General features: G+C 36.7%; 67 protein-coding genes and 1 pseudogene (1 of these 68 running past the window's edge). 14 read left to right on the top strand and 54 right to left on the bottom strand.

Going from position 1 to position 57,671, the window contains the following annotated elements:
• On the bottom strand, positions 1–61 hold the start of the coding sequence (locus KHA94_RS25790; RefSeq protein ID WP_249365250.1) for a hypothetical protein. 146 nt of this gene lie to the left of the window's left edge; 61 of the gene's 207 nt are visible here — the first part of the coding sequence; it begins with the start codon at positions 59–61; the stop codon falls past the left edge of the window.
• 259 nt (positions 62–320) lie between these two features.
• Here KHA94_RS25790 and KHA94_RS00615 point away from each other — a divergent pair, with 259 nt between their 5' ends.
• Positions 321–809, top strand: coding sequence for a hypothetical protein (locus KHA94_RS00615; RefSeq protein WP_213100241.1), 489 nt, complete (start codon positions 321–323; stop codon positions 807–809).
• Positions 810–984: 175 nt separating this feature from the next.
• Here KHA94_RS00615 and KHA94_RS00610 read toward each other — a convergent pair whose 3' ends face one another.
• Together KHA94_RS00610 and KHA94_RS00605 are read right to left on the bottom strand one after the other, a co-directional pair.
• Positions 985–2,400 carry a SpoVR family protein gene (locus tag KHA94_RS00610; protein ID WP_213100240.1) on the bottom strand — a complete coding sequence of 472 codons (1,416 nt, stop codon included), beginning with the start codon at positions 2,398–2,400 and terminating at the stop codon, positions 985–987.
• Between the two features lie 198 nt (positions 2,401–2,598).
• On the bottom strand, positions 2,599–2,919 hold the full coding sequence (locus KHA94_RS00605; RefSeq protein WP_213100239.1) for a DUF3889 domain-containing protein: 321 nt from the start codon (positions 2,917–2,919) through the stop codon (positions 2,599–2,601).
• Positions 2,920–3,136: 217 nt separating this feature from the next.
• On the opposite strand from KHA94_RS00605, the gene KHA94_RS00600 reads away from it, so the two are divergent.
• Positions 3,137–3,376 (top strand): YhdB family protein, encoded by a 240-nt coding sequence (locus KHA94_RS00600; RefSeq protein ID WP_213100238.1) that lies wholly within the window; start codon positions 3,137–3,139, stop codon positions 3,374–3,376.
• 217 nt (positions 3,377–3,593) lie between these two features.
• Here the strand turns inward: KHA94_RS00600 and KHA94_RS00595 are convergent, their stop codons facing one another.
• From KHA94_RS00595 to KHA94_RS00570, 6 genes are all read right to left on the bottom strand, one after another.
• Entirely contained in the window at positions 3,594–4,826 is a 1,233-nt protein-coding gene (locus KHA94_RS00595) for an MFS transporter (RefSeq protein WP_213100237.1), read from the bottom strand.
• An 11-nt stretch (positions 4,827–4,837) separates the two neighbouring features.
• A complete protein-coding gene (locus KHA94_RS00590; protein ID WP_213100236.1) occupies positions 4,838–5,368 on the bottom strand; it encodes an NADPH-dependent FMN reductase in 531 nt (176 codons plus the stop codon).
• 178 nt (positions 5,369–5,546) lie between these two features.
• Positions 5,547–6,188 carry a response regulator gene (locus KHA94_RS00585; RefSeq protein ID WP_213100235.1) on the bottom strand — a complete coding sequence of 214 codons (642 nt, stop codon included), beginning with the start codon at positions 6,186–6,188 and terminating at the stop codon, positions 5,547–5,549.
• A 15-nt stretch (positions 6,189–6,203) separates the two neighbouring features.
• Positions 6,204–7,325, bottom strand: a complete 1,122-nt coding sequence (locus KHA94_RS00580; RefSeq protein WP_213100234.1) for a GAF domain-containing sensor histidine kinase — start codon at positions 7,323–7,325, stop codon at positions 6,204–6,206.
• Between the two features lie 502 nt (positions 7,326–7,827).
• Positions 7,828–8,550 (bottom strand): SDR family oxidoreductase, encoded by a 723-nt coding sequence (locus KHA94_RS00575; RefSeq protein WP_213100233.1) that lies wholly within the window; start codon positions 8,548–8,550, stop codon positions 7,828–7,830.
• Between the two features lie 110 nt (positions 8,551–8,660).
• The gene (locus KHA94_RS00570; protein WP_213100232.1) at positions 8,661–10,406 is read right to left on the bottom strand and encodes a phospho-sugar mutase; all 1,746 of its coding nucleotides are present in this window, start codon (positions 10,404–10,406) and stop codon (positions 8,661–8,663) included.
• A gap of 417 nt (positions 10,407–10,823) precedes the next feature.
• Between KHA94_RS00570 and KHA94_RS00565 the strand changes: the two genes are divergently transcribed.
• A complete protein-coding gene (locus tag KHA94_RS00565; protein WP_213100231.1) occupies positions 10,824–11,261 on the top strand; it encodes a disulfide formation protein C in 438 nt (145 codons plus the stop codon).
• 1 nt (position 11,262) lies between these two features.
• Positions 11,263–11,736 (top strand): thioredoxin family protein, encoded by a 474-nt coding sequence (locus tag KHA94_RS00560; RefSeq protein WP_213100230.1) that lies wholly within the window; start codon positions 11,263–11,265, stop codon positions 11,734–11,736.
• Between the two features lie 55 nt (positions 11,737–11,791).
• Here KHA94_RS00560 and KHA94_RS00555 read toward each other — a convergent pair whose 3' ends face one another.
• On the bottom strand, positions 11,792–12,184 hold the full coding sequence (locus tag KHA94_RS00555; protein ID WP_338030671.1) for a YhcU family protein: 393 nt from the start codon (positions 12,182–12,184) through the stop codon (positions 11,792–11,794).
• Positions 12,185–12,372: 188 nt separating this feature from the next.
• On the opposite strand from KHA94_RS00555, the gene KHA94_RS00550 reads away from it, so the two are divergent.
• On the top strand, positions 12,373–13,311 hold the full coding sequence (locus tag KHA94_RS00550) for an RluA family pseudouridine synthase (protein WP_213100229.1): 939 nt from the start codon (positions 12,373–12,375) through the stop codon (positions 13,309–13,311).
• A 53-nt stretch (positions 13,312–13,364) separates the two neighbouring features.
• On the opposite strand, the gene KHA94_RS00545 is transcribed toward KHA94_RS00550, so the two are convergent.
• A complete protein-coding gene (locus KHA94_RS00545; protein WP_213100228.1) occupies positions 13,365–13,625 on the bottom strand; it encodes a GlsB/YeaQ/YmgE family stress response membrane protein in 261 nt (86 codons plus the stop codon).
• Positions 13,626–13,985: 360 nt separating this feature from the next.
• Positions 13,986–15,044, bottom strand: coding sequence for a cytochrome-c peroxidase (locus KHA94_RS00540; protein ID WP_213100227.1), 1,059 nt, complete (start codon positions 15,042–15,044; stop codon positions 13,986–13,988).
• Between the two features lie 285 nt (positions 15,045–15,329).
• Between KHA94_RS00540 and KHA94_RS00535 the strand changes: the two genes are divergently transcribed.
• The 3 genes from KHA94_RS00535 (at position 15,330) to KHA94_RS00525 (ending at position 18,651) form a co-directional block, all read left to right on the top strand.
• Positions 15,330–15,947 carry a DUF47 domain-containing protein gene (locus KHA94_RS00535; protein WP_213100226.1) on the top strand — a complete coding sequence of 206 codons (618 nt, stop codon included), beginning with the start codon at positions 15,330–15,332 and terminating at the stop codon, positions 15,945–15,947.
• A 14-nt stretch (positions 15,948–15,961) separates the two neighbouring features.
• Positions 15,962–16,960: an inorganic phosphate transporter gene (locus tag KHA94_RS00530; protein WP_213100225.1), complete on the top strand. Its 999-nt coding sequence runs from the start codon at positions 15,962–15,964 to the stop codon at positions 16,958–16,960.
• A gap of 389 nt (positions 16,961–17,349) precedes the next feature.
• A complete protein-coding gene (locus tag KHA94_RS00525) occupies positions 17,350–18,651 on the top strand; it encodes an NCS2 family permease (RefSeq protein ID WP_213100224.1) in 1,302 nt (433 codons plus the stop codon).
• A gap of 56 nt (positions 18,652–18,707) precedes the next feature.
• Here the strand turns inward: KHA94_RS00525 and KHA94_RS00520 are convergent, their stop codons facing one another.
• The gene (locus KHA94_RS00520) at positions 18,708–20,096 is read right to left on the bottom strand and encodes an L-cystine transporter (protein WP_213100223.1); all 1,389 of its coding nucleotides are present in this window, start codon (positions 20,094–20,096) and stop codon (positions 18,708–18,710) included.
• 432 nt (positions 20,097–20,528) lie between these two features.
• On the opposite strand from KHA94_RS00520, the gene KHA94_RS00515 reads away from it, so the two are divergent.
• Entirely contained in the window at positions 20,529–20,717 is a 189-nt protein-coding gene (locus tag KHA94_RS00515) for a hypothetical protein (RefSeq protein WP_249365249.1), read from the top strand.
• A 126-nt stretch (positions 20,718–20,843) separates the two neighbouring features.
• Here the strand turns inward: KHA94_RS00515 and proC are convergent, their stop codons facing one another.
• Complete coding sequence (proC, locus tag KHA94_RS00510) at positions 20,844–21,647, bottom strand: pyrroline-5-carboxylate reductase (protein WP_213100222.1); 804 nt, start codon at positions 21,645–21,647, stop codon at positions 20,844–20,846.
• Positions 21,648–22,007: 360 nt separating this feature from the next.
• Here proC and KHA94_RS00505 point away from each other — a divergent pair, with 360 nt between their 5' ends.
• Positions 22,008–22,901: a helix-turn-helix domain-containing protein gene (locus KHA94_RS00505; protein WP_213100221.1), complete on the top strand. Its 894-nt coding sequence runs from the start codon at positions 22,008–22,010 to the stop codon at positions 22,899–22,901.
• A 146-nt stretch (positions 22,902–23,047) separates the two neighbouring features.
• On the opposite strand, the gene KHA94_RS00500 is transcribed toward KHA94_RS00505, so the two are convergent.
• The 30 genes and pseudogenes from KHA94_RS00500 to KHA94_RS00355 all read right to left on the bottom strand — a co-directional run bounded on the left by KHA94_RS00500 (position 23,048) and on the right by KHA94_RS00355 (position 47,225).
• Positions 23,048–23,683, bottom strand: a complete 636-nt coding sequence (locus KHA94_RS00500; protein ID WP_213100220.1) for an NUDIX hydrolase — start codon at positions 23,681–23,683, stop codon at positions 23,048–23,050.
• Between the two features lie 105 nt (positions 23,684–23,788).
• Positions 23,789–24,745, bottom strand: coding sequence for an MBL fold metallo-hydrolase (locus tag KHA94_RS00495; RefSeq protein ID WP_213100219.1), 957 nt, complete (start codon positions 24,743–24,745; stop codon positions 23,789–23,791).
• 72 nt (positions 24,746–24,817) lie between these two features.
• On the bottom strand, positions 24,818–25,444 hold the full coding sequence (gene kynB / locus KHA94_RS00490; RefSeq protein ID WP_213100218.1) for an arylformamidase: 627 nt from the start codon (positions 25,442–25,444) through the stop codon (positions 24,818–24,820).
• A 17-nt stretch (positions 25,445–25,461) separates the two neighbouring features.
• Complete coding sequence (gene kynA / locus KHA94_RS00485; RefSeq protein WP_213100217.1) at positions 25,462–26,313, bottom strand: tryptophan 2,3-dioxygenase; 852 nt, start codon at positions 26,311–26,313, stop codon at positions 25,462–25,464.
• 182 nt (positions 26,314–26,495) lie between these two features.
• Entirely contained in the window at positions 26,496–27,395 is a 900-nt protein-coding gene (gene nikC / locus KHA94_RS00480; protein WP_213100216.1) for a nickel transporter permease, read from the bottom strand.
• Between the two features lie 12 nt (positions 27,396–27,407).
• Positions 27,408–28,415, bottom strand: a complete 1,008-nt coding sequence (locus tag KHA94_RS00475; RefSeq protein WP_213100215.1) for an ABC transporter permease — start codon at positions 28,413–28,415, stop codon at positions 27,408–27,410.
• 341 nt (positions 28,416–28,756) lie between these two features.
• Positions 28,757–30,370: an ABC transporter substrate-binding protein gene (locus KHA94_RS00470; protein WP_213100214.1), complete on the bottom strand. Its 1,614-nt coding sequence runs from the start codon at positions 30,368–30,370 to the stop codon at positions 28,757–28,759.
• Positions 30,371–30,417: 47 nt separating this feature from the next.
• The gene (locus KHA94_RS00465; protein ID WP_213100213.1) at positions 30,418–31,386 is read right to left on the bottom strand and encodes an ABC transporter ATP-binding protein; all 969 of its coding nucleotides are present in this window, start codon (positions 31,384–31,386) and stop codon (positions 30,418–30,420) included.
• The gene (locus KHA94_RS00460) at positions 31,367–32,380 is read right to left on the bottom strand and encodes an ABC transporter ATP-binding protein (RefSeq protein ID WP_213100212.1); all 1,014 of its coding nucleotides are present in this window, start codon (positions 32,378–32,380) and stop codon (positions 31,367–31,369) included. The genes KHA94_RS00465 and KHA94_RS00460 overlap by 20 nt, the downstream gene beginning before the upstream one ends.
• Before the next feature lie 686 nt (positions 32,381–33,066).
• Positions 33,067–33,576, bottom strand: a pseudogene (locus KHA94_RS00455) (DUF444 family protein); the annotation flags it as partial.
• Positions 33,577–33,586: 10 nt separating this feature from the next.
• The gene (locus KHA94_RS26430) at positions 33,587–35,179 is read right to left on the bottom strand and encodes a recombinase family protein (RefSeq protein ID WP_213100211.1); all 1,593 of its coding nucleotides are present in this window, start codon (positions 35,177–35,179) and stop codon (positions 33,587–33,589) included.
• A 95-nt stretch (positions 35,180–35,274) separates the two neighbouring features.
• Positions 35,275–35,427, bottom strand: a complete 153-nt coding sequence (locus KHA94_RS00445; RefSeq protein WP_213100210.1) for a hypothetical protein — start codon at positions 35,425–35,427, stop codon at positions 35,275–35,277.
• A gap of 45 nt (positions 35,428–35,472) precedes the next feature.
• A complete protein-coding gene (locus KHA94_RS00440) occupies positions 35,473–35,922 on the bottom strand; it encodes an ArpU family phage packaging/lysis transcriptional regulator (RefSeq protein WP_213100209.1) in 450 nt (149 codons plus the stop codon).
• A 59-nt stretch (positions 35,923–35,981) separates the two neighbouring features.
• Positions 35,982–36,443, bottom strand: a complete 462-nt coding sequence (locus KHA94_RS00435; RefSeq protein WP_213100208.1) for a hypothetical protein — start codon at positions 36,441–36,443, stop codon at positions 35,982–35,984.
• Positions 36,444–36,577: 134 nt separating this feature from the next.
• A complete protein-coding gene (locus KHA94_RS00430; RefSeq protein WP_213100207.1) occupies positions 36,578–36,760 on the bottom strand; it encodes a hypothetical protein in 183 nt (60 codons plus the stop codon).
• A complete protein-coding gene (locus KHA94_RS00425; RefSeq protein ID WP_213100206.1) occupies positions 36,757–37,338 on the bottom strand; it encodes a RuvC family protein in 582 nt (193 codons plus the stop codon). Before KHA94_RS00425 ends, KHA94_RS00430 begins: the two co-directional genes overlap by 4 nt.
• A 7-nt stretch (positions 37,339–37,345) precedes the next feature.
• Positions 37,346–37,660: a hypothetical protein gene (locus tag KHA94_RS00420; RefSeq protein WP_213100205.1), complete on the bottom strand. Its 315-nt coding sequence runs from the start codon at positions 37,658–37,660 to the stop codon at positions 37,346–37,348.
• A gap of 205 nt (positions 37,661–37,865) precedes the next feature.
• Entirely contained in the window at positions 37,866–38,867 is a 1,002-nt protein-coding gene (locus KHA94_RS00415) for a DNA cytosine methyltransferase (protein ID WP_213100204.1), read from the bottom strand.
• A gap of 40 nt (positions 38,868–38,907) precedes the next feature.
• Entirely contained in the window at positions 38,908–39,384 is a 477-nt protein-coding gene (locus KHA94_RS00410) for a hypothetical protein (RefSeq protein WP_213100203.1), read from the bottom strand.
• A 49-nt stretch (positions 39,385–39,433) separates the two neighbouring features.
• Positions 39,434–39,934, bottom strand: coding sequence for a pyrophosphohydrolase domain-containing protein (locus tag KHA94_RS00405; protein WP_249365248.1), 501 nt, complete (start codon positions 39,932–39,934; stop codon positions 39,434–39,436).
• A gap of 5 nt (positions 39,935–39,939) precedes the next feature.
• Complete coding sequence (locus KHA94_RS00400) at positions 39,940–41,241, bottom strand: replicative DNA helicase (protein WP_249365247.1); 1,302 nt, start codon at positions 41,239–41,241, stop codon at positions 39,940–39,942.
• Complete coding sequence (locus KHA94_RS00395) at positions 41,210–42,070, bottom strand: replication protein (RefSeq protein ID WP_213100202.1); 861 nt, start codon at positions 42,068–42,070, stop codon at positions 41,210–41,212. Before KHA94_RS00395 ends, KHA94_RS00400 begins: the two co-directional genes overlap by 32 nt.
• A gap of 14 nt (positions 42,071–42,084) precedes the next feature.
• Positions 42,085–42,504: a hypothetical protein gene (locus KHA94_RS00390; protein WP_213100201.1), complete on the bottom strand. Its 420-nt coding sequence runs from the start codon at positions 42,502–42,504 to the stop codon at positions 42,085–42,087.
• 3 nt (positions 42,505–42,507) lie between these two features.
• On the bottom strand, positions 42,508–43,257 hold the full coding sequence (locus KHA94_RS00385) for an MBL fold metallo-hydrolase (protein ID WP_213100200.1): 750 nt from the start codon (positions 43,255–43,257) through the stop codon (positions 42,508–42,510).
• A 5-nt stretch (positions 43,258–43,262) separates the two neighbouring features.
• Entirely contained in the window at positions 43,263–44,168 is a 906-nt protein-coding gene (locus tag KHA94_RS00380; RefSeq protein WP_213100199.1) for a RecT family recombinase, read from the bottom strand.
• A gap of 137 nt (positions 44,169–44,305) precedes the next feature.
• A complete protein-coding gene (locus KHA94_RS00375) occupies positions 44,306–44,509 on the bottom strand; it encodes a hypothetical protein (RefSeq protein ID WP_213100198.1) in 204 nt (67 codons plus the stop codon).
• Between the two features lie 15 nt (positions 44,510–44,524).
• Positions 44,525–44,683: a DUF6906 family protein gene (locus KHA94_RS00370; protein ID WP_213100197.1), complete on the bottom strand. Its 159-nt coding sequence runs from the start codon at positions 44,681–44,683 to the stop codon at positions 44,525–44,527.
• Positions 44,680–45,285 (bottom strand): hypothetical protein, encoded by a 606-nt coding sequence (locus tag KHA94_RS00365; protein WP_213100196.1) that lies wholly within the window; start codon positions 45,283–45,285, stop codon positions 44,680–44,682. Before KHA94_RS00365 ends, KHA94_RS00370 begins: the two co-directional genes overlap by 4 nt.
• The gene (locus tag KHA94_RS00360) at positions 45,285–46,796 is read right to left on the bottom strand and encodes an AAA family ATPase (RefSeq protein ID WP_213100195.1); all 1,512 of its coding nucleotides are present in this window, start codon (positions 46,794–46,796) and stop codon (positions 45,285–45,287) included. Before KHA94_RS00360 ends, KHA94_RS00365 begins: the two co-directional genes overlap by 1 nt.
• A gap of 168 nt (positions 46,797–46,964) precedes the next feature.
• A complete protein-coding gene (locus KHA94_RS00355) occupies positions 46,965–47,225 on the bottom strand; it encodes a hypothetical protein (RefSeq protein ID WP_213100194.1) in 261 nt (86 codons plus the stop codon).
• Between the two features lie 178 nt (positions 47,226–47,403).
• Between KHA94_RS00355 and KHA94_RS00350 the strand changes: the two genes are divergently transcribed.
• Positions 47,404–47,838, top strand: coding sequence for a helix-turn-helix domain-containing protein (locus KHA94_RS00350; RefSeq protein ID WP_213100193.1), 435 nt, complete (start codon positions 47,404–47,406; stop codon positions 47,836–47,838).
• A gap of 218 nt (positions 47,839–48,056) precedes the next feature.
• Positions 48,057–48,347, top strand: coding sequence for a helix-turn-helix domain-containing protein (locus KHA94_RS00345; protein ID WP_213101225.1), 291 nt, complete (start codon positions 48,057–48,059; stop codon positions 48,345–48,347).
• 251 nt (positions 48,348–48,598) lie between these two features.
• Here KHA94_RS00345 and KHA94_RS00340 read toward each other — a convergent pair whose 3' ends face one another.
• On the bottom strand, positions 48,599–49,240 hold the full coding sequence (locus KHA94_RS00340; protein ID WP_213100192.1) for a replication-relaxation family protein: 642 nt from the start codon (positions 49,238–49,240) through the stop codon (positions 48,599–48,601).
• Entirely contained in the window at positions 49,227–50,351 is a 1,125-nt protein-coding gene (locus KHA94_RS00335) for an FtsK/SpoIIIE domain-containing protein (RefSeq protein ID WP_213100191.1), read from the bottom strand. Before KHA94_RS00335 ends, KHA94_RS00340 begins: the two co-directional genes overlap by 14 nt.
• A gap of 387 nt (positions 50,352–50,738) precedes the next feature.
• Here KHA94_RS00335 and KHA94_RS00330 point away from each other — a divergent pair, with 387 nt between their 5' ends.
• Both KHA94_RS00330 and KHA94_RS00325 read left to right on the top strand, forming a co-directional pair.
• Positions 50,739–50,942: a helix-turn-helix transcriptional regulator gene (locus tag KHA94_RS00330; protein ID WP_213100190.1), complete on the top strand. Its 204-nt coding sequence runs from the start codon at positions 50,739–50,741 to the stop codon at positions 50,940–50,942.
• The gene (locus tag KHA94_RS00325) at positions 50,939–51,376 is read left to right on the top strand and encodes a hypothetical protein (protein WP_213100189.1); all 438 of its coding nucleotides are present in this window, start codon (positions 50,939–50,941) and stop codon (positions 51,374–51,376) included. Before KHA94_RS00330 ends, KHA94_RS00325 begins: the two co-directional genes overlap by 4 nt.
• Before the next feature lie 35 nt (positions 51,377–51,411).
• Here the strand turns inward: KHA94_RS00325 and KHA94_RS00320 are convergent, their stop codons facing one another.
• The 8 genes from KHA94_RS00320 to KHA94_RS00285 form a co-directional block, all read right to left on the bottom strand.
• Positions 51,412–52,119 carry an N-acetylmuramoyl-L-alanine amidase gene (locus tag KHA94_RS00320; protein ID WP_213100188.1) on the bottom strand — a complete coding sequence of 236 codons (708 nt, stop codon included), beginning with the start codon at positions 52,117–52,119 and terminating at the stop codon, positions 51,412–51,414.
• Positions 52,116–52,361: a hypothetical protein gene (locus KHA94_RS00315; RefSeq protein ID WP_213100187.1), complete on the bottom strand. Its 246-nt coding sequence runs from the start codon at positions 52,359–52,361 to the stop codon at positions 52,116–52,118. The genes KHA94_RS00320 and KHA94_RS00315 overlap by 4 nt, the downstream gene beginning before the upstream one ends.
• Positions 52,361–52,666: a hypothetical protein gene (locus KHA94_RS00310; protein WP_213100186.1), complete on the bottom strand. Its 306-nt coding sequence runs from the start codon at positions 52,664–52,666 to the stop codon at positions 52,361–52,363. Before KHA94_RS00310 ends, KHA94_RS00315 begins: the two co-directional genes overlap by 1 nt.
• 48 nt (positions 52,667–52,714) lie before the next feature.
• Positions 52,715–55,882, bottom strand: coding sequence for a siphovirus ReqiPepy6 Gp37-like family protein (locus tag KHA94_RS25785; RefSeq protein ID WP_249365246.1), 3,168 nt, complete (start codon positions 55,880–55,882; stop codon positions 52,715–52,717).
• A 1-nt stretch (position 55,883) separates the two neighbouring features.
• Positions 55,884–56,234, bottom strand: coding sequence for a hypothetical protein (locus KHA94_RS00300; protein WP_213100185.1), 351 nt, complete (start codon positions 56,232–56,234; stop codon positions 55,884–55,886).
• A gap of 3 nt (positions 56,235–56,237) precedes the next feature.
• A complete protein-coding gene (locus KHA94_RS00295; protein WP_213100184.1) occupies positions 56,238–56,402 on the bottom strand; it encodes an XkdX family protein in 165 nt (54 codons plus the stop codon).
• Between the two features lie 2 nt (positions 56,403–56,404).
• The gene (locus tag KHA94_RS00290) at positions 56,405–56,851 is read right to left on the bottom strand and encodes a hypothetical protein (protein ID WP_213100183.1); all 447 of its coding nucleotides are present in this window, start codon (positions 56,849–56,851) and stop codon (positions 56,405–56,407) included.
• Between the two features lie 16 nt (positions 56,852–56,867).
• On the bottom strand, positions 56,868–57,671 hold an 804-nt coding region (locus KHA94_RS00285), incomplete at its 5' end, for a hypothetical protein (RefSeq protein WP_213100182.1).

Below are 57,671 nucleotides of genomic sequence, written 5' to 3'. Positions count from 1 at the left end.
ATCTTTTTCCTTCTAAATCAACTAAAGGAAAAATACGAACTTCCTCTTTCGTAACCCTCAATAATTCAATTACTTTTTCGATATGAAATTGTTAATTTAATCTATCTGCATACACAAATAGAAAATGTGCAAGTGAAGAATATCAAATTCTTCATTTTTAAACGGTAATAAAGGTAAATTGACAGGAATATATCTTTCGCTGGATTCCCTCATATTTTAGTGGCTCACATTACTTACCTCAACCATAAACAGTTCAGAATTAAGGCTATTTCATATTTGAAGCGAATAAATAATGATAAGATAAATAAAAGAAATTAAGAATGGAGGAAACTATAGAGATTGGAATTGGAAATTATATTAAAAGAAAATTGATAACAACTTTTGTCACAATCATGCTATCTTCAATCATATTAGCTTCTTATGGAGTATTAAAAGGTACTTTAGAAGGAGTAACTAATTCAAGTAATGAATTTGTTACTTGGTTTATTCTTCTAATTTTTTATATCGGTATTATTGTCTTTATTTACGGAAATATAGTTTCTATTTGCACTGAGTTTTTGCAAAATAAATACTTTAAAAAATACAATTGGTTATATGTAATAATTCTAGGTATTTTCGGATTAATCCCTGGGTTATTTTTCCAAGTAAATACATTTGCCCTATACGGTATCATGGCTGCATTGTTATATGCAATTGTAGATAAATGGCTATATAAAAGAATTTCAGAAAGTAAAAGCATAATAATGTTTATTATCGTACCTGTTATATTCTTTTTTCTAATGTGGGCATATTTCAATTTAGATTCTTGAATAAATAATAAAGAATTATTAACAAATTTAAAATAACACTATTTCTTGATTGGTTTGGATGGGGAGGAACTGGTTTCTTTTGCAACAAGACACTAAAATAGACCAAGCGTAATTGCTTGGTCTACCTCATATAAATCATATCATAAAGGGCAAATTCATTTTCATACTCGTTTTGTTACAAATACTTCCTATGAATCCCTTTCCCATCGTAGGTAAACAGCATATTTTTAGCTTCTACAATCGTTTCAATATGGACACTTCTGCCCCATAGCTGATGGACATATGGGAGAACTTTTTCTAAATATTTGAGGTCAAGCTCAACGCCTTCGAACCAGTGCTTTAAGTATAGCTCACCATTTTTTAGATAATCCCCGTCATTGACTGTTAAATATGGAAAACCCCCGTTTACGCGCATATTGACAAGCTGATCACGGACATTCTCCCATTGCTTGTCAACAACCTTGTAATCCTTCCCCTGTTTCTGGAAAAAATACATATCTTCCTTCATGACAAGGTCCTTTGTTAAATAATTGCGTAAGAAAGATATATCTGACTCGATTTCACGCACTTCGAACATTTTTTCCCTGCCTGTTCCAGGTTCCACTCCACGCTTTTTCATCTTGTCTGTCGGATTATTATATCGTTCTTCTATATCCTCAAAGATCTTTAAGCCTATATAATATGGATTTATGCTTGTTCTTGACGGCTGGACAACACCAGCATTAAGCTTTGCAAATTCTAATGACTCTCCACTCGTTAAATCAATTTCTCGTAAGATCCGCTGATGCCAGTACGATGCCCAACCTTCATTCATGATTTTTGTTTCGAGCTGAGGCCAGAAATAAAGCATTTCTTCACGCATCATTGTTAAGATATCTCGCTGCCAATCTGATAATTCTCTACTGTAGCTTTCGATAAATAATAGTAAATCCTTCTCAGGGTGCGGGGGAAATTTCTTTTTCTTCTTTATTTGCTCATTCTTCTTATTACTTCGATCATCAAGTTTCCATAAATCATCATATGGAGAGGATATAACGGTATCCTCCTCTTCATCATCGTTATCATCCATATTCCAAGCAAGATTTGGCCGCATTAATGAGGGATCAATATGCTCCTCAATAGCTAGAACAGCATCAAGAAAGGTTTCCACTTCTTTTTTTCCATGCAAAATTTCATATTGTCTAATTCTCTCTGCTGTAGCCGCCATACTTTCCACCATGTCGCGTTTAGTGTTCTGAAAACGAACATTATTTTTGAAAAAATCACAATGTGCTAAGACATGTGCGACAATTAGTTTATTTTGGATAAGTGAATTGGAGTCGAGCAAAAAGGCGTAGCATGGATTAGAGTTGATAACGAGCTCATAAATCTTTGAAAGCCCAAGATCATAATGAAGCTTCATTTTGAAAAACTGTTTACCAAAACTCCAATGGGAAAATCGTGTCGGCATTCCATAGGCACCGAATGTATAAATAATGTCTGCTGGACAAATTTCATAGCGCATCGGATAAAAATCTAATCCAAAGCCTTTAGCGATTTCAGTAATTTCCTCAATGGCATAGTTCAGCTTCTTACTTCCCTCTTCGATCATTCCCTACTCCCCCTTTTTGTTCTTATCACAATCTATGTAAAAATGGTTAGATTGATGAATTGGAGTTGAAGAACAAAGAAAAAAGCAGGAGTATTTTCCCTCCCGCTTTTCCTCTTAATCATCGTATTCTACATTTAATTTCGGTAATTCATTATTTTTCCTAATTCAAACAAAAGAGGCAAGAGAATAAATATTCTCTTACCCCTTTTGTTCTTCTACAGTCATTTTTAAAAACTTTTTATTATGTAGACTATGCCATATTTTCACTATTACTGTGACAGGTTTAGTATCCTTTTTCACTTGAAAAGCAAAGGAATCCATAACATCTGTATCAGAAACCTTTTGCCTTCCTTTATACTGATATTCTACAACATCCACACCTGGGTAGTCCTCTTTTACGACTTCGATTGCGATCCGGCCGTATTTTTCGTAATCTGGCTGTTCTGCATTAGCTTTAGCCATAATTCCTGAGCTCATGAATAAGCCAACCATCATAATTATTAAGAAGATCCTTTTCATCAAATTCCTCCAATAAGAATAACTTTTCCTTTATTATCTGTATCCCTTCATTTTTTATGTAAGATAATTATCTATTTAGGCTAGCGATATTTTTTTAGTTTTTATACAGGTAAAAGATGAAAACCCTTTAAAATCAATATGTCCAACATTTACAGAGCCGATTTTCTTCGAAAAGTCATAAGCTATATTCAACTCCTTAAAGAGGAGGAAGGGACAAATGAATAAATTAGATTATGACCGAGCGCTATATTATACACATCGGTCCGAATGGGATAATTTGTTAATTTTGATGGTGCGAACCGAAGATCAATTTCTTTCGAAAAAAATCGAATACTTTCTGCATGCCTATAATTTCGAAAAAGATTACTCCATCATCGAAAAACATTTATATTCTTTACTCAGATACATCGAACATGCAAATGATGCTTCATTTAACGAATTGTCTGTTACGTTATAACCAGTTGCCTTAAAAAAGATTTTGCAGGAATTCCACCAATAATTAAAACACGGTTCCAAAAGAGGACCGTGTTTTTTAAATAATGTTATTTTAAATATCCCTGTTGATTTCCGCTGCAGTCACTCGCCTTCCGTTCCAATCAACAACAAATAGCATTATCAACATTGAGCTTTAACACTGCCTTAAATAAAATAAAGTAAATTATTTAAACCAGTCCTTACCCATCCATTGTATTCGAGACACTGAGCATTTTTTTCCGCTTCATCTTACGCTCAGTTATGAAGACAATCAGAAAAGAAGCTGTTATTAAAATAGTCAATAAATAAAAACTCATTGAAATATTATTCGAAGAGGCAAACTGGGTAAATGCTATTAATAGCACAACTCGAATACCTAGGCCAACTGCTCTAAATAAACTATCGACTCTTCCAATTATGTTATTTGGAACAACCTCCATTAAAAAGGAATTCCTTGCCACCCTTGTTCCCGCATTTCCGAATGCCAATAAAACTGTCAATATAAAAAAGGAAGGGATACTTTTAACAAACAATATCATCGCAATTCCAATCAAGTAAATCAACACAGTCACTACAATGGATCGTGTATTTCCTAATTTACCTGCTAAAAAGGGAATTATGATGCCAGCAACTGCAGCTCCGATTCCATAAACCATGCTTTGCATTCCATATATGGAGGCATCTTCCTTTAGTACATCTGCTACATAGACCGGGAAAACGTAATTAGTAACCATTACTCCAATAAATGGCATAAAAGAAGCTAATAAAAACCAAAACAAGATGCGATTATTTTTCATATAGTTGTATCCTTCTGTTAGCTTAATCCAATAGGGCCCATTAGCAGATTGTTTAAGCTTAGGGGAATATGGTACAGCATTAAACAATATGAAAGAACATAAAAAAGTAATGGCATCGAATAATAACAACCAATGCAATTGCACAAAAGAAACAAGCATCGCTGCAACTGCCCCCGCAATAACACTTGATAATTGACTTTGGATTTCCATCATTCCATTTAATGTTTTATAAACGGATTTGTCAAAAATCTCCTGGTTAAATGCAAAAATAGCTGGATAAAACAATGTGTAGTAAAGGCTTCCTGTTCCGTATAAAATAACATAATGCCAAATTCGATAGTCTAGTCCTAATAATCCTATCGCAAAAAAAGGAATGACAATCAAAAAACCAATGGCCTCACCAAATAATAATATTTTTTTCCTAGAAAATCGATCAACAAGATGACCAATCCATGGAGTGAAAATAAAATTGATAATTGTCATTAAAATGGTAATATAACCAAAAGTTTTTCCCCTATCAATTTCAGTAACTAGCAGCCAAGGAATGGCTATCATTGTTATCCCTGACCCAATTGATGAAAGAACGTTGGCAAAAAGTATAAAATAAAATCGGCGATCACGGTACAATCTATTCATAGTTGGAACCTCTACATGCCTTTCATATGAACATAGCCGTTCATATAAATATGAAGTTCATTCATCAATTGATCGACAAGTGCTGCGGATTCTTCATGAAGCCATTCGTTTTCGTAATCAAAGCAATGAGGATCAAGAACTAGCTGTCTCGGAATCACATTTGCATTCAACCCTCTTCCGACGAGCCTCATATTACCTAAAGCATTGATCCCTCCTTTTCCTCCACCAGCTACAGCAAGTAAGGCAACTGGCTTATGTGCGAATTGTTCACTGCCAAGATAATCAAGAGCATTTTTTAAAGCTCCACTCATGCCGCTATGGTACTCAGGGGAAGCTAGGATAATGCCATCAGAATCTGCAATCTTCTTGCGAAGACTTTTTACAGCAGGCAATTGTGCCTGATCTTCATCACCATTATATAGAGGAAGTTCCTGTTTACTTAGGTCGATTAACTCCGCACCATATTTTTTTGCAATAAAGCGGGAAGCAATACCTGTTCGACCCTTTTTCCTTGGACTACCATTTATTACTGTCAGTTTCATCTTCAATCTCTCCTTAGTCATTATCCGGTTACAATTTAAAGTAAAAATAGCACTTCATATACTCAGTATAGGGAGAGATTGTACCGTTAACATCGCCAGATAGAATGAGCTTATTCTACATCATTAGTTTGATTCATTTAGCCCTATTTACGACTTTAGTCTTAATTTTACAAAATTTCTAGCTAATCAAACCATTACGTACGGCATATAGTGCCGCTTGGGTCCGATCAGCAAGCTCCAGCTTTGATAGAAGATTGGAGACATGTGTTTTAACCGTTTTTTCTGTAATAAATAAATCTGCTGCAATTTCTTTATTGCTCTTACCATTAGCAATTTCCTTCAAAACCTCAATTTCTCTCTTTGTCAGTGCATCCAAAGGCTTTTTCTCTTCTTTATTTTGAGCTGATAGATGGGATAAAAGATGCGAGGTTGCTTTGGGGTGTAATTGAGATTCCCCTTTCATTAATTGGATAATTGCCTTTACAAGCTCATCCGGTTCGACATCCTTTAATTGATAGCCGGAAGCACCCGCTTCAATGGCAGGGATAACATGATCTTGATCAGAAAAGCTTGTTAACATCATAATTTTAATGTCTGGACATAATATTTTTATTTTGCGTGTTGCTTCAATTCCGTTCATAACAGGCATCTCTAAATCCATTAGTAAAATATCCGGCTTTAGGCTGACTGCCAATTCTACAGCCTCTTTTCCATGCTGAGCTTCTCCTACAATTTCAATATCCGGTTGAGTTTTTAGAAAAAAAACCAGTCCACGCCTTACAACATGATGATCATCTGCGATGAGGACTCGAATTGTCATGATAATCCTCTCCTTTTATATTGGTATCCTTATTTCAATTCTCGTCCCTTTATTCGGGGAACTTTGAAGAATAAATTGCCCATTTAACGCCTCAGTACGATCTCTCATACTTTTTAAACCGAGCGAAGGAATTGTCGTTTGTATATGATCATAATAAAATCCAGAACCACAATCGGAAATAATCATGACTAATTTTTGATTTTCAATAGATAGATTTAAATCAACTTCTGTTTGCCCTGAATGCTTTTTGCAATTAGCTAGAGCCTCTTGACCAATCCTCCATAATCCCTCTTCTACCTTACTTGGCAAAGAAACTACACCTTTTACAATCGGTCGAACTTGCAGCCCTAGCATTTGACCATAGCCAATAAGAGCACTTGTAATTCCATTCTCAAGGCCCCTTGGACGTAGCTGCCAAATTAATGCTCTCATTTCACTTAATGCTTCCTGTGCTAAATCTTGAATATAGGAAAAGGTTTCCTTTGTTTCAGAATCCTTTGCCATTTCAGCTCCGCCCCTTGCAGTTAAACTTAAAGAAAAAAGAAGTTGATTGACTGAATCATGAAGATCCCTTGCTAATCGATTTCTTTCCGCAGTAAGAGCATTTTCCTGCTCAAGCTCCGTCAATTTTATTCTTTTTAATGCTGTTCCTATTTGAAATGCAATCGCTTCTAATAATGCCAACTCTTCATCTGAAAAATGACTTTTATTAGGTGACCCAACATTAAGAAGGCCAAATCGTTCATCACCTGCCCGAAGCGGAACAGTTGCATGATGAGTTAGATGATTCGTATCATTCCTTTTCGCCATGAGTGCATCCTCTATTCTCTTACACTCAATAATATTGATTGCTTTATGAAGCCTTCCATTTTTATAACGGTCAATACACCAGCAATCTCCTTTACACATCGGTTCATATTCACTATGTGTTAAAGCAGGAGGAAGCTTTTCCATTGCTGCTAGCTCATAACTCCCATTCGGTTGGATTAAAAAAATCCACCCGGTTTCTAATCCGGTTACATGCAGTAATTTAGCAAGCACCTCTGATAATAATGTTCTAACTTCTGTTCCCTCATTTAATAATTCAGCAATTTCCTTTAATATCCGAATATTTGAATGCCGTTTATCCAACGTCACCTTTATTCCTCCCGATTGATGATAATACTATTATTATAATACTTTACCTTGATATAAGCCTTAGCAAATAGGATGAGAAACTGTACAACTAAAGTCTTAGAAAACATGGTATTCGCCAGGTCCTTCCGGCGAATGCCTTATTCTTTTCTTATGGTTTATTTATTGCTGCGAAAAGGATGTTATTTAAACTTCTTGATGGATTGGCTAGACACGAGAGCCCCTGGGCGCCAGAGCTGGACAAGAACAAATGCGCAAGCGCCTTCGAAACAATTACAGATCAAATTGTTTATGCGAAGTTTATTCAAGGAAGCTTTCCTTATCCTGTCGCATTGTCGACACTAGTACGTCCTGTACGTCGGAGGTAGGCGCTGGAGCTGAACGTAGATAAACTATATCTCGAGTTATCAAAATATAGCGAAAATTATAATTTTCTATACAATAAAAAAGCATTGAAGAGAAATTTCTCTTCAATGCTTTTTTATAAACTACGACTTCACATTTCTTATGCAATCGGATAATTTTGTACAAAAGGATGGAGGACAATTTCGTCAATTATCATATGGGTTGGAGCGGACGCCATATATACAACCGCATTTGCAATATCTTCCACTTTAAGCCAGTCTTTTTTCTCCTCAAGTCCTTGCTGTGATTCTGCAAAGTATGTATCAACCATTCCAGGATTTATCGTTCCAACTCTAATCCCGAATTCTCTAACTTCCTGTGCTAATGAGCCCGAGAAGCCCTGAACCGCATATTTTGTTGCTGTATAAGCAGAGCCATTTGGGATCGTGTATCTTGCTACATCTGATGAAATCGTAATAATCGTTCCAGATTTGCGTTCTTTCATATGCGGAAGAACAGCCTTAGCTCCAAGGAAGACTCCTTGAACATTTACCTCGAAGATCTTCCTCCATTCATCCAGAGTCGTTTCTTCAACCTTTTTAAAGAAGCCTACACCCGCATTATTCACAAGGAGATCAATTTGCTTATATTCCTTTAAAGCTTTTTCAATGACTGTATTTACTTGATCCTCAAGCGTAACATCAGCTTGAATGGCAATTACATCTTTATATCTCTTTTGTTTTAATTCCTCAGCTGTTTGATAAATACTTTTAGAGCTGCCGACAATAGCAAGCTTCATCCCCTGTTCAGCAAGCTTCAAAGCGATTTCTTTTCCAATCCCTCTTGATGCTCCTGTGACAATTGCAACTTGTCCTTTTAACAATTTATTTCATCCTTTCGATTCTCATGTTGTCATTTGGTTTTGCGAAATCAATTATTTCCTTCCATCACAAATCCTGTTCTGCATTTTTGTTTTTAAAGGATCCTTTCTTCTTATTTTTCAGAAGAAGAGTTCATTTTTTGTTCTATTATGGACATGAAATCATCTTTAATCGCTGTTAATTTCTGTTTACTATCATCTAAAGAGGTTCCATTGATTCCAAAGTAAAATTTGATTTTCGGCTCAGTACCTGATGGCCTTAAGCAAACCCAAGTTCCATCTTCAAAAAAGTATTTTATTACATTTGATTTTGGTAGGTCAATTGATTTTTCGAGTCCGTTGCTTTCACTTCGTACACTCGTTAAATAATCCTCTACGGCAACAACCTTAATGCCACTTAGCTGTTGTAATGGATTCGAACGGAAGGAGGCTAATGTTTTTTGGATTATTTCAGCACCAGTCTTTCCTTTAAGTGTTAATGATTGGAGGTCTTCAAGGAAATAGCCATACTGTTCAAAAAGGGCAATTAAACCTTCATATAAGGACATGCCTTTTTTCTTATAATAAGCAGATGCCTCCGCTGCTAATACGGCAGCTTGAACAGCATCCTTGTCCCGTGCAAAATCTCCAATTAAATAGCCATAGCTTTCTTCGTATCCAAATAAAAATTGATATTCCCCTGTCGCATCGTATTCCTTCATTTTTTCAGCAATAAATTTAAAGCCTGTCAAGACATCGACTGTTTCAACACCGAATGAGGTGGCGATTTTTCTTCCTAATTCAGATGTGACAATCGTTTTTAAGATAATTCCGTTTTCTGGCAGTAAATTCTTTTCTTTTTTCTGAGACAAAATATAATGAAGAAGTATTGCACCTGTCTGATTTCCTGTTAATAGTACGAATTCTCCAGCTGGATTCCGAACTGCAATTCCTAGTCTGTCCGCATCTGGATCTGTAGCAATTAACAGATCTGCATTCTTCTCTTCTCCTACCTTAATCGCCAGCTCAAAAGCTGATTTTTCCTCTGGATTGGGACTCTTTACAGTGGAAAATTCAGGATCAGGAAGTTCTTGTTCCTTAACGACATAAACATTTTTGTAGTTTAATGCCACTAACGCATTCCTTACTGGTTTATTGGCTGTTCCATGCAATGGTGTGAAAACGATTGAAAGATCTACTTCATTTCCAAGAGAAGGATTCTCCGAAATCGTAACGAGCTGATCCAAATACTTACTGTCAACCTCTTCCCCAATCATTTTGATTAATCCTTGTTTCTTTAATGCTTCTTCCTCCATCACATCAATCAACAGTTCATTTTCAATTTCATTCACTTTTGAAATAACAATATCGGCTGCACTTGGAGGAAGCTGAGCCCCATCAGGACCATACACCTTAAATCCATTATATTCTGGTGGATTATGACTTGCTGTTATAACAATACCGGAATATGCCTGTAATTCACGTACAGCAAAAGATAATTCAGGGGTAGGACGTAATTCTTTAAAAACATATGTTTGAATACCTCTAGTCGCAAGTGTCTTCGCTGCTTCCATCGCAAATTCAGGTGACATATGCCGGGAATCATATGCAATAACTACCCCCTGCTTCTTTGCTTCTAGTCCATTCTCTTCTATGTATGCTGCTAATCCTGCGGAGGCTTTTCTCACAGTGTAAATATTCATCCGATTTGTTCCTGCTCCGATTTCCCCGCGCATTCCGCCAGTTCCAAACTCTAAATCTTTATAAAATGCATCTTCAAGGCTCTTTTCATCCTTTTTTAAGGATTGCAATTCCTTTTGTAAATGTTGATCTAAATGTTCATTTTGAAGCCATTGTTCAGCTTTAAATTTCCAATTCATTCTATTCCCTCCCAAAACAGTCAATACTACTAAAATTATTTCGATAGAAAAAATGTATTTCCTTCATAAATTGTACGTGCTTTTATGACAAAACCTATATAATGGTTTAGTATTGACTTCAATGATATTATACCTTTTCGCCATAATCGTAACCAGCTTATTAACTGCACAACATCGCATATGGTCCTATCAAACGAGAAATTGAGAAACATTTACTCATTCCTTAAAATATTTATTTGCGGGATTACTAATGACAAAAACATGACGAAATTTAGAACAAACAATGAAAATCTGTCATAAATAATTTACAAAGTAGAACAAGTAGCTCTATAATTTTCTTAACTATGTACAATTTGTTACCAAGTGAGGCGAGGAGACCTAAGATTTACGAAGAAAAAATATGATAAGGAGTACATTATGGAAAAAGCAAATAAAGATAATCGTGAATCTTTACTTTTTATTTCATGGGCTGCATCTGTCATTGCTATGTTCGGAAGCCTTTATTTTTCAGAGATTCGTCAATACGAGCCTTGCACACTTTGCTGGTACCAGCGAATAGTCATGTACCCCTTTGTTATTATATTGGGCATCGCGGTTATTCGAAAGGATTATCGAATCAGCCTCTATACAATGATTCTATCTGCCATTGGTGCTTGTATTTCACTTTACCATTATTCGATCCAAAAGATTCCATTTTTAGCGGATCACGCAGCTTCCTGCGGAAGGGTTCCGTGTACTGGGCAATATATTAATTGGTTAGGGTTTATTACAATTCCCTTTCTGGCATTGACTGCCTTTGTTATAATATTTATTTGCAGTTATTTAATTTGGAAAAAAACAAGAGAGGTTAAATAAGATGAAAAAAGTAATCATATTTCTTGGAATTATTATTATTCTCTTCGCAGCTGTTGGAATAATAACAAAGATGCAAAATGAAGAAAAAGTCTCAGAGGAAAATCCATATGGCAAGAATGCGACGCTCCATGCTGAAACGATTAAACAGCTTGATGACCCAAATTATCAAAACATAATTCTTCCAGATAAATTAGAAGAAAAATTAGATAATAAAGAGGATGTTACTGTCTATTTTTACAGTCCTATTTGCCCTCATTGCCTAAGCACAACTCCGATTGTAGCACCTCTAGCAAAAGAGATGGAAATAGATCTTGTCCAATATAACTTGCTGGAATTTGAAAAAGGCTGGGACAAATACGGAATTACTGAAACACCAACAATTGTCCAATATAAAGATGGTGAAGAGGTAAATAGAATAACTGGTTATAAAGATGAAGCAGTATTTAAAGAATGGTTTAATGAAAACAGTAAATAAGTGTTAAACATGAAAAAAGCCTGCACTCAACCATGCAGGCTTTTTATTTACTATATTAGTAATTGATTTGCTGCTTTTGTGTACGACTCAAAAATTCATCCTTAACCATTTTCCCTCCCAAAAAATGACTAAATGAAAATGGAAAAATTAGCCCGAATTCTTTTAGGGTTTGAACATTTTTTTCAAACAGGCTCTCATATCTTGCATCTAGGTTTTGGGATTCCAGAATCGCTATTATTGTTTGCAAGCTAACGATAACCTGATATGCTTCTTTTAGAGTTCCAAAGTATTCAAAATGTCTTGTCGTAGTATGTAAAATCTCAAGGTGTTCATATTCCTTTATTTCCTCATCTAAAAAATAAAGAGGAAATATATCCGAATATACGTATTGAACAAGTTCTTTGATTTCCTGTTCTTGTTCAAGAGTTGAAGCAAATACGACTTTCACCTTAAAAACCACCTTTTATCGCAGAATTACGGGCTGTAAATCCCCCACTGATTGTTAGTTAAACTTTATCGTCTCTGTAATCAGTTTGTAATAAATATATGATAAGAATATCATACTAACTAGGTAATTAAGGGTGGTAATAAAATCCAGATGGCAGGCTTTTTACATTTATTAAGGAGAATAGTACGATGCACACAAAAAGGTTTGGAGACTGGTATGAATTAACAATTCCATTTGATTGGGATGGTTTTACAATAGATTTTATTCTGAGAAATGTATGGAAAGCATCTAAAAAGCAAATTCATACGATGAGAATGGAAAAACAAATAAAGATAAATGGAGAGTTCATGAATTGGAATAATCCCCTCCAACTGGGAGACAGGCTGCAATTAAGGTTATTCCTTGATGAAGATTTTGGTGTAATTCCTGAATATGCAGAAGTGGAAATTCTATATGAAGATGACCATATGATTGTTTTTAATAAGCCTGCAAACATGGATACTCATCCTAATGAACCTGAGCAAACGAATACATTATCAAATGCAGCTGCCTTTCATTTACAGGCACAGGGCGATTTTCGAAGAATTAAGCATATTCATCGCTTAGACCGTGATACAACTGGAGCAGTTCTATTTGCGAAGCATGCGCTTGCAGGGGGTATATTGGATAAGATGCTTGAGGAGCGAACCATAAAAAGGACCTATCTTGCTCTTGTTCATGGTAGGGTTAAAACTAAAAAGGGTTCTATTCGTGAACCTATCGGCCGTGACCGTCATCATCCGACGAGACGCAGAGTTTCTCCAAGTGGTCAGCCAGCTATTACCCATTACGAATTAATTAAATCGTATCCAAAACAAAATTTATCTCTGCTAAAATGCCAGCTAGATACTGGCCGTACACATCAAATTCGTGTCCATTTAAGCCATATAGGCCATCCCTTAGCAGGTGACCTTTTATATGGAGGACAACCAATTTTTAATCGCCAAGCCTTACATGCGGTAAAGCTTGAAATTCCTCATCCTTTCACTATGGAAAAAATAAGCTGTTTTGCAAATCTTCCGAATGAGGAGAATCATTCACCCCTTAAACTAGCTAATTATCTGCATGTTTTGCCCGAAGAGCTATAAACAAATGAAAGCCTTCCGATTTGGAAGGCTTCATTAGCGCTTTCGCTTTTCTGTTAATCAGTCGTTTTTCTGAAAGCTTTCATGATGAGGCTGCATAAGAAAACAAGCAGTATTGCACCGATTAAGGCAGGAATAATTGCAAAACCAGCGATATCTGGACCCCAGTTTCCAAAGATTAAAGCACCTAACCATGCTCCAACAAATCCTGCAATAATATTACCAAAGACACCACCCGGTATATCACGCCCTACAATCATGCCTGCAATCCATCCTATAATTCCACCTATAATTAATGACCATAAAAAGGTAAACATTGAATCACTCCTTGCTGTTTTAATAGTAGTTTTTCTCGTTTTTTTCCTTTCATGCAAAAAATATTTTATCTATTTTTGGGAATTCCTGATTCAGACTCACCCTAAAAATAATTTACCCATTACAGGAAAATTAATAACACAATTCTTCGAGCTTATTACATATCATGCTAATGTTCTTTCGATTATCTAATGAATAGGCTGACTGGGGAATAAGCCCTTTAAAGAAATCAGCTTCATATTTTATAAACGGCAAATGCCAAAATAATAAATAATTTACCCATTCAACAATTGTCCTAAACAGATCGAATTAAAAAAACGGCTACCACTTAAAGGTAACCGTTTAACTTCGATTTCGATTTTTTATGGTATCTTTGGGGTTTCTACCTCTGGCAGTTCTCCACTTAAGCTTTCTAAAAAGGCAACAAGAGAATCAACTTCGTGATCCGTTAAGTTAAGTGGTTTCATTAATTCACTTTTATTTGGATGATCCCCTCCACCTTCATTATAATACTGAACGACATCCTTTAATGTTTCAAGGCTGCCATCATGCATATATGGTGCAGTATAAGCAACACCTCTTAAAGCAGATGTTCTGAATTTTCCTTTATCCTCTTCATTGCCTGTCACTGCAAAGCGTCCTTCATCACCGCTCATGCCTAAGTTATGATAATTTTGGTCAGATAAAAGTGGACCTGCATGACAGGAAATACAGCCTGCCTCTCCAGCGAAAAGCTTCATTCCGTCCTTAGCGTCTGCAGTAATGGCATCCTCTTTCCCTTGAAGATAACGATCAAATGCTGTATCAGCAATAACAATTGTCCTTTCAAATGCAGCTATTGCTTTGGCAATATTGTCTGCCGATATTTTGTCGTTAAAAACCTTGTTAAATTCTTCAACATAGGTAGGAACACCATTTAGCTCGATCACCAATTCATCTAGATTTTGATTCATTTCAACTTCAGACTGAATCGGTCCTAGAGCTTGCTCCTCTAGGCTTCCTGCCCTACCATCCCAGAAATATTCATCATAATAACCTGAATTGATAATCGTCGGGCTATTTCTAGGGCCATTGAACCCTTCAAAGCCAATAAACTTCGCCATCCCATCTCCATAACCCGCTCCTGGAGCATGACATGACATACAGCTTTGGACATTATTTCCTGATAAACGTGGATCAAAGTATAGCATCTTTCCTAATTCTATTTTTTCATCTGTCATTGGATTATCTTCTGGAACGGGAATTTCGCCAAGGACTTCAAATTTTGCTTTTACTTCCTCAAGCTCCTTATCAATCACTTCTTCTTTAACATCTTTTTTACCATTTTTCTTTTCCTCTGGTGCAGCTGTATCCTCATTATTGCTGCAAGCTCCTAGAATAGAAAGTACTACAATTAATAAAACTGCGAATGCTTTTTTCATCCGTACTTCCCCCTAACTTAACTGTAATCAATGGAATTAATGGCGAAATTTTACTATGTTCCCATCAACAATGATTATATTATTAAAGTTATTATTAAATTAGAGGAAGTTCCGAATAATTTATGACATTTTCCTATTCCCTATATTGAAAACATATCCTTCTAAAAATTACGCATACTAAATTGAAAGTTTTTTTTCCATTTTTATAGATAAAACTATCTTATTCGACGATTTTCGTATAAAATTATTTCGTTTGGATGATATTTTTTTGATGGAGGGTATACAATGGTTTTCAAAAAGAAAGACAAGTTTAATACATTATTAAGCAATATTGCACTAAACATGAAAGAAGGAGCACACTATTTCGCAGATTATAAGCTAAAAAATGTTAGTGATTTAAAAGTATTTGCTGAGACAATGAAGAATTATGAAACGAAGGGTGACACATTTGTCCACGAAGTGATTAAAGAGTTAAATAACGCATTTATCACTCCAATTGAGCGTGAAGATATTCTGCACCTAGCGATGAGCTTAGACGATGTTTTAGACGGTATCGAGCACTGTGCAGCACTTTTCGAAATGTATTCGATTACACAAGCAGATGATTTTATGCTTAAATTTGTAGATGCCATTAAAAATTGCTCTGATGAAATTGTTAAGTCAATTGAGCTTCTTTCAAGTAAAAAATTATTAGATATCCGTAATCATGCCATAAAAATTAAGGATTATGAATCAAAATGTGATAATGTCCTTCGCCAGTCCATTAAACACCTATTCTCCATTGAGAAGGATCCAATTCGAATTATTCAGTATAAGGAAATATACGAAAATCTAGAGGATATAGCGGATAGCTGCCAAAGTGTCGCAAATACACTGGAAACAATCATTATGAAAAACGCATAAGGAGCCGAAAGCAAATGGATGGAGTATTAATCATTACAATCTTAATCGTCATCGGAGCCTTAGCATTTGATTTTATAAACGGTTTTCATGATACAGCTAATGCAATCGCTACAGCTGTTTCAACGAAAGCACTAAAGCCTAGACATGCTATTATTTTGGCTGCAGTCATGAACTTTGCTGGAGCAATGACTTTTACAGGGGTTGCTAAAACCATTACAAAGGATATTGTCGATCCGTTTACATTACAAAACGGATCATTAGTGATTCTGTCTGCTCTTATCGCTGCTATCTTTTGGAATTTACTCACATGGTATTATGGGATTCCGAGCAGTTCCTCCCATGCGATAATCGGTGCAATTGCCGGTGCAGCTATTGCTGCTGCTGGTTTTTCAGCCCTACATTATAAGGGATTCCTTAAAATCCTTGAGGCACTTATTTTATCCCCAATACTTGCTTTTGTTGTTGGGTATATTATTTATAGCATTTTTAAAGTAGTATTTAAAAATAATAACTTAACAAAAACAAATCGAAATTTCCGTATATTACAAATTTTCACTGCTGCTTTACAAGCCTTTACACATGGAACGAACGATGCTCAAAAAGCAATGGGAATCATCACAATGGCCTTAATAGCAAACGGTTATGCAACAAGTAACGATATCCCTTTCTGGGTACAATTCTCCTGCGCACTCGCAATGGGACTTGGTACATCAGTCGGTGGCTGGAAAATTATTAAAACTGTTGGCGGAAAAATCATGAAAATTCGACCTGTAAATGGAGTGGCTGCCGATTTAAGTGGAGCGCTGATTATTTTCGGTGCTACATTTATTCATTTACCTGTTAGTACGACTCATGTCATTTCTTCTTCTATTTTAGGTGTCGGTTCAGCTCATCGTCTGAAGGGTGTAAAATGGGGTACCGCTCAAAGAATGCTTATAACATGGGTCATTACATTGCCAATATCTGCAACAATTGCAGGACTAATTTACCTACTGTTAGATGCAATTTTTTAATGAAATTTTAAAGGGTTTTAAGAAGCTGGACTGCTGCCAATTTCTTAAAGCCCTTTTTTAATTAATTTGAAGACAGGCAATACATATGCCTTTATTAAATTAAAAGGTTCCAGATATGGAATCAATTCTCCACCCTTTTTCCGTTTTGCGAAGAACGATATCAACCTTTTTCGAAACCATTTCTGTACAGTCATTCAAAGGATTAAGCTATAACATAAATTGATAGGCTAAGTGCTGCATTTATACCGCTCTTAGCTTTTTCTTTATTTCTTAAGAGTATGATTTCCCAATGCAAAATAAATAATATGGAATAAACTCTTGTTTTTTACCCTATAAACGAATATTATAAAGGATGTGGAATTTAATGTTCGTATTCGGAGGACTTTTTAATGTTTAAATTGAAGGAAAACAATACAAATGCAAAGACTGAGGTTCTTGCTGGGATTACAACCTTTTTAACCATGGTTTATATTGTTGTAGTAAACCCTGTTATTTTATCTGATGCGGGTGTACCGTTTGAGCAGGTCTTTACAGCGACTATTATCGCTTCTGTTATTGGAACACTCTGGATGGCACTCTTCGCGAACTACCCGATTGCCATTGCGCCTGGTATGGGCCTAAATGCATATTTCGCCTACTCTGTAGTAGGAAGCAATGGCAATATTAGCTATCAAACTGCTTTTGCCGCCGTTTTTATAGCAGGATTAATTTTTATTATTTTATCCTTAACTCCCTTTCGAAAAAAATTAATTGAAGCAATTCCCGAAAATTTAAAACATGGGATTACGGCAGGGATTGGCATGTTTATAGCTTTTATCGGACTTCGCCTTACAGGCATTATTACAAGTCATCCTACAAACCTCGTTGCATTAGGTGATCTTCATTCACCTTCAGCCATTCTCGCATTAGTAGGTCTTGCAGTTACGTTAATACTAATGACATTAAATATTAATGGCGCCTTATTTTTTGGAATGATCATTACAGGATTAATAGCGTTTTTTACCGGACAGCTTTCTTTTGAACAAGGCTTTATGTCTTTACCATCTCTTCCAGATGGATTAATCGTCCTTAATCCAATAGATGCAATTGGAGATGTCATTCAACATAGTTTGTATGCCGTTGTCTTTTCATTCTTGCTTGTGACGATTTTTGATACTACCGGAACAATGATTGGGGTAGCTCAGCAGGCTGGCTTAATGAAGGGCAATACAATGCCTAGAGCAAAAGAAGCATTGCTTTCTGATTCAATTGCTACTACTGTTGGTGCAATGTTTGGAACAAGTCCTACATCTGCTTTCATTGAATCATCTTCTGGTGTCGCAGCAGGTGGCAGAACAGGATTAACATCCTTAACTGTTGCTGGACTATTTATTGTATCTGCATTCTTTGGACCATTGGTTAGTGCGGTTTCTGGAATTTCTGCTATTACAGCACCTGCACTTATAATAGTCGGAAGCTTAATGATGGGCAGTATTTCAAATATTAAATGGGGAGAAATTGATGAAGCATTCCCAGCGTTCTTAATTATTTTAAGTATGCCGTTAACATCAAGTATTGCAACAGGAATTGCACTTGGTTTCATCACTTACCCAATTATGAAAGTAGCAAAAGGAAAATGGCGGGAAGTCCATCCTTTAGTTTATTTATTTGCTGTTCTATTCTTTTATCAATTAGCTTTTTTGCCTCATTAATGAAAAAAGACAAAAACCGACAGGTGCCTGGCACCCGTCGGTTTTTGTCTTTTTTATTATGCTTCTGCTTCAATTTTTTCTTTCATATCGTTATAGATATTTGAATCGATTTCACCAGTTATTCTACTTGTTAATATTCCTGAAGTCATGGAACCACTCACGTTAAGTGCAGTACGTCCCATATCAATTAAAGGCTCAATAGAGATTAGCAAGCCTGCTAATGCGACTGGCAAGTTCAAAGCAGATAATACTAATAGGGCAGCAAATGTCGCACCACCGCCTACACCCGCAACACCGAAGGAACTAATCGCTACAACGGCAATGACAGTTGCAATAAATGACGGAGATAATGGGTCAATTCCAACGGTCGGTGCAATCATAACCGCAAGCATCGCAGGATAAATACCCGCACAGCCATTTTGCCCGATAGAAAGGCCGAATGAACCCGCAAAGTTTGCAATCCCTTCTGGTACACCAAGTGACTTCTGTGTCTTAATATTTAATGGCAGAGCACCTGCACTAGTACGGGATGTAAAAGCAAATGTCAATACTGGAAATACTTTTTTCACATATGTCACCGGATTCAGACCAGCTATGGTTAATAATAGTAAATGGATTAAGAACATGACGATTAATGCAACATACGAAGCTAGAACAAATTTTCCGAGCTTCAAAATTGCGTCGATATCACTCAAAGCAACTGTCTTTGTCATAATAGCCAGAACACCGTATGGCGTCAAACGTAGAATTAATGTAACAACTCTCATGATGATGGTGTAGAAAGCATCTACTATTTTTGCAAATAGATCAGCTTGTTCTGGAGATTTCCTTCTAACCCCAAGGAAAGCCATTCCTAAAAATGCAGAAAAGATGACGACTGAAATGGTTGATGTAGGTCGTGCACCTGTTAAATCTTGAAATGGATTGGATGGCAGCAATTCAAGCATTTGTTGTGGTAAGGTTTTTCCCTCCACCTCAAGATTTTTTTGCTCAAGCATTTCTCCTCGCGCAAGTTCAGCATCACCTTGTGTAATTTGAATGGATTCTAAATTAAATCCAACAGTCGTTGCTATACCTACAGCAGCTGCAATAGCAGTTGTACCTACAAGCAATCCAAGAATAAGCGTACTAATTTTCCCAATATTATTGCTTAATTTTAATTTTGTAAATGCAGATAAAATAGATATAAATACTAGAGGCATGACGATCATTTGTAAGAACTTAACATAGCCTCCACCAACCAAATTAATCCAATCCGTTGATTTTATAACGACTTCATCGGTTGGTCCATAAATAAACTGTAAAGCAAAGCCAAATACAATTCCAAGCCCTAACGCGGTAAATACACGCTTTGAAAATGAAATATGTTTTTTTTGCATGTAAATAAGACCGATAATAAATACTAACAAAATAGCAACATTAAGTATAACCAGCCACGTTGTCATAAATAAGTCCCTCCTATACAGGAAATATAACATTGTTAAAAATATATATCTTGTATTCCTATTAGTCAAGTAGGAATTATAAGGAATTTCCTCCTTTCATTCTGTTTATATGTTTTATGCTGATTTTTTAAATTTGTTCAATAAAAAAATAACCCCTTTTCCATCTAATCCTATTACCATTCCTGTAAATGCGACAATTGCTGCAATACCGATCATAAGAATTAGACTAGAAACTAGTTCCTAATGCTTCAAAATGTACTTCTACTTTCGATAATCCTTCATTTTCTTAACTAATCCCACGGACAGATAAAAGCAGATTTTTGTCGATTTATTATCATGCAAAATACTTTTTTATTTTGAGGGTTTATTTTACAATTAAAAGGTATATTCTTTTTATAATAATAAAAAAATTTACATGAATGGGATGGTGTGATGATGGCAGATAGCAATAAGGACAAAAATGAAAAAAGTGATTTAAATATTGGTTCAAACGTATCCTTAAATGGCCTTGTAACAGCTGTTTTTGACAATATGGTACATGTCCAGATTGGCGCTAAAATTGTTACTGTCCAAACGAAAGACCTATACTCAGGTCTTAATCAAACTTTACTTAAGAACTAAAATGAGCTGCACCGTCTCATTTTCAGATAGCGTAAAGCTTTCAATCGATGGAGATCCAATCCCCAAAATTAGAAAAAACTTGGCGAATGCCAAGTTTTTTCTAATTTTATAGCTAATTCTTGTCCTTTAAGAAAGTGATTTCGTCTTCTGATAACAGCTTTCCATTGCTGATAGCACAGCTGCGCGAAACCCTTTTTTCTCAAGCTCTGCTACTGCTTCAATGGTTGCCCCTCCTGGTGTACATACTTCGTCCTTCAATTCTCCTGGATGTTTTCCTGTCTCAAGAATCATCTTCGCTGCTCCTAAAACAGCTTGAGCAGCTAATGTATAGGCCTGTTCTCTTGATAGTCCATTCTTAACTCCCCCATCAGCTAAAGCCTCGATAAACATATAAACATAAGCAGGAGATGAGCCACTAATGGCAGGAATTGCATCCATTAATTTTTCATTCAATACTTCCACCTTCCCAAAGCACGAGAAAATCTGCACAACTTCGTCCAGTTCATCCTCTGTTACAGCATCATTTGCACTAATAGCACTCATCCCCTCTCCAATTAGCGAGGGAGTATTAGGCATAGAGCGTATGACCTTTATTTTTCGAGCAAATGACTCTTCAAGAAATTGCAAACTAATTCCCGCAGCGATTGTAATAATGATCGCATTAGGTTTAACCACATCCTTTATTTCTTCAATAATTTGAAAGTGGAGATCTGGCTTAATAGCTAAAAATAGTAAATCAGCTTGCTCTGCCACTTGTTTATTTTCTGTTGTTACTTGAATGGTAAACCTCTTTTTCACATGTTCTACAGTTTCTTTTGAAACAGCGCTTGCAATCAACTGCTCAGGAGCAACATTATTTGATTTAAGAACGCCGCCAATGATGGCCTGCGCCATCTTTCCTGCTCCAATAAAACCAATACTTTTACTCACTATCAACACATCCTGTTATTTTTTTGTTTATTATACTTTAGCAATTGCAGAAACAATAGAAAGCCGCCCCCTAATAGACTAAGGGAATCGTCAATTGGAAAAGTTCAAAATAAAGTCCATTTACTTTACAATAATTATCATGAGATAATTTAATCAGGATATTCTTTGAATCTAGAACAGTTCTTAAGTCATGCGTTCCTAACATCTCCTTAAAATAAATATCCCATTAAACCAAACCCAAATGATAGAATAATAGCTAATATATAACGACATAGAGTTTCTATTTCCCTTAATACCTACCTTAGATGATATCAGAAATGAAAAGAGTATTATTATTAGTTTCGTTTATGGAGGAATATTATGGATTATGAGATCGGTAAGAAAATACGAGAATTGCGAAAGTATTGGCATATGACGCAGGAGGAACTCGCAAATGGCATTTGTACTCAAGGCTTGATCAGTAAAATAGAAAAAAATGAAGAGATTCATCTCTCTGCTCAATTACTCTATCAATTAAGCCAACGTCTCGGGGTATCAATTGAATATTTCTTTTCTGATGCTGAGCTGCCAAGAATGAGCTATATTAATGACGCTTGTGGCCAAATAACAGCATTAATCCGCTCGAAGCAATATGAAGAAGCCTATCAATTAGTTAAAATGGAAAAGAATAATCCCATTTTCGAAAAACGTCTTCATCTAAAACAATTCCTTTTATGGAGAGAATCCATTTGTATCAATTACATCGAAAATAACAAGGAAAGAGCATTAGAGTTGATCAACGAGGCCTTGCTGCTCTCAGAAACGAGTGAAAAAAATTATTCATTGCGAGAGTTGGATATATTAATTAGTAAAGCTATTATTTTTGGTGAGCTTGAAAAATGGGAGTTAGCAGAAATCCTTTATGCAAAAATTTTAAATTATGCGGATAAGATACCTTACATAAAGGATAAAACCATTTTTATTAAACTATTCTATAATTCCTCAAGAACATCCTTTATTTTAAAAAATCATAGTCATGCACTTAGCCTTTGTAAAAGAGGTATAAAAATGTGTATGGAGGTAGAAACCTATTATCTTTTAGGCTATTTATTATACCAAAAAGCAGAAATTCTTTATGCAATTGAACAAACATATTCATTTGAAATTCTAGATCTTTACAAACAAGCACTTTGGGTATTTGAAAAAAGCGGAGATATTAGTAATTATGAGAAAATCTTAAAAAAACTTAGTAGCTTAAATTTAGAACAGCCCTAAAGAATGCAATCTTAGAGAAACTTGGTGCTAATTAAATCCATTTGGAAAATTCCTTCGTTTTCCTTATACAATCTCAATAACAAAAATTTATCGTAACTTTACGCCAGTAATCTTGATCATAAATACAAGCAAAAAGCCGAGAAGATTTAAGGTAAATCTTCTCGGCTTTCCTCTATCATTTCCATAAAGTGCTTAAGTATTTTTGCCGTAAGTCCCCAGATTACCTTATCTTCATAATAATAAAAACACTCTTCCATATTCCTCAATTGCCAGTTATATTTTTCCCCGCCAGCAATATGATGAAATGGAAAGTCCCTTTCTGGCTCGATCTTGTAGGAAACTTGAAAAATTTCAGGCTTTGTTTGTAAAAGAAAAGATAGCGGTACTGTGAAGATCTCCTCGACTTCACTTGGATTTACTTGAATGTCTTCATAATTTTTGATAAAGCCAACGAATGGATAGATGATGGTACCAAAGGGAGATATCATATAGTCTAATTGTGAAATATGATGAATGCTATTCTTTGTTATCCCTAGCTCTTCAGATGTTTCCCTCACGGCAGTATACCGCTCATCCTCATCAGAATGATCCACCCTTCCACCTGGGAAACACACCTCACCAGGCTGCCTTCTTAATTGCAGAGATCTCACTTCAAATAGAATATGATATTCACCTTTAATTTGAACCAGGGGCAGCAAAACCGCATATTTAGAGAAGTTCTTACTTCCAAGAATGGTTGGTGTACGATTACTTATATGTTTAACTAATTTTTGAATATCCACATCATACCTCCATTCATGATTTACTTTAATATTATTATAATATTATTTTCTTAAAAAGTTTTAAAAAAGGACTTCCCTCAAAAAAAAGGAAGACCTCGTACTATACTATTGATTTTTCTTTTGCAAATAATCGATGATCCCCATTGAGCCAACCGTTAAATCCAGTTGAATAATGTCAGATATATCTCCATCTAAAGAAATATTCTTTTCTGTTAGGTAACCCATTACTTCTTCAAATAAAAGGGTTAATAAAGAGTCATTTTTTTCTTCAAATGATGCACTTGGATTTTCATTACAAACTTTTTCCCCCACAGCCATAAATATAGGGAGCCAGTACTTTATTTGTTCATAAACATGGTTAGGGTTTGATGTCATCCCATAATGACCAAAATAAATTCGTTCAACATCAAATGATGCGATTTTTTCCATTGATTCAAGCATGGCCTCAGGATCAAACTGATTTGGAGAAGTAGAAGGAAGAATTAATTCTATACCTTTTTCAAAAAGCTGTGGATAGAGGACGCCAATAGTATCTCCTGTAAAAACTCCTTTACTAAATGAATCATAGATGGAAAAGTGGTGCTTTGCATGGCCTGGGGTATCGATAAATGTTAGCATGCGATTTTCCCCAATTTGCAGTGTATCTCCATCCTGCATAATGATAAGTCGATCCTCTGGTACTGGTAAAATTGGATCAAAAAGCGAATCAAATTTATCTCCATATACTGCTTTTGCCCCTTGGATTAGCTTTGAAGGATCTGCTAGATGCCGCTCGCCTCGTGGATGAACAATAACTTTTGCATTAGGACAGCTTCTAAGAAATAATCCTACCCCACCTGAATGGTCTAAATGAATATGAGTGACGATAATATTCTTAATTTGTAAAGGGTCAACGCCCAGTTCCTCTAATCCTTTCAAAATAAATGGAATGGAGGGACTTGCACTCGTTTCAATAATGGTTAGTTCCTCTTCATGAAGAACATATGCCCCTGTTCTCTTCTCTTTTCCTAAATCATATGCGTCAATTAATGACACAGAAAAACCTAAATCCGTTACATTCATTACCCCTAATTCCACCTTTCAAAAAATCATTTTAATAAGTTCTTCGATTCCATTAGGTGAATATCCTTTATATTAGTCTATTTTTTTCAATACTGCTCGGACCGGACTTCCATCTCCTTCTACAAGAGGCAATGGCAAAGCAGCAAGCTCATAATCTCCTTCGTCAATATCATCCAATACAAGTCCTTCCAAAATATGCAGTCCATGTCTTGTAAGCTCATGATGAGCAGGTAATTCCTTACTGTCTAAAGGATCAACAGATGGCAGGTCAAGACCGATGAGTCTTACACCTATTTCAGCTAAATAACTAGCGGCTTCAGGCTCAAAGTGAGGAATGCTTTTCGGAAACTCTGAACGATTTTTCCATGCCCCCGTATAGATTAATAGTCGAATAACTCCTGAAAGATTATGTTCTTTTAATTCATTTACACAAATACTTTTTGTATCGTGGAGATGAATAACACGGGCAGGACCGATGTATAAATTTACATCAAGATCAATGACACGTTTCCCATCGCTATCGAAATGGAATGGTGCATCAATATGTGTTCCAGTATGGGTGCTCATCGTTATTTGACCCACATTAACTGACCCACTGTCCTCCATGCTCCAGCTAATCTTATATGAAAAAGGGCTATCACCTGGCCAAACAGGGATTTTATTATCTAATCTTTGAGATATATCAATCCACCTATTCATGCAAATCTCCTCCACATTTAAAGCTTTGTTCTTAGGCTCCATAATTCAGGAAAGAACTCATGATCAAGCACTTTTTTTAAATAAGTAACACCTGATGATCCGCCAGTCCCCTTCTTATTACCAATGATTCTTTCAACCGTGCTCATATGATTGTATCGCCACAATTGCTGCTGGCTTCCTATATCGACTAGCTTCTCTGCTAATTCGTAAAGATCCCAATAATTATTTACATTTCGATAAACAGTCAGCCAGCCTTCCTCTACACTCATATTTGGCTCATATGGCAATGACCAATTTCTAGTTAATACCTTTTGATCAACTGGCAAGCCTCTAGTTGCTAAAGCTTGAATGGCAGCATCATAAATACTTGGTTCATTAAGGGCATTATCCAATGTATCATATAGCACTTCATCATGTTGATAAACTAATAGAGTATTGGGATTTTTATGTCCAAGTGCAAATTCTATTAATCGATTTTGATAGGACTGAAAGCCTGAAGAATGACCTAGTTTCCCCCGAAATTGTAAATAATCAGCTGGAGTTAATGTAGACAATACACTCCATGATTGAATTAATTGCTGCTGAATACGTGAAACACGTGAAAGCATTTTAAAAGAAGAATCTAGATTATTTTTTAGAATACATTTAGTTGCAGCCGAAAGCTCATGAATGATTAATTTCATCCAAAGCTCGCTAGCTTGATGGATGATGATAAAGAGCATTTCATCATGATGTTCGGATAATCTATGCTGGCTAGATAAGATTTTATCAAGATGAAGATAATCTCCATAGGACATGTCTTTACGAAAATCAGTTTGAATTTCTTTTTCAAAGCCTGTTGTCTGTTCGTTATTATTTTCGTTTTCCATATTAATCTATCTTTCCTCCTTTGCGTTCGTTATTTTTAGGATATGTTAAACTTTCATGTTAAATTCCGCTGCAGTCACTCGCCTTCCGCTCCAATCAACAACAACAACATAGCATTATCAACACTTAGCTTTAACATAACCTATTTTTAAAATGATAAAGACTCCCCATTGGAGTCTCTATCTTATTGCTTCATTTTCGGATCGAGGGCATCTCTAAGCCCATCCCCCATTAGGTTAAATCCTAAAACTGTTAGCATGATTGCTAACCCAGGAAAAATGAGAGTCCATGGAGCCTGAGTGATATAGTTTCTAGAATCTGCAAGCATTTTCCCCCACTCTGGTGTTGGAGCCTGAGCTCCCATTCCTAGGAATCCTAATGCAGCAGCCTCAATAATAGCAGTGGCAATTGCAAGTGTGGCTTGAACGATTACAGGTGAAATACTATTAGGCAAAATATGACGGAAAAGTATTCGAGCATCTTTCATCCCGACTGCACGTGCTGCCATGATGTATTCTTCCTGTTTAATACTAAGTACCTTTGACCGTACAAGTCGCCCAAAATTCGGGACATTTATGATAGCAATGGCAATCAATGCATTTTGTAAAGATGGACCTAAAATGGCAACAATGGAAATAGCCAAAAGAATACTTGGAAATGCTAGCAGGATATCAAAGATTCGTGAGATAATTGCATCGACCCAACTACCATAGTATCCAGCAACAATTCCTAGAATCGTCCCAAAAACGACCGATCCTAACACAGAGAAAAATCCTACCCATAATGAAATTCTTGCTCCATATATAACACGAGAAAAGATATCTCGGCCAAAGTCATCCGTACCGAACCAATGCTTGCTCGATGGAGCCTGCATTCTCTCTGCTAAAACCTGATCTTTAAAGCTATATGGAGCTATATAAGGAGCGATAATCGCTAATATGATAAAAAAGATGACAATGCCCAAACCAACTATAGCCAATCGATTTTTAGAAAACGAGAACCAAGCTTCCTTCCAAGGAGGAATTAGCTTCTCTTCTGTGGATATCAACGGAATATTTTCCGTGTTTTTCGCAAGTTCAGCCACTAATAATCCCTCCTATTTTGTATACTTAATTCTCGGATCGACAAAGACGTATAGCAGATCAACGATCAAGTTTATCAAAACAAAGATTGCTGCAATGATTAATATTCCAGACTGAATCACTGGATAATCACGGTACAAAATTGCATCGTATAGATATCGGCCAATTCCCGGCCAGCCAAAGATCGTTTCAGTTAATATCGCTCCGCCTAACAATAATCCAGTTTGCAAACCGATTACTGTAAGAACTGGAATGACTGCATTTTTTAAAGAATGCTTATAAACGACCCAGAACATTCTTAATCCTTTTGCTCTAGCAGTACGAATGTAGTCTGATTTCATAACCTCTAGCATCGTGGCACGTGTCATTCTTGCAATAATGGCCATCGGTATCGTGGCAAGAGCAAAGCTCGGTAAGACTAAATGCTTTACAACTGTAGCAAACTGGTCAAACCTTCCTTGTAATAAGGTATCGATTAAATAGAGATTTGTAATGGAATTTACTGGGTCTCTGACATTTTCCCTGCCTGTTGTTGGAAATAATCCCAATTCATTAGCAAATCCCCATTGCATCATTAAACCAAGCCAGAAAATTGGCATTGATACTCCAATAAGTGCAAGGAGCATGGCAAAATAATCAAACCATGATTTTGAAAACCATGCACTGATGATCCCAGCATTTACGCCAATAATGATGGCTATAAACATGGCAACAAGTGTTAATTCAAAAGTCGCTGCTAAAAATGGCCATATTTCTTCGTTTATTGGCCCTCTTGTCCTTAATGAAGTTCCTAAATCCCCATGTAAAAGTTTATTAATATAGTCAAAATATTGTATGTACCAAGGCCTGTCCAAACCCAATTCCTTCGTTACCAGTGCGATCGACTCTTGTGTTGCCCTTTGACCAAGAATGACCTGAGCAGGGTTACCAGGGATTGCATGAATGATTGCAAAAACAATTAAAGTCATTCCAAATAAAACGGGTATTAATGAAAATACACGGCGAACCGTATAAGTGAGCATGCTTGTCACCCCTTTTTTTCCATTTGCTAAGAAAAGCGCAAGCGCCTTGGTCACCCCCGACAAACATAAGACAGGCCGACGGGAAAGTTGTTCTTTAACTTTCTTGGCGGACTGACTTATGACCTCGAGGTCGACAAAAGTGCGACGTCCTCCCAAAAGCTTCTCTTTTGGTCGTGCGATGTGTCGCTGACGAAGCTTTCCTTGTCCTGTCGCATTGTCGACACTAGTACGTCCTGTACGTCGGGGTAGGCTTTGGAGCTAGACAATTCTCAAATTCGAAAAAACTTATACTTCCCTTTTAAAAAAGAGGAGGGTAAATCCCCCTCCCCTATTAATGTTTATTATTTAAATTCCACTTTCGTTAATGCTTCAGAGCCTGTTGGATGTGGTAAATAATTGACCACGTCTTTCGCTGCTGCTAACAATGGTGTAGAGTGAACTAGTGGAACCCAAGGAGCATCGTCATGAATGATTTCTTGAGCTTTTTTGTAAAGATCGTTACGTTTCGCTTGTTCAGTTTCTGTTTGTGCCTGAATTAACACATCATGAAGCTCGTCATTGCTGTAATGAGAGTAGTTATTGCTGCCGATGCTGTCTTTATCAAGTAATGTGTATAGGAAGTTATCAGGATCTCCATTGTCACCTGTCCAGCCAAGCATGAACATATCAAACTCACCTTTTGCCGCTTTGTCTAAATACGTTGCCCATTCAACAGTTTGGATATTGGCTTTAACACCAATTTTGCTTAAGCTTTCTTGAATGACCTCTGCAACCTTTTGTGCTTCAGGCATATATGGGCGTGCAACAGGCATTGCCCATAAGTCAATTTCAAATCCTTTTTCAAATCCAGCTTCTTTCAATAATGCTTTCGCTTTTTCTAAATCATATGGGTATGGTTCGATTGCATCATTGTAGCCTTCAATGGAAGAAGGCATAGGATTGACTGCAGGATCTGCTTTGCCGCCATAGAATGCATCAATGATTGATTTCTTATCGATTGCATGGTTAATAGCTTGACGAACAAGCTTGTTATCAAATGGTTTACGAGTTGTTGTTAAACCGATATAACCAACGTTCATAGATGGGCGTTCGATAATTTGTAAATTGTCGTTACCTAGTACGGTTGCTTCATCTGAATTATTAAGGCCATCCATTATGTCAATCTCGCCAATTGTAAGGGAATTCAGGCGTGCAGTGTTTTCAGGAATTACACGGTAAATAACTTTGTTTAACTTAGGTAAACCTTTTTGCCAATAATCTGGATTTTTCTCAAGTGTAATGGTATCGTTTTGTTTCCACGAAACGAATTTAAACGGACCTGTTCCAACTGGATTCTCTCTGAATTTGTCGCCATACTTTTCTACTGCTGTAGGGCTGGCGATCCCAAACGGTGACATCGCTAGGTTCTTAAGGAACGGAGCCTGAGGTCTAGATAGCACAAATTGAACGGTATACTCATCAGCAGCTTTTACTTCTTTAATAACGTGTCCTTCTTCACCTTTATAGCCGCCAAACATGGAATAGTAAGGAAAGCTATCCGCATTACCGTTCATCCAGCGGTCGAAGTTAAATACTACCGCATCAGCATTAAAATCAGTGCCGTCATGGAATTTTACCCCTTGACGAAGGTTGAATGTGTAATTTAAACCATCATCAGAAACAGTCCATTTTTCTGCAAGTCCTGGATTAACCGTTGTATCTTGGTCTCCATACTCTAACAATGTTTCAAAGATGTTTTCGGTAACCTTGAATGTTTCACCTTCTGTTGTTGAAATTGGATCAAGTGAAGTGGAATCCCCACCGCGTCCATAGACAAGCGTGTCCTTTATCGGACTAGATTCATTGTTATTATCATTACTGCCTGCTTTTTCGTTTGTTTTACTGTTACAGCCAACAAGAAACATACTGATTGCTAACAATGAAATCAGCAGCAACTTGAAAGTCTTTTTTCTCATGAGCATTTTCCCCCTATTTTTTGTTTTTTTATCATAAGTGCTGCTTGCTACTTGTTATACAAGTGACACGCAACATAATGACCGTTTAGATTGTGTTCTTCTGGTCTAGTCATATTACAAATATCCATAAACTGTGCACATCTAGTATGGAATGCACATCCAGATGGCGGATTTGCTGGACTTGGAAGCTCGCCCTGAATTAAAATCGTCTCTCTGTTAATATCAGGATCCGGTATCGGAACAGCCGAAAGAAGTGCCTGAGTATATGGGTGCTTAGGGTTTTCATATAGTTCCTCACTATCAGCCAACTCTATTAATCTCCCTAAATACATAACACCGACTCGGTCGCTAATATGCCGGACAACCCCCAAATCGTGGGCGATAAATATGTATGTAAGCTGAAATTCATTTTGTATGTCCTTCATCAGGTTGAGGACCTGGGCCTGGATAGATACATCGAGTGCTGAAACAGGTTCGTCGGCAATGATAAGTTTCGGCTTGGTCATCAATGCTTTGGCAATCCCAATCCGCTGACGCTGACCTCCGCTGAACTGATGAGGATATCTTTTAGCATGATAGCTGCTTAAACCGACAACCTCGAGCATCTCCTTTACTCGCTGCCTACGTTCCTCTTTTGTGCCAATTCCATGAACAATCAATGGTTCCTCTAAAATTTGCTCAACTGAATGCCTTGGATTTAATGATGCATACGGGTCCTGAAAGACCATTTGGATATCTCTGCGCGTTTTTCTTAATTCTGACTTGCTCATGCTCGTAATCTCTTTATCTTCAAAAACAATTCTTCCATCACTAGCTTCAATTAATCGCATGAGCAGACGACCGGTAGTCGACTTGCCACAGCCGCTTTCTCCAACGATTCCAAGAGTTTCTCCCTTTTTCACATAAAAAGAAACATCATCTACTGCTTTAACTTCTCCTTTTTTCCTGCCTAATATCCCCCCAGTTATTGGGAAATACTTTTTCAGGCCGTTTACCTCAAGAAGTAACTCCGACATGTTCGTCACTCCCTTCCTTCAATGTATGTAAGAAGCATCGTACTTCATGTCCGTCATTTTTCATTTTGTATAATTCAGGTGATTCATCCTTGCATCGGCCAAACACCTCAGAACATCTTGCCGCAAACCTGCAGCCTTTATGCAAGGTTCCTGGTGCTGGAATATTTCCAGGAATGCTGTATAGGCGGTCTTTCTTCCCTCTCAAATCAGGTACTGATTTCAACAATCCTATTGTATAAGGATGCTGAGGATTCTTCAGGATCGTCCGAACGTCACCCTGCTCGACAATTTTCCCAGAGTACATAACAATCACTCGTTCACAGATTTCTGCTACAACACCTAAATCGTGGGTGATGAGGATGATGGATGTATTGGTTTTTTTGTTTAAATCCTTCATAAGAGCAAGAATTTGAGCTTGAATGGTTACATCAAGAGCTGTTGTTGGCTCGTCCGCTATTAATACCCTCGGATTACAAGCCATCGCCATAGCAATCATGATCCTTTGCCTCATCCCGCCTGATAACTGATGTGGATACTCTGAAAGAATCCCTTCCGCTCTTGGAATTCCAACCAGTTTAAGTAACTCTATGCTTCTGACTCTCGCTTGTGCTTTCGAAAAGTCGGTATGTAATCGAATCGCTTCCATGAGCTGGTTTCCTATAGTAAAGAGCGGATTTAGTGAAGTCATCGGCTCCTGGAAGATCATCGAAATTTGATTCCCACGGATTTTTCTCCACTCTTTTTCAGAGATATTTTTTAAATCTTTTCCTTCAAAAATAATCTCACCATTTTCGATTTTCCCTGGCGGTGAAGGAATCAATCTCATTGTCGTTAACGAAGTTACACTCTTTCCACTTCCGGATTCTCCTACAATCCCTAAAATCTCACCTTCATTTAATTCAAAGCTGATTCCATCAACCGCTGGAACAAACTTTTTTCCAGATTGGAACGACACCTTTAAATCCTTTATTTGAAGAATAGGTTTATTGCTCACATTTACACCAACCTTAAAGTCATAAATATTATAATATAGTAAATTTTGAGAATATTATTGCATATACCACGTTATTTTTTTGTCGAAATGTGTCAATTAAGTAAAAATTTTTACTTTTATGAAGGAAAATATTATTATTAACTCTTAAATTAGTAAAAATAGTATTTTCTAACATCACGATTTTCATAGTTTTACCAAACAAAAAAAGGCAATGACAACTTGTCATAACCTTTCTTTGGTCAAGAATAAATTTTTTCCTCAACTTTTTTAATAAGCTCTTCTTCACGTTAAATACATCCACTTTTTGTTTTAAAATATAATACCCGAACTATCAATCCAATAAATGCTACCCAAAAAGTGGCCCTCCTACAAAAACTATATTAAATAAAGTCATAGTATGAACGTTACGAAGTCATATTTTCAGTAAGTACTTTAGTTTGGGTTCATATAATCAAAAAATACGCTCCCTTACCTCAGAATCTATTTACTCATTTACAATTAATTAATATCTACTTTTTCAATATTTCTGATAGATAAGTATCCAATAAACACTCCAAGAAGACCAAGGAGCAACGGGATTTCAATCTTTCTAGAAATATTTCTCTAAAGGTTAATGCAAACTGAATTCGTTTTTACTTCAACAAAGCAACAAAAAACGCAGACCATTATTGTCTGCGTTTGTCTAATTAAGCGTGCATCTTTGTATCTTTTTGTTTAAAAAAGCTCTTCATCGCATGAAATACGTCAACTTTTTGCTTCAAGATATAATATCGGAAATCATCATGTTTAATGTTTTTGTAGGCTGACATGAGGGTGCTGTGGCGGTTATACTGGTTTACCTCACCATACCCAAACATATTTGACACTTCCAATAATTCCTCAACAAGCTTCACACATCGAGAGTTGTCTGAAGTCAAGTTGTCACCGTCTGAAAAATGGAATGGGTAAATATTAAATTTGCGAGGATTGTATTTTGCCTCAATGATCTCAAGTGCTTTTCGGTAGGCAGATGAACAAATGGTACCTCCGCTTTCACCTTTTGAAAAGAAATCTTCCTCCGATACAACTTTAGCCTCGGTGTGATGAGCAATAAATTCGATTTCAACCGTTTCATATTTTGTTCGTAAAAATCTCGTCATCCAGAAGAAAAAGCTTCTAGCCATATACTTTTCCCAAATCCCCATCGAACAAGAAGTATAGAATTAACTATAATATCAAAGCCTTATCAAAATTGATTTCCTTTACTGTCTCACCTTCAAAAACAACGCTTTCCAATAACTTATGAAATACTTTTCTTTTATGATCAATATCAGTTGGATTATGTTTTTGGAACTCTTGATACAATTCAACTATTTCCAAGCGTGCATCATTATTATTTAAAGACTGACTTGCTTCTTCTAATTTATTTTTCTGTTCACGTAGATTTTTAATTTCATCTTGTAGATCCGTATTCAGTTCAATGAATGTTTCAATATCATAAAACTCCTTTGATTCTAACAATGACTTAGAAGCACTTATCTTTTTCTTAAGCATCGAATCGACTTGCTGAATATCCTGCAGAATCTCTTGTTTCTTATTATCTTTTTCCTTTACCTTCTCAGTTACATTCAAGTTTGCGAAGTTGGCAAGTTTATTTTCAATAATTTCTAGAATGTCTTCTTCTAAATGATCTGCATTTACATTTGCTTGAGGACAAACATTTCTGCCTTGCTTATGATAAGTAGAGCAAACATAATATCTATATTCTAATTTGGTGCCATCTTTCTTTTTATTAGTACGCTTCTGGCAGATCATGTTGCCACCACAAAGACCACATTTTAAAAGTCCGGTTAGTGGATGTTTAGCAGCATTAAATTTCTGTGGATGTGCAAAGGTTTGTTTATTTTCATTTATTTTCTTCTGGGCCATTTCGAATACTTCCTTTTCAATAATTGCAGGATGTGCATTTTCTGTTCTTACCCAATCTTCTTCTTTGATGTGTACAACTTGTTGGATTTTTTTATCCTTCTCTTCATCTTCAACATAGTTATAACGAGTTTTTCCATAGACAATGTTACCTATGTAAGCTTCATTTGTGAGCATGTCTATAATATGCTTTTCTTGAAACAATTTCCCCTCTCTAGTTCGATAACCTTGCTCGTTAATTCTAGAAACAATTCTTTTTCTACCCAAATTTTCTTTAACAAACAAGTGAAATACTTTTTGGATAACAAGTGCATATTCATCTGGATGTAACGAATGCATCCGTCTCCCTTGAGAAATTAACTTATTTTTCAAGTCTTCTTCTGGCAAGTCTTTAACTTTTTTGTACCCCATTGGAGTAACAGTTCCAGCCCAATCCCCGTTACGTGCTCTCTGCTTATTACCCAAAGATACACGAATGGAAGTCTTTCTTGATTCGTTTTCAGCCATAACCGCAAAAATCTGAAACATGGTTGGATCATCACGCAAAGAATCATAATTTTCTTCAAGGCTTATCATTCGTATTCCTTTATTGATTAAGCGTTTAGCTGTAGTAATAGTTTCCCCCGAATCACGAGCAAAACGAGAGATTCCTTTAAAAAAGACGATGCTGATTAATCCACTGTCAATATCATGGAGCAACCTTCTCATGGCCGGCCGCTGAAGGAGTGTTGTTTTAAAACCTGATTCTCCTTCCTCTTCATAGATGAACCGTTCGTCAAAAACAACTTCAATATTCGTGCGTTTGGCAAATTCTTTTATCATATCAACTTGGTGCTCGATTGTGTCACCTTGTTTGTTAGTACTGGCCCTTGCGTATATTGCACCAATTTTCACGAATGATATCCCTCCAATAAAAAAAGAATGTTATTTATAGTTAATACTATAACACAACATTCTTGATTTAACTATAATTCATTCAATTGAATTAACTATTTTTTTAATTCCAGAACAGAAGACTGATGTAATTTATTAACATAGTCCACAAACAATTCACAAATCAATTCCTCTGCTTTTGCTTTAAAAACAGATTCATCAATGTTTATCTTTGTATCTTCTGTAATTAATTTTCTCCTCTCCGCCATGTTGAATCACCTCTAGTGTTATGAATATGATAAATAGGTCTTGTCCTATTCTGGTTGTTTAGTGACAGCAATATTGAGATTTAGCGCTAATCGGTAAAAAGCTTTCCAGCGAATCTTTCCATATGTTACATGGCTGATCGGTGGTTGAAACTTAAAACAATACACATTATAGTCAGTCAAATACTCACTATCATCTGACATGTATCTAGCTTCAATAAGAAATCTCTCCATAGGCGGAAGACGCTTCACTGCCTTTTCTGTGCGTTCGCAGAATCGTTTTCTTTGTTCATATTCATCAGCATTGTATATTGCAATGGATCCTGTTTGATCGCCAGTCTGATTTGTTGGGCCGTGATACCTTATATCCGCACTAGCTGTAATCGAAGCTTCTCTTTCCTCAAAAGTAAGGTATTTAAAAAGCCTGTATCTCTCAAGATGTTCCTCAACTTTTGCTTGTGTTGCCTTTCTATCTAATTCCGGTAATTCAAAACTCATATAAAGACCCCCTGTTTATCTAAGGAGTACCCCAAGCCAAAGCCCGGGGCTCTTGGACACTAATTCAATAAATCCTCATCTTGTTCTTCTTCTTTTACATCTTCAATGCTCATCTGGTCCGGAGAAACTACATTTGCCGTACCATCTTTCCCCACATTATACTTAACACCCTCACGCGGCTCTTCATTGTTAAAATCCTCAATACTCATTTGAGATGGTTCCAAGGACAGTTTCACGGTTCGCCCTGCATGAGGATACAGTTTTATCATCTTTTCATCAGAGTCACCTTTAGCGTTAAACTTGAGTGTTGTTTTCTTGGAATCACGCTGTACTGCTTTAAATTCTGCGTTAAACTTACCAGCTCCACTTGCTTCAATTTCTAGTACGACAATGTTTCCTGCTAATTCTATTAACTCCTTAGAATGAGGCAGCTCATCCCCTTGGACATGAAACTCTAAAACTTCTTTTTTATCATCCTTTTGGATTTTCTTAAATAAAACATTCAATTCGAATTTACTCATTTTTATTTACTCCTTTTTTATATAGTGTTTGTTACGACCTCGTATCGCTTTTTGCGTGTTTTACAACTACATTAAGACCAAATGTATTAGTGTTAAACAAAACGCCTATATCGGGCTTATAAGGGGTTTAAACGCTACCCCTTAAAAATCATTAATATTCCTAATCCATAACCATGTTCTTTTACTTCGCTCGCCCTTACCCAACCACGGTTTTCATGAGATTTTACGACTCTATTTAAAGTCGTTTCATTTAGGCCAGTAACTATTTTCTTAAGCTGGCGAGGATGCTGCGCTTTCCAACCTTTTACTTTGGTCATTTTGCTTTAGCCTTCTTCTTTGTTTCTAATATAGATTGCAAGACTTCAGCTTGATAGATTGGAAGATACCCATTATTCAGTAAGCATTCTACTCCACTCTCCATAGTCCATAAATCTTTTGCAATTTGAGCAATGATATAAGCATCTACCACGTTGTCACTTTTATGTGTAAAGCTAAAATGTTCTTCAACAGCCTTCATGACGGCTTTTTTCTTCGCTGGCCCCGTGAGTCGCTTTTTACTACCTTTTTCTCCAACCCATCCAGTTACATTCACAAACTTCTTTACGGCATTTGGAGCAACTTCGTAGTAGCTGAATCCTCTTTTAAAGAGTTCGTTGCGGATTCCATGATGTAGACCACCAGCAAACATGGCTCGCTGAGTATCAAAAGGAAAACCCTCGATGCAAATTACATCACCTGGTTTAACATGCGAGACAACCTCATCAATTAGCGTCACCATTCTTTTCGGATCTGCATCACTAATACCTGTCAATTCTTTCGCTCTTAAAACCTCTTCATTTTCATCAAGTGCAACAAACCCTGTTTTTGTACCCGGATCTATTCCTACAAATCTCATAATCTATTCACTCCTTTCTAGCAAATGGAATATGTTCAACTATTTTTAAATAATGAATCCTATATTCGTACAGAATCCCTGTTTGTTTATAATACTTAGTTGTTTCCTCTTTGATCAGTTTATGATGTGTTCTGCACAGGCCAACAAGAGCCCATGTAGTCTCAGTATTACTCATACAACCAGGATATTTACATTTAGTTCCTACCACGGATTTTCTCCTTTCCTGTAATTCTTTAGTTGCAGAATACCGATCTCTCATTCTTGCGGTTACGTCTGTTGCAATATCGTAGAGTTCTTGAACAGAAGCTATCGAAAAATCCACTTGACCACCACCTTAACGTTGCGACCTCGCAACATTTTTAGTAAAAAAATTAGATACAGGCTTTTTATCACCTTTGCACCCATCACAAATTCTTTTACCATCAACTACAGATGTAAATTTTGGTAGATATGCCTTAAAACAAATACTGCAGCTGACTAATTTCATGGCGATCATCCCTCCTTAGGAAATTCCTTTACTCTTTTGTTTAGTAGATTAACTGCAGCTGGCCTGTTGCATCTGCAATAAAATCTGTTCCATAATCTTCATCCATGATTACTTTGAAAATAGCTTCCAGCACTTGAACCACAATACTATTCCCTGCCAGTGCATAAAGCGTTGCACTTCTTAGATGCGGCTTAATCGGAAACACTTGAGACATAAGATCGAAATCCGCATCATCAAAGCCCATTAACCGCAAATATTCTCTTTCAGTTGGATATCGATAACGACCATCTGATGTTTTAATTACTCCTGGTCCTGGGCATCGATCTGGACGCTCGGTTAATGTCCAGCAATGAGTTTGAATTGTTTCGATATACCGAAATTTACTTTTGTTCCGTTCAATTTCTTCCGGACTTGCTAAATCAGCAATACGATTAAGCATTGATGGAATATTGACTATATATTTTTCTAAATCAAATTCACTTTCATCTTGTAAAAATTCTGCTATTGAACGAAGTGGCCGCCTTATCAACTTATTGAAATCGAAAATAGAGCTGCCAAGCAATGAAACGCAAAAGACTCTCTCTCTAGCTTGTGGAATGCCAAAATCCATGGCATTAAGTACACTGAATGAATTGGTGTATCCCAGCTTTTCCATTTCTTGAAGATACTCGTCAAATATAGGTCTTTTCGATTTGAACAATGCACCTTTTACGTTTTCCCAAATTACAACCTTTGGCCGCCACTCACACATTTCACGAATGATACGTATTGTCTCAAGGATTAATTTTGATCGTCCTTTATCATCATTAAGGTTAGCTGCTGAATTATCCTGACATGGAGATCCATGAACTAATATGTCCGGCTTTAAATTCCATCCCCTAACATCCTGTGGCTTATGCAGATGATCATAAAGTGCGTTATATGCTTTAACCCTATTTGGCTGCCATTCCACATAATCAATGCATTTATGATCAATACCAAGATTGATTAGTGCTTTTCGGGGCGCTCCAATGCCTCCGAACAATTCTAGTATCTTAATCATGGTGCCACCCCTTTCTAGTAAACTTAATAATTCTTGTGTATTATCCACCTATCGATGGGTGCGCACATTCCCACATATAATCATCAAAGTTTATCTCTTCATTCTTTACAATTTCACCATCGATGATTTCTATATCTTGGTTAAATTCCATCCCACGTTCATATGCATATATTTTTAGGTCAACATAAAATTCTTTTGATATCTCAGCTAGTGGAGCAGCATCAATTCCCCAAGCTGCTTTATAATTCTCAATTACCATTACATGAGTTTCTTTGTCGTCATCCCAAAACTCAAACTCTATGCAGTTTGTTTCAATAAAGTTTCGACGTGTACCCTTTACATGGAAACCGTGGAATTTTTCATCACACTTCAACGCTACCGAATATTTTTCCTCAACAAACTCTGCTTTCACATCTGAACCTAACCAAGTTACTGGAGTAAAGTTGTTTTTTAAGAACTTAATTAAGTTTTCTTTAGTACCCCTTACTTTCAATGTTCCTTCACACCAATTCGGCATAATAAATTCCCTCCGTTCATTTTTAAAAGAAACATAATACAAAATATGATTAATAAGCCTTACCGCCATGCTTATACGTTCTGCTTTTGTTGTACTCCATTTTCTTTAAGATGTGATATTCAAGATTAATTCCTTTTAACCCACACAGATCAAAACCCCGAATAAAAATATCAGCAATTTCTTCTGCGAAATGTTCTTTATCGCCTTTTCTGTCGGCTTCCAAAGCTTCACTTACTTCACTATGGATTAAAGCCAGAAGTGTTCCTGTTTCTCTTTCCTCATCATGCCAGCCTTTTGATTTAGCTATTTCATAGGCTTCTGAACAAAGAGTGTTTATTGTTGTTTTCTCTTTTCTCAATCTCGCATTCTCTTTGATTAGATATTTCATGAGATCGGCAGACTCTTCTAAAGCCATAAGGTTCCAGTCATAATCTGAGTCCTTCGCCTGGTCAATTGTGGTGCCATATTTTTTAATGCCTTTTTCATATTGCGAATCTAACACTCTAGCAAAAGCATCTAATACATTTTGAGTTGTTATTGGTCTTTCCAATTTGTTCACCCTTTCTCTCTTGACAGCTCTTGAAAGTGCTGTTTCCAACCTTGGAAGAGCAGCCGGAATTCATTAAGTCCTGTATCTCTACCCTTAGCAATCGTCTGCTGAATAACTTTACCGCCACTTACAATGTCATTTGGATCATGCCAAAGGAATTCAACTACATCAGCATCTTGTTCAATGGATCCGGATTCTTTTAAGTGTGATAGTTGGGGCTTTAATGCTCCCTCAAACGCTCTTGACATTTGGGATAACATCATAAAGCAGCAATTCATTTCACGAGCAATTTGTTTGGCTGCACCAGTAACATTCCCAATTGCTTGTGATCTTGTTTCACCCTTTTTTTGAGGGATATTCATGATTTGTAAGTAATCAACAGCAATGACAGCTATCTTTCCGTGCTTTCGCTTGAATTGCCTTGCTGTTGCTCTTACATCATCAATCGATACATTTGGACTATCTTGAATAAAAATTGGCAGGTATTCGAAGCCTTCATAAGCTCTATCCAGAAGAGTTTTTTCCTTCTCATCTAATTCCTTATTTTTAATCCTCCCATAGCTGATTCCAGTTACAGAAGACATCATTCTGTCTTTCAATTCGTTCTCTCCCATTTCTTGAGAGAAAATAAGAACAACTCCTTGGTGCTGTTTAGCTACTCCATAAAGGCGTTGCAACATCTTAGCTGTTTTACCTACCGATGGCCGACCAGCTGATACAAAAAGCCAACCTCTCCATAATCCACGGGCCCAATTATCAAACTGTGCAAATCCTGTCTTGATATATTCTGCTTTTGTTGCAAGGTGTTCAAAATAGCTTTCTTTTGATTCCGAGAAACTTTTCATCTTTGCTGCAGCCTGCGGTCGCATCTCTTGCACCAAGGCATCGATGTTTGAAAAATATTCTTCGTCCGAATCATAATCATCTCGGGATAATCCCTTGATAATTTCGCCCATGTTTTGTGTTCGTCTTTCAATCGCTTTAGAGCGAACTATTTTTGCATAATAATCTACGTTTGCGACTGTTGGACAAGAACTGGCAATCTGCGATAGATAAGAAACGCCGCCTATATTTTCAATCCCACCAAATCTTACAATCGCATCAGAAACAGTAATAATATCAACCGGATTGCCTCGTTTTTGTAAATAGCGCATAACTTTATAAATCTGTTGGTGGCGATTAATAGAGAAATCTCTTTCTTCAAGAAAAACTATTTCATCTAGAACACTTGCATCTAAGAACACGGCTCCTAAAACTGATTGCTCAGCTGCTACTTCATTTTCCCCAATCGAATGCATCTGGATCATTCCCTTCACTTATCCAACGTTGGAACTCTATTTCTTTATCTCGAATATCATTTTTAGTCTGTTGTTGAATCGGCTGTTTAGGAGTTTGAGAAGCTTTCTTTTTGATAGCAAGTTCAGCAAACTTTCCTCTTAGCGTTTTGGCAGATAAGACATTCGTCCTCCAGAATGAATCTTGTGTAACCCAATCCATAACCTCTTTTGCAAGACGCTTGTCCACTCCATCTTTTTCAATAAGCTTTCTAAAGTCATCAGCCCAGCTTTGGAGATTGGCATTTCTGACTAAATGCTCCACCCCTGCATCTTTTGCAACGGCAGAAACCTTTTCATGAAAGTAAAGAGCCATTTTGTAATATGAACTTTCCTCGTCATATTTTTTTGTTTGACGAGTTTTTTTAGGTTTTTCTTTAACCTTTTCTTTCTTGGTACTACAATTGGTGGACGATGACGTACTACAGTTGCAGGACGATGACGTACTACAATTACAGGACGACGATTGAGGTACTGCATCTGTAGGACGATCAATCCAATCGTCGTAATTCTTGTTGTAAGCCAATAACCTTCCCCTCCTTTCGCCAACCCCAACGACATTTACAATCTTGCGCTCTATTAAAGTAGTCAGTTCCTTATCAACGTGGCTTTTCGTGCTGCCGATTGCTTCTGCTAGAAAAGCTAGAGAAATCTCATGTTCTTTTCTGCGGAATCCGTATGTATATCGCCAAATCACCATGACTATTTTAAGCTGGGTGCCGTTGAGATCAGCCTTTGAAATACTCTCTAAAATCTCGTTGGCAATCCTGGTATATCCATTTTTAGTTTGTGGACTTGCCATACTCGATCATCCTTCTAATTTGCTTTTTTCTCCTTGAGTGTTTTGATTGCTTCACAGGATGCTTTTAATGCCGTTGATAAGACGGTTACAAAGAAATCAAGGCGCTCATTTTCTTTGTTTTTCTTCTGTAATTCTTCGGTTAATTTCCTTGCCAACCCTTGAAAAATAGCAGTTTGTTCTCTTTCTTTTTTCAACTGAGCTAGGTGATGCTCTTTTAAATCGTTCCATTCTTTCTCGGTGTAAGCTTTTTCTTCGGAATGTAGAATACAAAATTCCCTTGGAACAACAACGCCTGAGAATGAACCTTCTATAATCTGATATGGATTGTTAATTGTGAATAGATTGCTCGATGGGAAATTTCTCACTGAAAATTCATCACCTACGCGTAACCAACCATGACCTAACCTAATATCTTTAATAATTTTTATTTTCATGGACTACACCACCTTTATTTCATAATCTTTTTCTGCTTTATATCCCTTTTTAGCTAGTGCCCTCATTACAGTCATTTGAGCCAGCATAGGCATGTTATTAGAGCTTGATAAGTGTGTTAGATATATTTGTTCTCCTTGTCCATTAACAAGCTTAGAAAGTGCCTCTGCGGTCTGTTCATTCGATAAGTGTCCGATATCAGATAGAACCCGTGCTTTAACACTGTCGGGATAACTAGAGTTTTCAACCATTTTCGGCTCGTGATTTGCTTCGATAATGTAGATCGTAGAGTATTCCATGGCTGATAGCATTTCGTTATCTACATGGCCTGTATCTAAGCATATAGAGCATTTATTACCGTCAAAGTCTTGAACTACATAACCGAGAGGATCATGGGCATCATGGTGTGTTCTAAACGATTCAATATAAAATCCTATCGGCTCTAAATCGACGCTGGAACCGCATTTGATTTTGTTTACTATTTCATCATCCACACCTTGGATAGACTTCCATTCCTCTTCCCCTGCATAGACAGGGATTCGATATTTGTTAGCAAGGGGTAATCCCTTTATGTGATCACCATGGGCATGAGTGATAAATATAGCTCTAACATTCATGGGCTGGATGCCGACCTCTACCAATCTTTTATCGATTTTCGTCTTGGCAATGCCAACGTCTATGAGAATAGTATTTTTGCCCGAGGTCAAAGCGATACAATTCCCGCTTGACCCCGATGCTAGAATGTCAACTTTCATAGAAATCAATCCAAAATATCAGCATCAGCAGCATTTGTATTCTGCATGTCATAATGCATATCCAATAGTTCATTAAGCCCAATAATGTCTGCTAATGACGGATTATCACCAATGTGAGGTGCATTTTGAGAAATATAATCCTGCATACCTTTTTTAGTAGTAATTCCGAGCTTTTTAAATTTAGCTTTCATTTGATCTTTGGCAGCTTTTAGCTTTTCTTCTTCTGGATCAATTGGCTGTGAATTAGGTTGGTCAATTACCTGTTGATTTGGTGTAATATCTTTTCTTTGCTGTGGTTGATACTCTGGAATAGAATTAGCTACATCACCTTGATTAATCGTTTCATCCTCAAATTCAAGTCCATATTGTTTTTTAAGCGCGCGCTGCTGAACATGCTTTCCAAACATATCGCTTGTCCACTTGTTCCAGTTGTCTTTGTTCTGACCAGTAAACATATGGGCCACTTCTTCAATATCCATAATTACTGTTACAGGTCGATGACCGTCACGATAAGCGATTGAATAGGCACCGATTATTTTGCCCCTTGGAAATCCGATTTCATGAAGAACAACTTCCATTTCTTTTGTTTCCTTGTTCATTGCAATTCTGAATTCATCATTTTCATGAACCATTTGAGTATCAGGTGGTTGGAAGCCTTCTTTTTCTCGAGCCTTTGAAAGATAAGCTTCTGCAGCAAATTGAATGCGAGCTGTTTGTCCGTACTTAATGAAAAAGATTTCATTTTTGAATGGGTCTAAACCATAAGATGCTGCCTTATGAGCGAATAAAAGAAATTCTTGATCATTAGCAGTTGGAGCAATTGAAGTGCGAATAACTTCTAAAACTGCTGGTGCAAATGCTTCTGTAATTTCAGGTGTTAATGAAATAGTGCTTAATTGATTTTTGGACATAAATTATTCCTCCTGTTAATCTGCTATTTTGAATTGAAAACCTTTAACTTCTATCAAGTAATCTTTCAAATTGGATAGCCTGTCCTATTTGCTTGAGTGATAGATGGATGTTCGACATCAGGCAATTTGCTAACCTCCTATTTCCTATTTCTACGACGAGACTGATCGGCAATTTTCTTACGCTTTTTACGACGGGCTCTTTCTTTAGCTGGAACATAGGTGTTAGGTGCGCCATTGCCCTTCATTTCTGCGAATTCACGAGCTGTGCCAGCATGACGAGCTGCACGCATTGCATTCATTTTTTCTTTGACAAACTGAATAGGATTTTTGAAAGTAATCATTTAAACATTTCCCCTTTACATATTTGATGGAATTATTTTTACCGTTCCTTCTTCTCTATGAACTAAATGCAATTGACCATTAATGTTTTTAAATACAAGCCAATTAGCAGGATTTAAACCAGCTGCAAAGACTGCTTTCTTTTGATTGCGAGTGGGACGTTTACCAGCTTTCATGACGATTCACCTTCGCCTAATTCAGCAGCTTTGTTTTGCAAACTCTCCAACATCTTAGGAATGTTGAGTCTTTGGATGATGTCCACGGATAACTGCTCTTTGAGATTATTCTCAAGTGCCTTAACAACGGTCTCCTCTGCATCTTTTCGAGCTGTTTGAATCATAGAGCTCACCTTTCCAGTTAACTCTTTGGCCAAATAATTTCGAATAAAATACTCACTAATGGAAAGCTTTGCATCCCTGTCGTACTTAGCTTCCCTTCCGTTTTCATCAAGGGACTTTTTGGTTAGATGTTCTTCGTACTTCATTCCGACATATTGACTAATTGGGATATACTCAATATCAGAAGACCAATATCCTCCTTTTTTATGAGGGATTTGAAGTTCCTCAATTTTTGATTCAAGCGTTTTTTCAATGAAGCTAGATGCCACCCGATCTGCGATCTCTTCAAGTTTTTTACTTAATTCAGCAGTCACTTTTCTCTCTACGTTAGAAATCAATTTATCTTGTAAACTGCTTATTACTTGGCTCTTAATAGTTTCATCAAGGTTACTTTCTTCATCTATCCAATCAAGTTCTAACTCGACTTTTATTACTGCCATTACCTTTCAACCCCTTCGATTTTTAATTCTTGCCCTGCAACAACACGGGATAAAATCAACTGGCCAGATGGCTCCTTAAACTTAGTGATCGATTCAGCGTTATCTACAAAAACAGGTGCAATAATTTCGCTTTGCTTTGACAAGACCTCACGCAATTCAAGACCAGCCCTAATTCCCTCAGAAAGAGAAAGCTTTTTGTATTCCTTGCCATCCATCATAATTTCGAAAGTAGGCTTAATCTCGCCATTCTTTAGCGTTTCAAATAGTTTGATAGATAGAGAGTCGAATAAGGCTTGTACTTTTTCTCCTTGCAATTCGGCTTCTTTTGCTTTAAAAGCTTTGATCGAATCAAGGATGAAGATAGAGAAATTTAGAGAATCGAGCGTTTCCTTTTCATCTGCTATAGCCTGGTTGACTTGCTCCTGCAATCTTTCAAATTGCTTGTGATTGCTAATTTCACGCTCAATCGGATTTATTTTTTCTTGTATTTCTCGAACTTTTTCTAGCTGCTCAGAAACATCTATGTAGTCAAGTCCTGCTAGTTCTGTTTCTAAATCTTTTCGCTGTATAACAATTTGGTCATATCGTGCTTTAAACTCTTGGATCCTCTTTTGTTTGTCTGCTTCTGCAGCTTCCAAGGATTCATCTTTCAAAGGTTGTTTACATACTCGGCAAGTATCTTGAATTTCCTCTGCTTTTAACTTTTGAAAATCAACTTTCATCTGTTCACGTTCAGACAAAAGAGAATTAATTTTTGATTGTAATCTATTAATGCGGCCGTTGTTATCTCCTGCTGAATCGGTAACATTTTCAATCTCGTTTCTTTCTTTTACTAGTTGAGCAAGTTCAACTTTCAAGGAATCAAGAGCAACAGAAGGTTTTAGATCTTCCAATTGTTCTTTCAAGGTCTTTGTCCGACTTTGTGCGGCTATATGCTGTTTATCAAGTTTTGTTTTACTTTCCTTATGAATCTTTTCAATATCAGATAGACAATGTTTTTTTAATAGGTTTTGAAGTTCTAAAGCTTGTCCATCCGGCATATGCTTTAGTACTTCCTTATTTACTGGAGCAGTAACGTAATTCAATAGCATTGCACGCTGTTTTTCCCAATGGAGTGTAAAGAAATAATTCGGATTAAATAGTGAGAAGAACAATTCTTTATCGAAAAGTTGATCTACAATTTCGTTGAATTCTCCTGCTTTGCTCGGAACTTCATTGATGATATATTTTGTCTTTCCCTTTTTAAGCTCTCGACCTAAAAGGACTTGTTTCCCATCCACATCTAACAAAAGTGAAACCATTGTTTCTTCTGCCTCGTAAGTCACGGGTGTAGGATCAAGCTTGCTATTTAATGCATCTGTACCGTATACTGTCCATGGAATAGCATCTAATATTGTGCTTTTACCTTTTGTGTTGTCTCCCGTGATCTCTGTGCGCTCGCCAAAGTTTACAGTTAGGTCACGGTGGCTTTTAAAGTTTATTAGATTAAGAGAAATGAATTTAACTAACATTTTTTTGCACCTCACAATATTTTTTTGTAAAACAATTACTTCCTCTTATTTACCATCACATCACCCCTTTCAAGTTTTTTGTCTGCGTGGTAATCACCGACTACTACACCAACAACAAATGTAAACAGTGAGAATAAGTACGCTTCTAACAAATTTATCCTTCCCCTACTATTTATTGATACGTTCTCGTATCACTTCATCCAAAAAAAAGAACTTTTCAAATGGTCCTTTAAATGCCGCTAGTACTCCTGCTATAAATGCAGGTCCTGGTGTGTTGTGGCGATGATCATCAACTGGTAGTTTCGCTCTCCAAATTTGAGTAACCGAAACACCAATGGTAGCCGCTAGTTCGGTATCATTTGCTATCTCATGGTCAATAGCGGCTTTCATAAATTCCTTTGTATTAAGTCTTATCACATATCTTTTCATTCTAGTAAACTCTCCTTTCTTTCTAGCTATTCGACCTCGTAACACAACTATATAACATTATGATACGAAAACGCAATACTGGTAAAAAATAAAATTGCGCGTGCGTAATGTTTTTTGTTATAATGAGGATACTAACAAACAGTAGTAAGGAAATGTAAATAGGGTGGAGGAGTATGATATGAGTATTAGTTTCGGTGAGTTTATTGCACAACATAGGAAGTTAAGTGGTTTCAAATCTCAAAGGCAATTAGCAGAAAAATCAGGTGTTTCCTCAGCTACAATTTCTAGGATAGAAAGTGAAATACAAAAACCAGAAGTGGATACGTTAAAATCACTTGCTTCACATTTAACTTCTACATCATTTGTAGAGCTTATGGTTGTTTGTGGTTATTGGGATAAAGAAGAGTTGTTAGAGGATAATTTAACAGTTCAAGAATCTATTGAAACATATGTAAGTGCCAAAGATAGTAGTGAAGAAGAATTTGTTGAAAAAATAGATTTAACTGACGAAGATCTCCTAAAGCAATTTGACTTAAGGATTGATGGGAGAAGTTTAACCAAGGGAGAAGCGAAAGGGATTATCGCTTATGTTCGTTCTTTGAGGCAGATGTAGCTTTTGTATCGTTTATCATCAGGATTAATTGAATAGCATCGACACCTAACAACTTTGCAAGCTTAATTATGTCTACAGGTTTTTTCATCGATATTCCCCTCCATGATCGTAAAACGTGTCGTATTGCAAGTGTTTTTACACGATTCGTGACAACTATATCTCCATACCCCATTCGTTATATATATTGTTCATAAGTAGCTTAAGGGGAATGGTAATTGATGTTGACGCAAAGATTAGTTGAGTTAAGACTAAAACATGACCTTAAACAAGAGGATATTGCAAACTTACTAGGCGTAGCTAGAACAACATACGCAATGTACGAACAAGGTAATCGAGAAATGGATTATCAACTATTAATAAAGCTAGCTGATTACTACAAAGTGTCTCTCGATTACCTATTCGGCAGATCCGCGGTACCAATTCATCCTGGTAGTTACAGCGAAGACGAAATTGAATTTATGGTGCGGTCACTTGGTCTTTACAAAGAAATGAAAACTAAAATGAAATAGCAGCATATTCCTATGGAGGAATATGCTTTTTTCTTTTATTTCCCTAATAGGTTCCAATTCATTATATAAGAACACTCGTTCCGTTTCAATACTGGAATTTTAGATTATAGGAAAATTTGATAAAAATTAGTGTCTTTTTTATGTCTATTCCTTCTCCCATACAATCCCAATCATATACAAATTTCCTAAAATCCACTTTAATTATAAACCTTATCCAATGAATGGATAGAAAATCATATAAAATAATTAGATTAACCTATTTTAATTTTAATACCTTCCATTTTTTCAATATTAGTGGAAGCACTCTCCTTTTTTAGACCCCTTACAAAATGACTAAAAGATGGGGATTGGAATACCTGAAACATGTTGCCACTATCAAGAGCATACCTTTGATCAGACAATATTAAGACGTGTGGAAACGGTTTAGCCATGATTCCAGCATTGAACAAATCGACATATCGATCTATCTTATCTTGCATCTGCTTATCTGAGTAGATGCTTTTTTGCACTTCAATAAAGAATCCAGTGTTCCTAAAGTTAAGATATGCATCTGGTTCGACAATCCCCTTGCTACCATATTTCGGCTCAACCAGGAATGTTTCAATGTGGCCGTGCTTTCGAATCTCTTTATAGGCATTTAAGATCGCTAGGAAGTGTCCTATCTTTTGTGAGTTTTTCTTAATCTGAGTATCGGGCCCGAAATAAAGATACGGTGTGTAAGAAGTAGATCGCTGAATTTGCCCGTCTCTTAATAATCTGAGCAAAACATTATTAGCAGCATACTGAGGATTTTTTAAATTAGAGAAATGAAGCTCGGCAATTGAATCTCGGTCCATCACTCTGAATTTATTTAAGTCTTTAATGATTGCTTTATCACGTTTAGTTAACATCATTAAACACGTCCTTTTCTGTGAGTTGTGGAATTTCCTCATTGACTTCTTTCACTGGACCTTTTGCAACGACAAAGGGATTGAGTAGTTTTTTTGCTTGTTCCATCGTTAGGTAGGGAGCCTGTAGCTCGTAAAGTTTATCAGCGTTCATGATGAATCTGCCGCTATGCTCAAGATTGTGGGCATTAGGAGTATTTACTATTTTTGATTCCATTGCATCCCTCAATTTAAAGCCCATACTTACAGTTAAATTCGCTCTTATTGTAGTGTCTAATACTTTTGCACTCGGACGTTGCATTGATAGAATTAAGAACACTCCAAGCGTTCTTCCGATGGCTGCTGTTTCAGTAAGAATATCCATTATCAATTCATCTTTTCTTAACATAACAAACTCATCAATGCAGACAACCAAATATGGCTTTCTATGCTCAGCTGGTAGATCATCCACATGACTAACCTCGAACATTTCCGTTAAGTTGCTTCTTTCGTCTAATTCCTTTTTGATATGGAGCAACATCTTTTGAATATCTCTCGCGCTACTGTGGACACATTGCACATGCTCGACTTTTCTAAATAAATGAAACTCTGATTTTTTACAATCACCCAGGTACAATTCTAATTCATTTGGTTTTTTCGTTTTTATCAAAGTTGTTAAAATGGAACGCAACTGTGTGGACTTACCGCTACCAGTTTCCCCAGCTATTAATATATGAGGTTGCTTTAACATATCAAGAGTGACGTACTCGCCTGTGCGGTCCATCCCACAGATGATAGGAAGTGATAAACCGTTGCATACCTTACTGATATCAGCAAACTTATATTTTAGTGTGGAAGGCATCGATCGGTGATAAACAGTCAAAGTAAATTTCTTATGATCTCCATCAAGGTCTACATTTTTACCAAAGTGCTGAAGAAATATATAATCTTTTTTTGTAACCATCTTCGGATCAAGACCATTCGGTAAATTGAAAACGATTTGCGCACTATATTCGGTTGTTCTTACATGATTAATCTTTGGAAAAATTGGTCGCTCATCACTTCCAAGATAAATACCACCTGATTTAAAAGTCTTAATCAATTTCCTGCGTATTTTAAGGCTTTCTAGCCAAGTCATTTTAACCACCCGATAATCGCGTTTGTCTCGATAAAATAAACACCAGCTGCCATTGCTGCTAAAGGTATGGCAATCATCAAAACGTTCCCCATAAAATGAAATCCATAACTTTCTAGAGTCTTATCTAGACAGGCTAATAGAATAGTAGCGCCTCCAGTGATACGAGCTTTTTACTTGTACAAGTGCACTAATGCTAAACAGATGATAATGTTGCGAAATAGAAAATTAAAACAGATGATTTTACTGTTTTGCTTTCGTGTTAATAGCCTATGGGCGATTGACCTAAAACTTGCCTGTACCGCACAAAATTATTGTGCAAAAATCCAATATTTATTTGTGAAAGGAAATTCTAAAAGTTTGTAGAATTGAATATAAGGGTGATAGGACATGGTAACAAACAACTTAGCAAAGATAATTAAGGAGTCTCCATATAAAAGGCCTTATATTGAAAAATACATGGGGATAAGCAGAAATACCTTATCTAATTGGTGCAGAAGTGTATCTTATCCATCTATTCCACAATTATTGAAACTTGCAGCATTATTAAACGTATCTATGGATGATATCTATAAATGGGAGGAAGAGAAGTGAAAAAATTACTTTTTGCATTTTTAATGTTAAGTCTATTTTTATTTAGCTGTAGTTCAGAAGAAACGACAAAACCAGAATCTGAAAAACTAACAGAAGAAGCAGCAAGCAAGGAACCCACTCAAGAGGAGTTAAATGAAAAACTTAAAAGCGAGGCTGTTAAAGCTGACTTTGTGAAGTTAAATGGTGATGAAGCAGAAAAAGGATTAAAAGTGCATGCAGTTGGTAAAGTCAGTGTGATTGCTGAAGATGGCATATTTAGAACATTTACTCTTACAACCGAAGAAGGAGAAGGGTTTGGAATGTATTCAATTTTGGATGTACTGAAAGAAACAGAATATGCTGAAGGTGATACTGTAAAAGTGTATGGCTCATATGATGGTAAAGATGATTTAGGCTTTCCACAGATTAATTCAACTGTAATAGAAAAACAATAATACTAAGCCCCTCTCTATGAGAAGGGCTTTTTATCTTATTTCTGCTTCTTTTCAAGTTCCTCTACTCTTCTAGCAAGAGGAATAATTGCAGACCATAAATACATTCGGTTAACCTCTCCAAACGGATCATTACCATCTGTTATTCTCAAACGAATAGCTTCTTGTCTAATTTTTTCTTGTTCTGGAGTTAGTTCACTCACTCCTTCTTTTTTCTTCAAACCGAATGCCTTCACAATACCGTTTGCATGACCAAGAGCAATTTTTTCAATATAGGTTGTTTGTTTAAGCTTAGCTGCATCATTAGCGTTATCAATAAATCCACATTCTGTCAGTAATGCTGGCATGTTTGATTCGCGAAGCATATGGAAGTTAGCTTGTTTTTTCCCACGATCATGGAAATCAACCAGTTTCATAACCTCTTCGTGGATTGCATTTTGATAAGCAGCTGTCGCACCGCCTGTACCAGGATAAATAAAGTCCTCATATCCTGTTCCACCACCAGCGTTAATGTGGACGGATAGTAGGAAGTCTGCACACCATGCATTTGCCATATTGGTTCGTTGGTTTAAAGATAATGTTTGGTCTGTCTCTCGACTTAATTTTACTTGAGTGTTTTCATATTCTAGGAGTAAATCTCGAATACGTTTAGAAATTTGCAATGTTAGATCTTTCTCTAGCAGTCCATTCCCAACTGCTCCCGGATCTGTACCGCCATGCCCTGGATCGATAAAAATCTTTGTCATTTCTTATCACCTTTTTCAAAAAGGTTCTTAGTACTGCTGTATAGTCCACTTGCAGATAGACCAAGCATAAGACCAACTACAATCCCCTCTTTTACATCGGCTGAAACATAAAAGATGCCAAATAACAAACCAAAAATAACCGCAATAAAAGGGCTGTACTTATCAGATAAGCCGCCCCTTTTAAACAACTCTACTATACCTAAAATAAGTGGAATAATCGCAACATCATAGATTTCAAACATTATTTATCAATCTCCTTTTCTAAAGCATCAATTCTTTTATGTGCAGATTTTACACTTTCATCTATTCGAACAACTTCTTTATCTGTTTCAGTCCACCGACGTTCACTTGTTTTTAAATCTACTGCAATTGTATTTACAGAATGATTAATGTTATCTAGTTTTGTCTCTATTACAGCGTTTCTTGATGCATCACTTTTAACATCTTTGTCTCTATTACGATTAAATGTTAAAAACGTAATTACCGCACCGAGTAAGGTACAAAAAAGACCAATCGCTGTTACTAATACTCCTAAATTAATTGTCATGAATACACCTTCTTTTAAAAAAATTAAAAAGGACTGATATTCAGCCCTCTATCTCCTAACTTCCCCGCTGATCTGGGAAAGCTCCTGCTTTATTTTCTTGATCAGTGTTGGTCTATTATTGCCAAAAACAGCCTCAATCCTAAATCCATTAGCTTCATAGATTTCTTTTATTTCTGTTATTCTTGCATTGAGTGTCACTCCCCAATCAACGTTCTGGACAGTGACAATATCACCAAGATCATAGTCCTCTTCATACACAAAAGTGCTATGAGTTAGAATCTGTCCTTCCAGGTATTCTTCCTGCAAAAATTCCTGTAGCTTCTGATTTCCACGATTGGTTAAGTCTCTAATGATGTCTTTCTCAGGACGCTGTTTAGGTGGATCATCTTCTGTTTCTTCGGCAACGTCTCGAGCGTCAATAAAGACTTCTCTCCTAAGTGCGCCTGTTGCATCTCCAACAATGATAACTCTCCTTTTCACACCTTCACCCTGACCAGCGACATAAGCCACATTTCGATAGTTAAGTTTGCTTTTCACATACTGCATAGACTGGATCGATTCAAACTGTGGAGAGAAAATAACAGGCGGAAGAATGTCTTGATCGGCTGTTAAATCTCTACCTTCTAAAACATCAAACACCCATTTTTTATTTTCCAAATCAAGATTAACAGTCCAACCCAATCCAGTGATAAGGGAAATCTCTGCTATTTCTTCTGCCAAATTCTTAAACCGTGATTGCCAAGAAATATTTGCCCCTCGATGTTGGTTAGGTGCTAATGTAACCTCCAGACGCTTCCTATTTACATCAACTGGATTAACCGCATTGTTATTGACATAATGCTTCATGACTTCTTCTGAACTTCCTGACTTATTGTCATGTGATGTATGGCTTGGCGGCACAGTTATTTTTTCAGATATGACAGCTTTTAAATGGAAGCCTTTAATCAACCAATTCTCTGTTTCTTTCCCATTATCGTCTAGCTCTATTTCTTGATGGAGAATCATGAAAACCTTATTCATCTGGGCTCCTACAAGGATAAGATTTCCTTCCTGCAAATGCTCAGTATGGTTTTTATATCTGTTTATCCGCATGTCAAAATCCCCGATGCCGTGCCAGCTACGGGTAAACATTAAAGATTCATAGTTGTCAATTTCACCAAGCATTTCCATGGATGGAGATAAGATTCGAATTGATTTTCGATATTTACGGCCAATTGGTGTAGTGGTCTGAAACTTGTCTAAAACTGCCTTTGCAGAAGAACCTATTTTTCTAAGGTGTGAAGAGACTTCTACTCTATTATTATTTGTGTAGATTCCTACTCTACTAGTAATAGGTTTGATATGAGTTGAGAGAGATTTGTTAATCTCTTTGGATATAGATGTGGTGACAGCCTTACTAAATGCATCTATCTGCCGATTATACTCTTTTCCTGCTGTCGCAAGAGCGTTGATGTTTTTTACGTGTGTAGTTAAGTCAATGTTATATTCTTTAAATGGTTCTTCATAAGATATCTTAACACCTTCAAAAGTAAGGTTTGGTGGTATAGTTCCAGAAACTGTTGAGTTAGCCGTGATCGTGGACTCTACGTACAAAGGGAAGTTTACAGCTTTATCACTTATCCTTAATAACACATCGTTTCGGTAGTAATATACTCGATCCTTGGTAATAGCTATCTTAAATATATCTCCCTGAACTGCATTGGTTGAGGAAGCCAGAGATGTAGATGTCCCCTCGTTTATATACCAGTAAGATCCACTTACTCGAAGATTAAAGTGGACATCTGCATAATTCTTATTATAAAAATCTTTAGTTAGATTAGATACTCCAACGCAGTACTGCCCTGTACCAGGATAAATGAATTCTATAACCGCTGGCCCTTCTAAGAACTGGCTTGGATGACTGTTCCCTCCTGAGGTCCATCCAGCTGGTGCTCCTGAGGCTTTATACATACCGTTGTTTTCAGTTTCTACCCAGTTTGCTCCTCCAGACCATTTAATAAGCTCTGTTTGCATTTCCTTGCTTGGGGGAGTTCCGGTTTTAAGATTCTCTATATAGGTTGCTTGATCGAATAAAAATACATAGCAGGTATATTCTGTATGGTCCGGTAATTCGTTACTTGATGTCATAAATAATTGGCCGTTTATATACCATACAGCCTTCTTATTTAGTATACCAACCCCATACCTTATTTCGGCTGTTTGCGGTTTATCAGTGTAGTCTCTTTGCTCTTTTGTTACCTGATTTATGGCTCTCATTAATCCCCAGTAAACATACCACTGGTAATCCATATCTGGATAAAAACCCACTTCTTTTGAGGTTGGTTGAAGACCTATCACAAACGTTTTCTGTAAATAAGAAGTGGGGACTGTAAACTCGACATACCTATTTTCATTAGAGTGAAATTTTTCTCTTAGAGTACCGTAGGCATTCCAGTCACCATTTCCAGCTGTTCCCCCTCTAGTTAACCTTCCTAGAGGATGTACAACGCCTCCATTTTCTCCGGTTCCATTTCCGACTGTTAATCCTTTAACATTTACTAATGCGGCAGGTAATCTGTCTTCTACTAACCATTTTTGATGAAGATACTCTTCAATCTGCATCTTATCAGCTTCAGATATTCGACTAGGGAAGATTAATATCTCAGATATTTTACCGTTAAAATAGTGAGCATTTTCTTTATTCGAGCCAATTGCAAAATCTCTATAAATTCCGGATCCCGTTAGGGCTAATGCTTGAGTACCAACATGTCCTTGATTTCGATAATAATCTATCTTTGAATTAAATTTCCATGCCCATGTTCCTATTTGTACTCCAGTTAATACCCTACCTAAATTTGAATAGGTGTTAGCGTTCCATAGACCAGTCCATGAAGTACTACTAGTGACATGGTACAGTCGATGTCCCACAGTACCGTATAAACACTGGTTTGCTGTTACCGTTAAGGACTCATATACAATGAATATTGTGGAGTCCCGACTAGTATCTGGAAGTGATCCCAGTAACTCTTGTGAGGTACCATTGAATACAACTGACGGTTTATTATTTAAACCATGCTTCTTAAATGTGGGAGCCTTGCCAGCAGGGGCAGAGAGGAATAATCCCTCTCCTCTGGCATCATCCCAATGTTCTACATCGGCATCGTTTTGCAGTTCTAATGTACTGGCATCAAACCAAGCTAATAATCCTGTTATTTCTAATGGGCTTTTAATAGCCATATTAAATCACCTGTGGTACTTGAATGTTAAGTGTGACTGCAAGTTTGTCTGCATCAACCTCAATTGTCACAGTGGCAAAAGTTTCAGACACAAGAGGAGTACCACCAATTGCAGCTTTATACAGCTCAGCCTTTGCTATTTTTTGAGGTTTTGTCTCGAAATCAAGACCTGTTAATCTTAATTCAAGAGTAAGAGTCTGTGCTCCTTGTTCATGCAGCCACTGTACTCTCGAGTCATCAGTTTTAACTCTCATGATTTCCGCATTAGTATCACTTTTTAAAGAAATGTAATTCCAATTTGTTTGTATATAATCACGTAAATCCTGATAAGCAGTACTAGTTATTTCAGCCATCTCCTAGACCTCCTGTTCTACTGGATAAGGATTTCCGGTGATTTCTTCGAATTGTTCTGGTGTAATTTTTCCTGTTTTAACAAAATTCCCAACATACATTCTGCTTTCTGGATCATTGTTGTAAAATCCACCGTTATAATATCTCTTAATGAAATCAAACCAATCCATGTTTATAAAACTCCTTTCAATGTTAATTCCATGACTAGTGCGGCATGATCTTCCGTGGCTTTATTAATTTTCTCTTGTTCCATTGATGATTCAACAGCCATCATAGCCAAATCTGTTTGTATTTGCTCTTTTTCTGTATGATCTCTGTTTTTGAAACTATCTAATTCCATGCGAAGGAAATGATTGTCCTTTTCAAGCATTTTGATTCTTTCATCCGTGTTTTTTTTCAGGCTTGATTTATTATCCACAATATCAGGCGGAAGGGTATCGCCTTCTTTAAATTCTCTTTGATCGTCAGTGACTACTAAGTTTAAAAGAGTAAAGTCAATACCGCCCAATTTACCGCTACTCCCGAATAATATGTGTTTCTTAGATTCATCGATTTCTATAATGTCAACAAGTACTCTTAATATAGTATTGTCATCTTTTAAAATTAAACCTTTTAGCATTTAGTTACCTCCCTCCTTATGTTATTCCGAATACTTGCCCACCTCTATCTACTTGGAATTTGGTAGTTGCTCCTGTTATTCCGTACAAAAGACAGTCAATAATAGCACCGTTGTAAGCATTGAATGGAATATCGGAAGACTCTCTGACTGTCCCTTTAGGATTGTAAACAAAAACAAAAGAAAATTCTCCAGCATGTAGCATTGTTCTTACTTTTGTAATTGTAGCCTCTCCTACACGACCTCTTGTTTGTGTAAAATTAAATGCTGGTGTATTAGCACTGTAACCTTCGGGACTCACCTTAGTAAAATCCACTTTTACATTGTTCACGTCTACAAACAAGCAATTTTCAAAACTACACCATTCGCCTACAGTAAGACCATCAAATATTCCAGAATGAAACCTTGTGAAGTTTTGGATACGAACCTTACACCTAATATGTTCAAATTGAGGAACTAATTCATGAGCGTTGTTAAAGTCGAAAACAAACTCACCGCCCCATTTATATTCCACTTTCCACTCTCTATGGTTAGGTGTTAAATCGGGTGTTAAATCTACCCCAGAGCCTATATTGAAAGTACGCTTTCCACCAAAAGTGAATCTTTTCCACATAGACATAGCTTTACCAAAAGTTCTAAAAGCTGTTGCCTCTGATAATCCATCGTTATCGTCGTTACCATTAGCACGCACATAGTAAGTTAAATCAGCAGGATTGTCATCTATCTCATCACCTGCCATCGCACCGATCATTTCAGGTGTAATTTCATCAGGACCACCCTTTCTATGATCATGTGCATGCTGTTTCATATGTGTGGGTGATGC

The sequence above is a fragment of the Cytobacillus citreus genome (genome assembly GCF_018343665.1).
Lineage (GTDB): Bacteria > Bacillota > Bacilli > Bacillales > Cytobacillaceae > Cytobacillus > Cytobacillus citreus.
Note: the sequence above shows the minus strand (reverse complement) of the source record. Positions and strands in the feature narration are given on the sequence as shown.

Bases quoted from the DNA above. Each gene is read 5' to 3' on its own strand.
- KHA94_RS00465 (WP_213100213.1), bottom strand. From the start codon at position 31,386: ATGTCGGAGTTACTTCTTGAGGTAAACGGCCTGAAAAAGTATTTCCCA.
- KHA94_RS00610 (WP_213100240.1), bottom strand. From the start codon at position 2,400: ATGATCGAAGAGGGAAGTAAGAAGCTGAACTATGCCATTGAGGAAATT.
- KHA94_RS00380 (WP_213100199.1), bottom strand. From the start codon at position 44,168: ATGTCCAAAAATCAATTAAGCACTATTTCATTAACACCTGAAATTACA.
- KHA94_RS00570 (WP_213100232.1), bottom strand. From the start codon at position 10,406: ATGAATTGGAAATTTAAAGCTGAACAATGGCTTCAAAATGAACATTTA.
- kynA (WP_213100217.1), bottom strand. From the start codon at position 26,313: ATGGAAAACGAAAATAATAACGAACAGACAACAGGCTTTGAAAAAGAA.
- KHA94_RS25785 (WP_249365246.1), bottom strand. From the start codon at position 55,882: ATGGCTATTAAAAGCCCATTAGAAATAACAGGATTATTAGCTTGGTTT.
- KHA94_RS00530 (WP_213100225.1), top strand. From the start codon at position 15,962: ATGGATGGAGTATTAATCATTACAATCTTAATCGTCATCGGAGCCTTA.
- KHA94_RS00515 (WP_249365249.1), top strand. From the start codon at position 20,529: ATGATGGCAGATAGCAATAAGGACAAAAATGAAAAAAGTGATTTAAAT.
- KHA94_RS00550 (WP_213100229.1), top strand. From the start codon at position 12,373: ATGCACACAAAAAGGTTTGGAGACTGGTATGAATTAACAATTCCATTT.
- KHA94_RS00335 (WP_213100191.1), bottom strand. From the start codon at position 50,351: ATGACTTGGCTAGAAAGCCTTAAAATACGCAGGAAATTGATTAAGACT.
- KHA94_RS00585 (WP_213100235.1), bottom strand. From the start codon at position 6,188: ATGACAATTCGAGTCCTCATCGCAGATGATCATCATGTTGTAAGGCGT.
- KHA94_RS00435 (WP_213100208.1), bottom strand. From the start codon at position 36,443: ATGAGTAAATTCGAATTGAATGTTTTATTTAAGAAAATCCAAAAGGAT.
- KHA94_RS00320 (WP_213100188.1), bottom strand. From the start codon at position 52,119: ATGACAAAGATTTTTATCGATCCAGGGCATGGCGGTACAGATCCGGGA.
- KHA94_RS00495 (WP_213100219.1), bottom strand. From the start codon at position 24,745: ATGAATGTAACGGATTTAGGTTTTTCTGTGTCATTAATTGACGCATAT.
- KHA94_RS00350 (WP_213100193.1), top strand. From the start codon at position 47,404: ATGAGTATTAGTTTCGGTGAGTTTATTGCACAACATAGGAAGTTAAGT.
- KHA94_RS00590 (WP_213100236.1), bottom strand. From the start codon at position 5,368: ATGAAACTGACAGTAATAAATGGTAGTCCAAGGAAAAAGGGTCGAACA.
- KHA94_RS00470 (WP_213100214.1), bottom strand. From the start codon at position 30,370: ATGAGAAAAAAGACTTTCAAGTTGCTGCTGATTTCATTGTTAGCAATC.
- KHA94_RS00360 (WP_213100195.1), bottom strand. From the start codon at position 46,796: ATGTTAGTTAAATTCATTTCTCTTAATCTAATAAACTTTAAAAGCCAC.
- KHA94_RS00540 (WP_213100227.1), bottom strand. From the start codon at position 15,044: ATGAAAAAAGCATTCGCAGTTTTATTAATTGTAGTACTTTCTATTCTA.
- KHA94_RS00440 (WP_213100209.1), bottom strand. From the start codon at position 35,922: ATGAGTTTTGAATTACCGGAATTAGATAGAAAGGCAACACAAGCAAAA.
- KHA94_RS00415 (WP_213100204.1), bottom strand. From the start codon at position 38,867: ATGATTAAGATACTAGAATTGTTCGGAGGCATTGGAGCGCCCCGAAAA.
- KHA94_RS00600 (WP_213100238.1), top strand. From the start codon at position 3,137: ATGAATAAATTAGATTATGACCGAGCGCTATATTATACACATCGGTCC.
- KHA94_RS00525 (WP_213100224.1), top strand. From the start codon at position 17,350: ATGTTTAAATTGAAGGAAAACAATACAAATGCAAAGACTGAGGTTCTT.
- KHA94_RS00370 (WP_213100197.1), bottom strand. From the start codon at position 44,683: ATGAAAGCTGGTAAACGTCCCACTCGCAATCAAAAGAAAGCAGTCTTT.
- KHA94_RS00425 (WP_213100206.1), bottom strand. From the start codon at position 37,338: ATGAGATTTGTAGGAATAGATCCGGGTACAAAAACAGGGTTTGTTGCA.
- KHA94_RS00340 (WP_213100192.1), bottom strand. From the start codon at position 49,240: ATGATGTTAACTAAACGTGATAAAGCAATCATTAAAGACTTAAATAAA.
- KHA94_RS00400 (WP_249365247.1), bottom strand. From the start codon at position 41,241: ATGATCCAGATGCATTCGATTGGGGAAAATGAAGTAGCAGCTGAGCAA.
- KHA94_RS00330 (WP_213100190.1), top strand. From the start codon at position 50,739: ATGGTAACAAACAACTTAGCAAAGATAATTAAGGAGTCTCCATATAAA.
- KHA94_RS00375 (WP_213100198.1), bottom strand. From the start codon at position 44,509: ATGATTACTTTCAAAAATCCTATTCAGTTTGTCAAAGAAAAAATGAAT.
- KHA94_RS00560 (WP_213100230.1), top strand. From the start codon at position 11,263: ATGAAAAAAGTAATCATATTTCTTGGAATTATTATTATTCTCTTCGCA.
- KHA94_RS00345 (WP_213101225.1), top strand. From the start codon at position 48,057: ATGTTGACGCAAAGATTAGTTGAGTTAAGACTAAAACATGACCTTAAA.
- KHA94_RS00315 (WP_213100187.1), bottom strand. From the start codon at position 52,361: ATGTTTGAAATCTATGATGTTGCGATTATTCCACTTATTTTAGGTATA.
- KHA94_RS00615 (WP_213100241.1), top strand. From the start codon at position 321: ATGGAGGAAACTATAGAGATTGGAATTGGAAATTATATTAAAAGAAAA.
- KHA94_RS00520 (WP_213100223.1), bottom strand. From the start codon at position 20,096: ATGACAACGTGGCTGGTTATACTTAATGTTGCTATTTTGTTAGTATTT.
- KHA94_RS00390 (WP_213100201.1), bottom strand. From the start codon at position 42,504: ATGAAAATAAAAATTATTAAAGATATTAGGTTAGGTCATGGTTGGTTA.
- KHA94_RS00605 (WP_213100239.1), bottom strand. From the start codon at position 2,919: ATGAAAAGGATCTTCTTAATAATTATGATGGTTGGCTTATTCATGAGC.
- KHA94_RS00595 (WP_213100237.1), bottom strand. From the start codon at position 4,826: ATGAATAGATTGTACCGTGATCGCCGATTTTATTTTATACTTTTTGCC.
- KHA94_RS00395 (WP_213100202.1), bottom strand. From the start codon at position 42,070: ATGGCAAGTCCACAAACTAAAAATGGATATACCAGGATTGCCAACGAG.
- KHA94_RS00475 (WP_213100215.1), bottom strand. From the start codon at position 28,415: ATGCTCACTTATACGGTTCGCCGTGTATTTTCATTAATACCCGTTTTA.
- KHA94_RS00505 (WP_213100221.1), top strand. From the start codon at position 22,008: ATGGATTATGAGATCGGTAAGAAAATACGAGAATTGCGAAAGTATTGG.
- KHA94_RS00310 (WP_213100186.1), bottom strand. From the start codon at position 52,666: ATGACAATTAATTTAGGAGTATTAGTAACAGCGATTGGTCTTTTTTGT.
- kynB (WP_213100218.1), bottom strand. From the start codon at position 25,444: ATGAATAGGTGGATTGATATATCTCAAAGATTAGATAATAAAATCCCT.
- KHA94_RS00535 (WP_213100226.1), top strand. From the start codon at position 15,330: ATGGTTTTCAAAAAGAAAGACAAGTTTAATACATTATTAAGCAATATT.
- KHA94_RS00545 (WP_213100228.1), bottom strand. From the start codon at position 13,625: ATGTTTACCTTTTTATGGTCATTAATTATAGGTGGAATTATAGGATGG.
- KHA94_RS00385 (WP_213100200.1), bottom strand. From the start codon at position 43,257: ATGAAAGTTGACATTCTAGCATCGGGGTCAAGCGGGAATTGTATCGCT.
- KHA94_RS00430 (WP_213100207.1), bottom strand. From the start codon at position 36,760: ATGACCAAAGTAAAAGGTTGGAAAGCGCAGCATCCTCGCCAGCTTAAG.
- KHA94_RS00355 (WP_213100194.1), bottom strand. From the start codon at position 47,225: ATGAAAAGATATGTGATAAGACTTAATACAAAGGAATTTATGAAAGCC.
- KHA94_RS00365 (WP_213100196.1), bottom strand. From the start codon at position 45,285: ATGGCAGTAATAAAAGTCGAGTTAGAACTTGATTGGATAGATGAAGAA.
- KHA94_RS00300 (WP_213100185.1), bottom strand. From the start codon at position 56,234: ATGGCTGAAATAACTAGTACTGCTTATCAGGATTTACGTGATTATATA.
- KHA94_RS00565 (WP_213100231.1), top strand. From the start codon at position 10,824: ATGGAAAAAGCAAATAAAGATAATCGTGAATCTTTACTTTTTATTTCA.
- KHA94_RS00290 (WP_213100183.1), bottom strand. From the start codon at position 56,851: ATGCTAAAAGGTTTAATTTTAAAAGATGACAATACTATATTAAGAGTA.
- KHA94_RS00295 (WP_213100184.1), bottom strand. From the start codon at position 56,402: ATGGATTGGTTTGATTTCATTAAGAGATATTATAACGGTGGATTTTAC.
- KHA94_RS00410 (WP_213100203.1), bottom strand. From the start codon at position 39,384: ATGCCGAATTGGTGTGAAGGAACATTGAAAGTAAGGGGTACTAAAGAA.
- KHA94_RS00445 (WP_213100210.1), bottom strand. From the start codon at position 35,427: ATGGCGGAGAGGAGAAAATTAATTACAGAAGATACAAAGATAAACATT.